The 54,545-nt window shown below is 70.6% G+C and carries 59 protein-coding genes and 1 other RNA gene (2 of these 60 cut by a window edge); 46 read left to right on the forward strand and 14 right to left on the reverse strand.

What is annotated here, in order from left to right:
- The 3 genes from NAF06_RS06870 to NAF06_RS06880 all read left to right on the forward strand — a co-directional run.
- A protein-coding gene (locus tag NAF06_RS06870) for an archaellin/type IV pilin N-terminal domain-containing protein (protein WP_008585051.1) crosses the window boundary here: on the forward strand, positions 1-26 show its end. Its footprint begins 574 nt before the window's first position; the window shows 26 of its 600 coding nt (coding positions 575-600); its start codon lies off the left edge, out of view; it ends in the stop codon at positions 24-26.
- A gap of 2 nt (positions 27-28) precedes the next feature.
- On the forward strand, positions 29-712 hold the full coding sequence (locus tag NAF06_RS06875; protein ID WP_008585048.1) for an archaellin/type IV pilin N-terminal domain-containing protein: 684 nt from the start codon (positions 29-31) through the stop codon (positions 710-712).
- A gap of 83 nt (positions 713-795) precedes the next feature.
- Entirely contained in the window at positions 796-1,560 is a 765-nt protein-coding gene (locus tag NAF06_RS06880) for a DUF7500 family protein (protein WP_008585046.1), read from the forward strand.
- A 35-nt stretch (positions 1,561-1,595) separates the two neighbouring features.
- Here the strand turns inward: NAF06_RS06880 and NAF06_RS06885 are convergent, their stop codons facing one another.
- Entirely contained in the window at positions 1,596-2,042 is a 447-nt protein-coding gene (locus NAF06_RS06885; protein ID WP_008585044.1) for a zinc ribbon domain-containing protein, read from the reverse strand.
- A 225-nt stretch (positions 2,043-2,267) separates the two neighbouring features.
- On the opposite strand from NAF06_RS06885, the gene NAF06_RS06890 reads away from it, so the two are divergent.
- From NAF06_RS06890 to flaJ, 10 genes are all read left to right on the forward strand, one after another.
- Positions 2,268-4,628, forward strand: coding sequence for a BGTF surface domain-containing protein (locus NAF06_RS06890; protein ID WP_008585042.1), 2,361 nt, complete (start codon positions 2,268-2,270; stop codon positions 4,626-4,628).
- A 105-nt stretch (positions 4,629-4,733) separates the two neighbouring features.
- Positions 4,734-5,090, forward strand: coding sequence for a chemotaxis protein CheY (gene cheY / locus NAF06_RS06895; RefSeq protein WP_006628944.1), 357 nt, complete (start codon positions 4,734-4,736; stop codon positions 5,088-5,090).
- Entirely contained in the window at positions 5,090-6,292 is a 1,203-nt protein-coding gene (locus NAF06_RS06900; RefSeq protein ID WP_008585038.1) for a chemotaxis protein CheC, read from the forward strand. The genes cheY and NAF06_RS06900 overlap by 1 nt, the downstream gene beginning before the upstream one ends.
- Positions 6,289-6,870 carry a chemotaxis protein CheD gene (locus tag NAF06_RS06905; RefSeq protein WP_008585036.1) on the forward strand — a complete coding sequence of 194 codons (582 nt, stop codon included), beginning with the start codon at positions 6,289-6,291 and terminating at the stop codon, positions 6,868-6,870. Before NAF06_RS06900 ends, NAF06_RS06905 begins: the two co-directional genes overlap by 4 nt.
- 150 nt (positions 6,871-7,020) lie before the next feature.
- Positions 7,021-8,931, forward strand: a complete 1,911-nt coding sequence (locus NAF06_RS06910) for a FlaD/FlaE family flagellar protein (protein WP_008585034.1) — start codon at positions 7,021-7,023, stop codon at positions 8,929-8,931.
- On the forward strand, positions 8,921-9,391 hold the full coding sequence (gene arlF, locus NAF06_RS06915) for an archaellum stator protein ArlF (RefSeq protein ID WP_008585032.1): 471 nt from the start codon (positions 8,921-8,923) through the stop codon (positions 9,389-9,391). The genes NAF06_RS06910 and arlF overlap by 11 nt, the downstream gene beginning before the upstream one ends.
- On the forward strand, positions 9,392-9,889 hold the full coding sequence (gene arlG / locus NAF06_RS06920) for an archaellum stator protein ArlG (RefSeq protein WP_008585030.1): 498 nt from the start codon (positions 9,392-9,394) through the stop codon (positions 9,887-9,889).
- Between the two features lies 1 nt (position 9,890).
- Positions 9,891-10,640 carry an archaellum protein ArlH gene (gene arlH, locus NAF06_RS06925; RefSeq protein ID WP_008585028.1) on the forward strand — a complete coding sequence of 250 codons (750 nt, stop codon included), beginning with the start codon at positions 9,891-9,893 and terminating at the stop codon, positions 10,638-10,640.
- Between the two features lie 71 nt (positions 10,641-10,711).
- The gene (locus NAF06_RS06930; RefSeq protein ID WP_008585026.1) at positions 10,712-12,385 is read left to right on the forward strand and encodes a type II/IV secretion system ATPase subunit; all 1,674 of its coding nucleotides are present in this window, start codon (positions 10,712-10,714) and stop codon (positions 12,383-12,385) included.
- A 63-nt stretch (positions 12,386-12,448) separates the two neighbouring features.
- Entirely contained in the window at positions 12,449-14,185 is a 1,737-nt protein-coding gene (gene flaJ / locus NAF06_RS06935; RefSeq protein ID WP_008585023.1) for an archaellar assembly protein FlaJ, read from the forward strand.
- 35 nt (positions 14,186-14,220) lie between these two features.
- Here the strand turns inward: flaJ and NAF06_RS06940 are convergent, their stop codons facing one another.
- Positions 14,221-15,144 (reverse strand): NAD-dependent epimerase/dehydratase family protein, encoded by a 924-nt coding sequence (locus tag NAF06_RS06940; RefSeq protein ID WP_008585021.1) that lies wholly within the window; start codon positions 15,142-15,144, stop codon positions 14,221-14,223.
- 140 nt (positions 15,145-15,284) lie between these two features.
- Between NAF06_RS06940 and htpX the strand changes: the two genes are divergently transcribed.
- Positions 15,285-16,157, forward strand: coding sequence for a zinc metalloprotease HtpX (gene htpX, locus NAF06_RS06945; protein ID WP_008585019.1), 873 nt, complete (start codon positions 15,285-15,287; stop codon positions 16,155-16,157).
- A gap of 403 nt (positions 16,158-16,560) precedes the next feature.
- On the opposite strand, the gene rnpB is transcribed toward htpX, so the two are convergent.
- Positions 16,561-16,893, reverse strand: an RNA gene (rnpB, locus tag NAF06_RS06950) — RNase P RNA component.
- A gap of 129 nt (positions 16,894-17,022) precedes the next feature.
- On the opposite strand from rnpB, the gene NAF06_RS06955 reads away from it, so the two are divergent.
- The 4 genes from NAF06_RS06955 to NAF06_RS06970 all read left to right on the forward strand — a co-directional run bounded on the left by NAF06_RS06955 (position 17,023) and on the right by NAF06_RS06970 (position 19,291).
- Complete coding sequence (locus NAF06_RS06955; RefSeq protein ID WP_006628933.1) at positions 17,023-17,625, forward strand: TIGR00296 family protein; 603 nt, start codon at positions 17,023-17,025, stop codon at positions 17,623-17,625.
- A gap of 258 nt (positions 17,626-17,883) precedes the next feature.
- A complete protein-coding gene (locus NAF06_RS06960; RefSeq protein ID WP_008585017.1) occupies positions 17,884-18,699 on the forward strand; it encodes a DUF7260 family protein in 816 nt (271 codons plus the stop codon).
- A gap of 2 nt (positions 18,700-18,701) precedes the next feature.
- Positions 18,702-18,881: a hypothetical protein gene (locus NAF06_RS06965; protein WP_152418751.1), complete on the forward strand. Its 180-nt coding sequence runs from the start codon at positions 18,702-18,704 to the stop codon at positions 18,879-18,881.
- Positions 18,878-19,291, forward strand: coding sequence for a metal-dependent transcriptional regulator (locus tag NAF06_RS06970; RefSeq protein ID WP_008585013.1), 414 nt, complete (start codon positions 18,878-18,880; stop codon positions 19,289-19,291). Before NAF06_RS06965 ends, NAF06_RS06970 begins: the two co-directional genes overlap by 4 nt.
- Positions 19,292-19,337: 46 nt before the next feature.
- Here the strand turns inward: NAF06_RS06970 and dpsA are convergent, their stop codons facing one another.
- The 3 genes from dpsA to NAF06_RS06985 form a co-directional block, all read right to left on the reverse strand.
- Positions 19,338-19,883: a DNA starvation/stationary phase protection protein DpsA gene (dpsA, locus tag NAF06_RS06975; protein ID WP_008585012.1), complete on the reverse strand. Its 546-nt coding sequence runs from the start codon at positions 19,881-19,883 to the stop codon at positions 19,338-19,340.
- Between the two features lie 138 nt (positions 19,884-20,021).
- Positions 20,022-21,182 (reverse strand): nicotinate phosphoribosyltransferase, encoded by a 1,161-nt coding sequence (locus tag NAF06_RS06980; protein WP_049908821.1) that lies wholly within the window; start codon positions 21,180-21,182, stop codon positions 20,022-20,024.
- Positions 21,183-21,257: 75 nt separating this feature from the next.
- Positions 21,258-22,994, reverse strand: a complete 1,737-nt coding sequence (locus NAF06_RS06985) for an Hvo_1808 family surface protein (RefSeq protein WP_008585008.1) — start codon at positions 22,992-22,994, stop codon at positions 21,258-21,260.
- 205 nt (positions 22,995-23,199) lie between these two features.
- Here NAF06_RS06985 and NAF06_RS06990 point away from each other — a divergent pair, with 205 nt between their 5' ends.
- The 19 genes from NAF06_RS06990 (at position 23,200) to NAF06_RS07075 (ending at position 38,280) form a co-directional block, all read left to right on the forward strand.
- Entirely contained in the window at positions 23,200-23,778 is a 579-nt protein-coding gene (locus NAF06_RS06990; RefSeq protein ID WP_008585006.1) for a cysteine hydrolase family protein, read from the forward strand.
- Between the two features lie 92 nt (positions 23,779-23,870).
- Positions 23,871-24,428 (forward strand): hypothetical protein, encoded by a 558-nt coding sequence (locus NAF06_RS06995; RefSeq protein ID WP_008585004.1) that lies wholly within the window; start codon positions 23,871-23,873, stop codon positions 24,426-24,428.
- Positions 24,429-24,545: 117 nt separating this feature from the next.
- Positions 24,546-24,677: an HVO_2523 family zinc finger protein gene (locus NAF06_RS15475; RefSeq protein ID WP_006628925.1), complete on the forward strand. Its 132-nt coding sequence runs from the start codon at positions 24,546-24,548 to the stop codon at positions 24,675-24,677.
- 159 nt (positions 24,678-24,836) lie between these two features.
- Positions 24,837-25,802: a phytoene/squalene synthase family protein gene (locus tag NAF06_RS07000; RefSeq protein ID WP_049908820.1), complete on the forward strand. Its 966-nt coding sequence runs from the start codon at positions 24,837-24,839 to the stop codon at positions 25,800-25,802.
- Between the two features lie 10 nt (positions 25,803-25,812).
- Complete coding sequence (locus NAF06_RS07005; RefSeq protein WP_008584999.1) at positions 25,813-26,022, forward strand: hypothetical protein; 210 nt, start codon at positions 25,813-25,815, stop codon at positions 26,020-26,022.
- Between the two features lie 120 nt (positions 26,023-26,142).
- Positions 26,143-27,420, forward strand: a complete 1,278-nt coding sequence (hisD, locus tag NAF06_RS07010; RefSeq protein WP_008584997.1) for a histidinol dehydrogenase — start codon at positions 26,143-26,145, stop codon at positions 27,418-27,420.
- Between the two features lie 253 nt (positions 27,421-27,673).
- A complete protein-coding gene (gene phnD / locus NAF06_RS07015) occupies positions 27,674-28,903 on the forward strand; it encodes a phosphate/phosphite/phosphonate ABC transporter substrate-binding protein (protein WP_008584995.1) in 1,230 nt (409 codons plus the stop codon).
- Positions 28,904-28,907: 4 nt separating this feature from the next.
- Positions 28,908-29,789: a phosphonate ABC transporter ATP-binding protein gene (gene phnC / locus NAF06_RS07020; RefSeq protein WP_008584993.1), complete on the forward strand. Its 882-nt coding sequence runs from the start codon at positions 28,908-28,910 to the stop codon at positions 29,787-29,789.
- Between the two features lies 1 nt (position 29,790).
- Positions 29,791-30,591 carry a phosphonate ABC transporter, permease protein PhnE gene (gene phnE, locus NAF06_RS07025; protein ID WP_008584991.1) on the forward strand — a complete coding sequence of 267 codons (801 nt, stop codon included), beginning with the start codon at positions 29,791-29,793 and terminating at the stop codon, positions 30,589-30,591.
- The gene (phnE, locus tag NAF06_RS07030) at positions 30,588-31,388 is read left to right on the forward strand and encodes a phosphonate ABC transporter, permease protein PhnE (RefSeq protein ID WP_008584989.1); all 801 of its coding nucleotides are present in this window, start codon (positions 30,588-30,590) and stop codon (positions 31,386-31,388) included. Before phnE (NAF06_RS07025) ends, phnE (NAF06_RS07030) begins: the two co-directional genes overlap by 4 nt.
- Positions 31,385-32,161, forward strand: coding sequence for an HAD family hydrolase (locus tag NAF06_RS07035; RefSeq protein ID WP_008584987.1), 777 nt, complete (start codon positions 31,385-31,387; stop codon positions 32,159-32,161). Before phnE (NAF06_RS07030) ends, NAF06_RS07035 begins: the two co-directional genes overlap by 4 nt.
- 121 nt (positions 32,162-32,282) lie before the next feature.
- The gene (locus NAF06_RS07040; RefSeq protein ID WP_008584985.1) at positions 32,283-32,657 is read left to right on the forward strand and encodes a HesB/IscA family protein; all 375 of its coding nucleotides are present in this window, start codon (positions 32,283-32,285) and stop codon (positions 32,655-32,657) included.
- Positions 32,658-32,769: 112 nt separating this feature from the next.
- Positions 32,770-33,015 carry a DUF5816 domain-containing protein gene (locus tag NAF06_RS07045; protein ID WP_008584982.1) on the forward strand — a complete coding sequence of 82 codons (246 nt, stop codon included), beginning with the start codon at positions 32,770-32,772 and terminating at the stop codon, positions 33,013-33,015.
- 102 nt (positions 33,016-33,117) lie between these two features.
- Positions 33,118-33,456 (forward strand): DUF7116 family protein, encoded by a 339-nt coding sequence (locus tag NAF06_RS07050; protein WP_006628914.1) that lies wholly within the window; start codon positions 33,118-33,120, stop codon positions 33,454-33,456.
- Between the two features lie 87 nt (positions 33,457-33,543).
- Positions 33,544-33,744: a dodecin gene (locus NAF06_RS07055; RefSeq protein ID WP_006628913.1), complete on the forward strand. Its 201-nt coding sequence runs from the start codon at positions 33,544-33,546 to the stop codon at positions 33,742-33,744.
- 416 nt (positions 33,745-34,160) lie between these two features.
- Positions 34,161-35,441, forward strand: a complete 1,281-nt coding sequence (locus NAF06_RS07060; protein ID WP_008584959.1) for an alanyl-tRNA editing protein — start codon at positions 34,161-34,163, stop codon at positions 35,439-35,441.
- Positions 35,438-36,445: an AIR synthase family protein gene (locus tag NAF06_RS07065; RefSeq protein WP_008584956.1), complete on the forward strand. Its 1,008-nt coding sequence runs from the start codon at positions 35,438-35,440 to the stop codon at positions 36,443-36,445. Before NAF06_RS07060 ends, NAF06_RS07065 begins: the two co-directional genes overlap by 4 nt.
- Positions 36,446-36,526: 81 nt before the next feature.
- Entirely contained in the window at positions 36,527-37,699 is a 1,173-nt protein-coding gene (locus NAF06_RS07070; RefSeq protein ID WP_251106198.1) for an acyl-CoA dehydrogenase family protein, read from the forward strand.
- Entirely contained in the window at positions 37,696-38,280 is a 585-nt protein-coding gene (locus NAF06_RS07075; protein WP_049908816.1) for an HAD family hydrolase, read from the forward strand. Before NAF06_RS07070 ends, NAF06_RS07075 begins: the two co-directional genes overlap by 4 nt.
- 33 nt (positions 38,281-38,313) lie before the next feature.
- Here NAF06_RS07075 and NAF06_RS07080 read toward each other — a convergent pair whose 3' ends face one another.
- A complete protein-coding gene (locus NAF06_RS07080) occupies positions 38,314-38,727 on the reverse strand; it encodes a DUF5822 domain-containing protein (RefSeq protein ID WP_008584952.1) in 414 nt (137 codons plus the stop codon).
- 123 nt (positions 38,728-38,850) lie between these two features.
- Between NAF06_RS07080 and panB the strand changes: the two genes are divergently transcribed.
- On the forward strand, positions 38,851-39,657 hold the full coding sequence (panB, locus tag NAF06_RS07085; protein WP_008584951.1) for a 3-methyl-2-oxobutanoate hydroxymethyltransferase: 807 nt from the start codon (positions 38,851-38,853) through the stop codon (positions 39,655-39,657).
- Between the two features lie 483 nt (positions 39,658-40,140).
- On the opposite strand, the gene NAF06_RS07090 is transcribed toward panB, so the two are convergent.
- The 4 genes from NAF06_RS07090 to NAF06_RS07105 form a co-directional block, all read right to left on the reverse strand.
- Positions 40,141-41,016, reverse strand: a complete 876-nt coding sequence (locus NAF06_RS07090; RefSeq protein ID WP_049908815.1) for a CPBP family intramembrane glutamic endopeptidase — start codon at positions 41,014-41,016, stop codon at positions 40,141-40,143.
- Positions 41,017-41,098: 82 nt separating this feature from the next.
- Entirely contained in the window at positions 41,099-41,731 is a 633-nt protein-coding gene (locus NAF06_RS07095) for an NUDIX hydrolase (RefSeq protein ID WP_008584946.1), read from the reverse strand.
- A 56-nt stretch (positions 41,732-41,787) separates the two neighbouring features.
- Positions 41,788-42,258 carry a hypothetical protein gene (locus NAF06_RS07100; RefSeq protein WP_008584943.1) on the reverse strand — a complete coding sequence of 157 codons (471 nt, stop codon included), beginning with the start codon at positions 42,256-42,258 and terminating at the stop codon, positions 41,788-41,790.
- A gap of 92 nt (positions 42,259-42,350) precedes the next feature.
- On the reverse strand, positions 42,351-43,850 hold the full coding sequence (locus NAF06_RS07105) for a DNA polymerase Y family protein (RefSeq protein ID WP_008584941.1): 1,500 nt from the start codon (positions 43,848-43,850) through the stop codon (positions 42,351-42,353).
- 172 nt (positions 43,851-44,022) lie between these two features.
- Between NAF06_RS07105 and NAF06_RS07110 the strand changes: the two genes are divergently transcribed.
- The gene (locus tag NAF06_RS07110) at positions 44,023-45,807 is read left to right on the forward strand and encodes a hybrid sensor histidine kinase/response regulator (protein ID WP_008584939.1); all 1,785 of its coding nucleotides are present in this window, start codon (positions 44,023-44,025) and stop codon (positions 45,805-45,807) included.
- Between the two features lie 98 nt (positions 45,808-45,905).
- Positions 45,906-47,222, forward strand: coding sequence for an MFS transporter (locus tag NAF06_RS07115; protein ID WP_008584937.1), 1,317 nt, complete (start codon positions 45,906-45,908; stop codon positions 47,220-47,222).
- A gap of 48 nt (positions 47,223-47,270) precedes the next feature.
- On the opposite strand, the gene NAF06_RS07120 is transcribed toward NAF06_RS07115, so the two are convergent.
- Positions 47,271-47,684: a hypothetical protein gene (locus tag NAF06_RS07120; RefSeq protein WP_100243515.1), complete on the reverse strand. Its 414-nt coding sequence runs from the start codon at positions 47,682-47,684 to the stop codon at positions 47,271-47,273.
- Between the two features lie 155 nt (positions 47,685-47,839).
- On the opposite strand from NAF06_RS07120, the gene NAF06_RS07125 reads away from it, so the two are divergent.
- Both NAF06_RS07125 and NAF06_RS07130 read left to right on the forward strand, forming a co-directional pair.
- On the forward strand, positions 47,840-48,118 hold the full coding sequence (locus tag NAF06_RS07125) for a hypothetical protein (protein WP_008584932.1): 279 nt from the start codon (positions 47,840-47,842) through the stop codon (positions 48,116-48,118).
- Positions 48,119-48,198: 80 nt separating this feature from the next.
- Positions 48,199-48,879 (forward strand): hypothetical protein, encoded by a 681-nt coding sequence (locus NAF06_RS07130; RefSeq protein ID WP_008584930.1) that lies wholly within the window; start codon positions 48,199-48,201, stop codon positions 48,877-48,879.
- Between the two features lie 13 nt (positions 48,880-48,892).
- On the opposite strand, the gene NAF06_RS07135 is transcribed toward NAF06_RS07130, so the two are convergent.
- On the reverse strand, positions 48,893-49,750 hold the full coding sequence (locus tag NAF06_RS07135) for a 3-hydroxyacyl-CoA dehydrogenase family protein (RefSeq protein ID WP_049908814.1): 858 nt from the start codon (positions 49,748-49,750) through the stop codon (positions 48,893-48,895).
- A 214-nt stretch (positions 49,751-49,964) separates the two neighbouring features.
- Between NAF06_RS07135 and NAF06_RS07140 the strand changes: the two genes are divergently transcribed.
- The 3 genes from NAF06_RS07140 to NAF06_RS07150 all read left to right on the forward strand — a co-directional run bounded on the left by NAF06_RS07140 (position 49,965) and on the right by NAF06_RS07150 (position 53,633).
- Complete coding sequence (locus NAF06_RS07140; RefSeq protein ID WP_008584925.1) at positions 49,965-50,768, forward strand: class I fructose-bisphosphate aldolase; 804 nt, start codon at positions 49,965-49,967, stop codon at positions 50,766-50,768.
- Entirely contained in the window at positions 50,768-51,727 is a 960-nt protein-coding gene (locus NAF06_RS07145) for a class 1 fructose-bisphosphatase (protein WP_008584923.1), read from the forward strand. The genes NAF06_RS07140 and NAF06_RS07145 overlap by 1 nt, the downstream gene beginning before the upstream one ends.
- A 94-nt stretch (positions 51,728-51,821) precedes the next feature.
- Positions 51,822-53,633 carry an acyl-CoA carboxylase subunit beta gene (locus NAF06_RS07150; protein WP_008584921.1) on the forward strand — a complete coding sequence of 604 codons (1,812 nt, stop codon included), beginning with the start codon at positions 51,822-51,824 and terminating at the stop codon, positions 53,631-53,633.
- A gap of 17 nt (positions 53,634-53,650) precedes the next feature.
- On the opposite strand, the gene NAF06_RS07155 is transcribed toward NAF06_RS07150, so the two are convergent.
- A complete protein-coding gene (locus NAF06_RS07155; RefSeq protein ID WP_008584919.1) occupies positions 53,651-54,199 on the reverse strand; it encodes a hypothetical protein in 549 nt (182 codons plus the stop codon).
- Between the two features lie 157 nt (positions 54,200-54,356).
- Here NAF06_RS07155 and NAF06_RS07160 point away from each other — a divergent pair, with 157 nt between their 5' ends.
- A protein-coding gene (locus NAF06_RS07160; protein ID WP_008584917.1) for a redoxin domain-containing protein crosses the window boundary here: on the forward strand, positions 54,357-54,545 show its 5' portion. The gene runs 339 nt beyond the window's last position; the window shows 189 of its 528 coding nt (coding positions 1-189); its start codon is at positions 54,357-54,359; its stop codon lies off the right edge, out of view.

Consider the following 54,545-nt stretch of genomic DNA (forward strand, 5'->3'; position numbering starts at 1 on the left):
AGGATCAGGACTCGGTGAGGCTGTAACAATGTTCGAATTCATCACTAACAACGAGGACCGCGGTCAGGTGGGGATCGGCACCCTCATCGTGTTCATCGCGATGGTGCTGGTGGCAGCGATCGCCGCCGGCGTCCTGATCAACACGGCCGGATTCCTCCAGTCACAGGCGGAAGCGACCGGTCAAGAGAGTACGGATCTCGTTTCTGAGCGGATCGACGTGACGAGTACCGTGGGTATCGTGGAAGATAGTGGAATATACGGCCAGACCGTTGGCGACAACCCGCAGAATCTTTCGCAAGTTCGCGTCGGAGTAACGGCTGCGTCCGGTGCCGACCAAATCGACCTGAACAAGACAACCGTTCAGGTCGTCGGTCCGAACGGTCAGGCGACGTTGACCTTCGATGATACGGCAGATGGCTCGTACGGTGATGCCTCCGGCATCAATTCGGGAACGTTCGCTATTCAAAACGCCAGTGGGGGATACATTAGCTCTGACAATGCTGTCCTCAACTCCAGCAATTCGTTCACGCTAGTATTCAATACGAACAACGAACCGCTTGGAGACGGAGAAGACGCCAGTACCGGTGGAGTCCTGTTCGGCGAGAGCGAGTCCTCATCGCTTGACATCGTTTCCCCGTCTGGTGCGACGACATCCGTCGAACTGACTGCTCCGGACCTGTTCAGTAAAAAGGGCGCAGCGGTCCGGCTCTAACGAGCCTCGAATAGCACAGTAACCACCTTGCGGCGGCTCGGCCGCCCGCAACACCTATTCTTCGGCGCGCGCTACCGTGACCCATGAGTGACGACGAGGCGCTGCCGGCCGACCCGGAGGAGCTCGACTTCACCGACGACGAGAACGTCGTCGAGATCGGGGACGGCCGCTACGTCGTCGGGACGAACGGCCGGCCCAACGTCGGCCGGTCGCGCGGGCAGCGTCGCGCTCCGCCCGCGGACGACGACTCCGGCTTCACCGCGGCGGACCCGGCGAACCCCTCGGACCGCCGCCCCGCCGGCGACGACCCGCAGGCGAGCGCGGCCGGTCCCGGCGTCGGCGAACGCGGTCAGCCCACTGGCGGCCAACCCAACGCCGGGGGGCAACCCGGTGGCGGGCGACAGTCCGGTGGGGGGCCGCCCGGCGGCGGGCAACCGCCGCCGAACGCCGCCGGAGGGCAGCGTCGGAACCAGTCCGCAACCGGGGGCGACGCGGTCGACCGACAGGCGGTGAGCCGGTGGCTGGCCGACTCCTTCGAGGGCGACGGGTTCGCGTACGGCATCGACGCGACGCTCCACGCGAACGGCGACACTACCCGCCAGCGGATGGTCTCGAACGACGTGACGGCGACGTTCGACACGCTCATCTCGTGGTTCGCGTCGAACGCCGGCCCGAGTTCGCCGACGCCGGAGGCGATCGGACTGCTGCTCGCCGCGAGCGAGACCACCGTCGACGTCCCGCCGGTGATGATAAAGCGGTTCGCGGCGAGTCAGGGGCTCTCCGCGAGCGACAGCATCGGGGACCTGGTGCGCGCCGCCGAAGAGCAGGGCGGGTTCAGGATCGAGTGACGCCCGTCAGTAGACTGGGACGCTCGCTTCGATCCTCACAGTAGCACGTACAGCGCCACGCCGATCAGGGCGAATATCGCGTAGAGCCCGGCCATCACCTCTCGCTTCAGGGAACTCCCCAGCGGCCGGGCGGTGAGCCGTCGGATCGGCGGGAGGATCGCGATCCCCGCGAGGATCAGCGGGATGGAGCTGATCTTCCCGATGCTGAGCGCGATGACGATCGTTCCGTACCCGACGACGTAACAGCCGCGCCGCCAGAGCTGCTCGCGGTCGTTGAGGTCGGCCATGTCCGCGAAGCCGTCGCCCCCGCCACTGTCGCCGCCTCCCTCTCCGCCGCCCCCGCCGCCGGCGACCTGTTGCGCCTGCCGCTGGACGTACTCGTCGAGCTCCTCGGCCGCGTCCTCCGTCTGCGGAGCGCCACACTCCGCGCAGTATCGGTCTCCGTCGTCGGTCGGCGCGTCACAGCGGGGACACGATGGCATTCTGATCGAAATCCCACTCCCGTCGGATTTAATTCTTCGGGGAACGCCCGATCGGTGAGCCCCGCCGCCGTCTCCCGGTCTCCCCGATCGAGACGTTCGACCTCGCGCTGCGATTTTTGTCGGTGATAATCGAGAGGGTACCCTTTAGTCGGTGACTCGCGGAGTCCCGTCCAACCGACGGTGGGCCGATCCCCGGCCCGCCACTCAAGAACTCACACACACACGATGACATCCGAACGCCCTCCGGACGACGCCGATCTCGCTTCGGCCGACGCTGACCGCCCCGCGGACGATCCGACTCCGCGCGACGAGCGCCCCGCCGCCGCGGAGCAGATCGCGCAGCGCTCGACGCACCGAGCTGCGCTCCTCGCGCTGGTCGCCTGCCTCGCGCTCGTCGTCGCCGCGGCTGCCGGCCCCGGAGCCGTCGCCCTCTCGCCCGAGGCTCCGACCCCGACGGCTCAGGCCGGAGACGCCGCCCCGCTCACCGGCGATGACCGCCGAGCGATCGCCGCCGACCCGTCCGACCGCGCCGAGATCAGCGGCGGGTTCAGCCGGGACGTGTACACGGGTATCGCCGGCGATCCGGTCACGATCAGACACGCCGTCGACGCCTCCGACGGCGACGAGGCGTACCTCCTCATCGGGGGGAACCGGCTCACCGACACGGGACAGTCGGTCGGATTCATCGACGTTATCAGAGTGAGCGGCTCCGAGACCACGATCAACACGCGAACCCTCGGGACCGACGCGACGAACGTCGAGAGCTGTAGCGAGGTCAACTGTAGCATCGAGTTCCGTGACGAGAACGGGGAACCGATTGCTGGAAATCTCTCTGCTGCCCGAAATTCTTCGGAAATTCCGGGCGCGACTGGTGCCGGCGGGCTCCCCCGCCCGATAGCCCCGCAGCGATACCGGCTCGCGATCACCAACGGGACGTTCGTCGTCGAAGACTCCGGGCAGGTGACGCCAGTCGAAATGGCCGGGCGGGCGGAACTCGTCTTAGAGAAGCCGACGCTTCACGAGGAGGTTGAAGTGTTCACCACCGCGGACCGCAGTGATATCCCGGATACCGACCCCGACGCCGAGGAGTCGATCGACGCGCTCCGGGAGAACGGACTCGACCGGACCACGGTAACGAAGGGCGACCGCGTCGTGCTCGGCTTCGAGTCGAGCGGCATCTGGGGCGCGCTCTCGCACTTCGCCGGGTCGACCGAGGACGTACAGGCGGGAACGGAACTCAACCACACCGTCTTGGACAGCTTCCTCGGTGCCGAGGAAGGGGTCTCGCTCCGGGTCCGACAGACCAACCCCGGCCGGAACCAAGCGGCGTCGGAGTTCGATCTCTCGGCGGCCGACTCGGACGACGTCTCCCTGATCCTGGCCGACGCGAGCGAGGGAACGGCCGGCGACGACGACCCGACTGCGGGCCGCTTCTACCTCGTCTTGGACACGAGCGACGGGGGGCCGTTCACGAGGGACCCCGAACCCGGCGACGAGTTCGCCGCCGAGTTCGCGCTGGAGGGAACCGAGGGCGAGCGGTACGCGTTCGCCGACGGCGGCGAGCCGCCCGCGGCGTTCGACGGAACCTCGTCGGCGTCCGGGCAGTTCCCCTACTGGGAGGCGGCGGACGAGACCGTGAGCGCCGAGGCGTCGTTCAGTGTCCGGGAGCGGTACATCCGGTACGACCACGTCACCGACGACGGCGAACTCCTCGTTGAGGCGGACGGCGGAACGGTCACGGGGACGACCTCGATAATTCCGGTCGAGGAGATGGCCGCGAACTTCGTGAATGACGCCGGCGAGCCGATCCGGACGGAGGCGTCGATGGAGGTCTCGGACGGGAACTTCACCATCGACGCCGACCTCGACGACGTTTCGCCCGGCACCCGCCTGAACTACGAGCTGTACCAAGGCACGTCACTCAAGGACAGTCGGAACGTCGTCGTCGTCTCCAACACGTCGGAGCCGGACCGGCTCGCGATCGAGAACGTCACCGCGAACGTCACCGTCATCGAGGACGGGAACCTCTCCGCGCTCGATGTCGACGTTCGCAACGTCGGGGGGGTCGAAGGCGAGGGAACCCTCGCGCTCGACGTCGACGACAGGAACCTCACCGCCTCGCGCGACCTGACGCTGTCCGGGAACGAGTCGCGCACCGTGGCGTTCTCGTCCGTTAGCGTCGACCGTCTCGACCCCGGCGAGTACCAGTTCTCGGTCGCGCTCGACAACGATGTCCGGAACGGGACGCTCGTCGTCACCGACGACCCGGCGAAGACGACGCTCGACGACGATGACGACGCGGGCGACGACGGCAACGGTACCGACGGCGGGGATTCGACCGACTCCTCAGACGCGGGAGAGGGCGGGTCGGCCGACGGCTCGTCGACGGGAAGCGAGAACGGCTCGGAGTCGGAGGATAACGGCTCGGAGTCGGACGGCGACTCCCCGGACCCGGACGGCGAGCCGGGCGGCGAGGACGGGGACGACGGGGCGGCGACGTTCCTCCCGTTCGGCATCGGGACGCGCGAGACGTTCGGCGGAACGGTCCTCGTCGGGGCGACGTACCTCCTCGGTCACTGGGTGTGACTCGCCGTTCGGTTCGCAGCTGCTCCTCGCCTCCCCGATCCATTCTCAGCGCTGAGAACCGCGGGGGAGCGATTAAGTGATCGCTACACCCCGATTCAGACAACAATGGCTACGCGGGTACTCATCGCCGACGACTCGGAGTTCATGCGGAACCTCCTCCGGGAGATCCTCGAAGGAGAGTTCGAGATCGTCGGGGAGGCGGAAAACGGCGTCGAGGCGGTCAACATGTACGAAGAGCACGGGCCGGACCTCGTGATGATGGACATCGTGATGCCGATCCGCGACGGGATCGAGGCGACGACGGAGATCTTAGAGGACAACCCCGACGCGACGGTGATCATGTGTACCAGCGTCGGACAGGAGGAGAAGATGAAGGCGGCGATCAAGGCGGGCGCGGAGGGGTACATCACGAAGCCGTTCCAGAAGCCGAACGTGCTCGACGCCATCGGTTCGGCGGTATAATGCGCGTCGACGTCCGCGCGCTCGGCGCTTGTAACCGTCTCGCGGAGCAGGGGGCGAAACAGGCTGCGGGTGCGCTCTCGGACCTCACCGGGACGGACCTCGCGGTCGAGGTGACCGGCGCGAGCGTCGCCAGCGGCGAGGACCTCGCGGAGTCGTTCGCGGGCCGGGAGTCCATCGGCGTGAGCGTCGGGCTCCGCGGCGGACTGGACGGCGAGGCGGTCCTCGCGTTCGACGCCGTCAACGCCGACGCGCTGCTCTCGCTGCTCCCCGGCGGACAGTCGATGGAGCGGAGCGCGGTGACGGAGGTCGGCAACATCGCGCTGGGCGGGTTCCTCGACGGCTGGGCGAACTACCTCGGGAAGGCGATCGACATGTCGCCGCCGCGGTACTTCGAGGCGGACGGCGCGGCGGTGCTGCCGGACGGGGCGCTCGCCGGCGACGGCGTGTTCCTCTTCGAGAGCCGGCTGGACGCGACGACGACGGACCTCGACTTCTCCATCTACATGCTGCCCGACTCGGGCCCGTTCCGGGACCTCATCGTCGGGAAGACGGCCCCCGCGGCGGCGGCCGGTGACGCGCCCGGCGCGGCGGCGAACGACGGCACCACCAGCACGGCGGTCCCCTACGAGTCGCTGTCGACGTTCTCGTCGCTGGCGAAGGAGGGGTCGGCCAACGCCGCCGACAACATCGCGATGATGACCGGGCTGGAGACGAGCGTCGACGTGAGCCGGCTCCGGTTCGTCCCGCTCGCCGACGTGCCCGCGGAGGTCGGCACCGAGCCGCACGCGGGTACGGTGTTCGAGCTACAGGGCCAGCCGAGCGGCTACCTCGCCATCCTCTTCGAGGAGTCGTCGGCGGCGGCCGTCGCGGACGCGATGCTCCCGATGGAGCCCGACGAACCGCTCGGCGACATGGCCGAGAACGCGCTCTGCGAGCTCGGCAACGTGATGACGAGCGGGTTCATCGACGGCTGGGCGAACGTGCTCGGCACGACGATCACGCACTCCCCGCCGGAGTTCGTCCACGACATCGGCGCGTCGACGATCAGCCCGCTCGTCGCGAAGCTGAGCGAGCGACAGGACTACGGGTTCGTGATCGACACCGCCATCCGGACGGAGGGGATTCAGGCGCGGTGCGACGTGTACGCGCTCCCCGACGAGCGCGAACTAGCCCGGGCGCTCGACCAGCTCTCAGAGTCGTGACCCGCTCGCTCTCCGACGATCGGCCGGACGACCCGGCGGACCGAACGGGGAGCGACGCGGTCGCCGACGCGGAGCCGACCGCCGTCACCGGCGGTCCTTCGGCCGACGACCGCGGCCGGATCAAGGTCGGCGTGGGCGAGCTCGCGGTCACGAGCGAGGACGCGACGCTGACGACCAGCGGCCTCGGCTCCTGCGTCGCGGTCGCGCTCGTCGACGAGCGGGCGGGCGTCCGCGGGCTCCTCCACGCCATGCTGCCGGCGGGCGAGGGGCGAACCACGGCCGCCTCCCGGCCCGCGAAGTACGTCGACACCGGGGTCGACACCCTGATCGCGGCCATCGACGACGCCGGCGGCGACCCCCGGCGATTGGAGGCGCGGGTCGCCGGCGGGGCCGAGATGCTCGACCTCACCGACGCGGTCGGGCCGCGGAACGTCGAACGGGTCGGCGAAGTGCTCGACGCGGCCGGCGTTCCGATCGTCGCCAGCGACGTCGGCGACACCGTCGGCCGGACGGTTCGGTTCGGTCCCGACGGCCGCCTCGTCGTCAGGGCCGCGGACGGGTTCGAACGCGCGATCTGACCGCCGTTCGACCGCCGGCTTCTCACCTCTGCGTTTCGCGTTCTCCCGTTACAGCGCTCCGTCGGAGCGATTTCCGTCTCGTGACGTGCTTTCTCATGGCTGATATTTTGAGGGGTGAATTGAAGTAGCTTCTGCGGGTCGTACACGGTAATGGGCCTCGAACTACCGGTGTGGGGAGCTCCAACCGCCGCCTGGGCAGTCGCCACGCTGGGGCTCGTCGGTGCGAGCGTCCTCGACAGGTTCCTCGACGACGACGGATCCGACGACGACGGTTCCGGTGGTATGGACGGTAACGACGACCCCTTCGGCGGCGACATGGGCGGCGGAGGGATGGGCGGCGGCATGGGCGGTGGCGACGGCGGCGGTGGCGGCGGCGGCGACGGCTTCGACGACTTCGACGGCATGGACGAGTGGGACGACGAGTTCGACGACGGCGGCGGCGGCGGTGGCGGTGCCGCGACCGACGAGCTGGAGAACCGGCTCGACGAACTGGAGAACGAGGTCGCCTCGCTCTCCTCGACCGTCTCGACGGTCCGCTCCGAGAACGAGGAGATCTCCGCCGCGGTCGACGACATCGAGGAGGACGTCCGCAACCTCCTCGACATCTACGAGATGGTCACGCGCGGCATCAACCCCTTCGTCGACGACGGCGGCGGCTTCGACAGCGTCGCCGGCGGCGGCGAGGGCTCGTTCGGCATCTTCGACGACGAGGACGGCGGCGAGGAGGAGGACCTCGACGAGGACGTGGCGAACGCGGACGCCGACGGGTTCTTCGACGACGACCTCCTCGACGAGGAGGAGTCGGACGGCTTCGACGACGAGGCCGACGACGGCGGCGAGTTCGACGACCTCGACGGCGACCTCGACGACGGGGACGGGTTCGACGACCTCGACGACGACTTCGGGGAACTGGACGACGACAGCACGGACGACGCCGCGTCCGAGACCGAAACGGCGGACGACGGAGACGATATGAACGACGATGGAAAGAGTTTCAGCGAACTGAAAGAAGAGTACGATTCCGGGGAGGCCGACTGGGCCGAGGAGGGCGACGACGCCGCGGACGAGGACCCGTTCGACGACGGGGATGACTCGTTCGACGACCCCGGCGACGAGACCGACTCGTTCGGCGAGGCCGACGACGGCTTCGAGGACGACGGCTTCGAGGACGACGGCCTCGGGGACGACCTCGGCGGCGTCGACGACGGCTTCGACGAACCGGCCGACCCGGAGCCGGCCGGGACAGCCGCCGACCCCGAACCGGCCGCAGACCCCGAACCGGCCGCCGACCCCGCGCCCGACCGACAGCCCGGCGGCGATCCCGCCGAGGCCTCCGGGGGCTTCCAGTACGTCGGCGAGGACGACCTCTCGAGCGGGAGCGGCCGTGGCAAGCCGTACCTCACCGAGCTGCCCGGCGACTACGTGGGCGACCTCCTCGTGATGGAGTGGCTGGAGTTCCTCGTCTCCGAGAGCGACGTCACCGACGCGGTGCGCGCGATCAACTACTACGAGCGGATCGAATGGATCGGCCCCGACGCCGCGGCGCGGCTCCGGGACTTCCTCTCCGGGTTCGGCACCATCGACCGCAACCTCGTCGACCGGCCGGGCACCGACCGGCTCGTCCGCGAGCACCACACCCGCAGCCTCCGATACGTGACCCAGCTCAACGGCACCAACAGCCACACGGTCCTCCTGGACCGCTGGGACGACCTCGCCGGGGGGTCGCTCGTCGGCGGCGGGCGACCGGTCGGCGGTCGCCGGGGCGGCCGCCACCGCGGGCGGGGCGACTCCGGCCACGACGGCCGAGCGAACCGCGCCGACCGCAACGGCCACGACGGCCGCGGCGAGCCGCCGGCACCGGAGCGGAACGGTCACGGTGCGTCCGGTCACAGCGACGCGCCCGATGCCCGGGAGCGGCGGACGAACGGCGCGGACCACGGCGATGCGGACCACCGCGACGACCGACGCGATCGGAACGGCTCGACGCGACCGATGAACGACCCGAATCCCCGTTCCGACCGCGCCGATCCGGCCGACGGAGGGTGGGGAGATGGGCGTTAGCGTCTCCGCGTCCACGGCCATCATCGTCGCGGGGCTGTTCTTCGCGTTCACGACGTTTTACCCCGTGGCGGCCAACGGGCTCGACCGCGTCTCCGAAGCGCAACACGGCGTCAACGAGCGCGCGCTCGAACGCCAGAACACCGACTTCACCGTGACGAACGCGACCACCGACGGGACGACGCTCACGGTCAACGCCACGAACGAGGGCTCCGTCGGGCTCGTCGCCGACGACGCGACGCTCGTCGTCGGCAACGAGTACGTCGACGCGGGCGGGCCGAACGCGAGTACGACCGTCGACGGCGACGGCGACACCGCGCTCTGGCTCGGCGACGAGACGCTGCGCGTCGAGATCGCCGAGAGCGACCTCTCGACCGACGTGGTCGGGAACGAGACCCGCGTCGTCCTCGTCGTCGAGTCCGGCGTCCGCGACGCCGCGACCGTGACGGAGGTGAGCGCGTAGATGGCCAGCGTTCCCGTCTCGCACCTCATCCTGTTCATCGCGAGCCTCGTCATCGCCGCCGGCGTCGTCGGCACGATCACCACCGGCGTCGACCGGGTGAGCGCCGCCGTCGACGACGCGGGACTCGACGCGACCGAACAGCTCCGGACCGACGTGACGATCATCTCCGACGCGAACGCGGGGGTGTACAACGCGAGCGGCGACCAGAACGTGACGCTGCTGATCAAGAACACGGGCACCTACCGGCTCGCGCCCGACGGTTCCGACCTCGACGTCGTCCTCGACGGCTCGTACGTCCGGCCGGGCGCGCTCTCCGGGGAGCTCGTCTCCGCGGACGGCGCGAACGCCTGGGGGCGCGGCGACGTGCTCCGGCTCACGGTCGACGTCAACGAGATCGAGGAAACGAGCGACGGCCTCGCCGACGGCGACCACCGGGTGTTCCTCTCGGTGAACGGCGACGAGGAGCTGTTCCAGTTCCGCGTGGAGGGGGAGAACTGAGATGCCCCACGACAACCTGCTCTCCTTAGGCCTCGGCGACCGCGACCGGCTGAACAAGGAGCTCGGCGGCGGCATCCCGCGCGGCAGCATCGTCCTCATGGAGGGCGACTACGGGGCCGGCAAGAGCGCCATCTCCCAGCGGTTCGCCTACGGGCTGGTTCAGGAGGGCGCGTCGGTGACGATGATGTCGACGGAGCTCACCGTCCGCGGCTTCATCGACCAGATGCACTCGCTGGAGTACGACATGGTGAAGCCCCTCCTTCAGGAGGAACTGCTCTTCCTCCACGCCGACTTCGACTCCGGCGGTGCGTTCTCCGACGACGACGGCGAGCGCAAGGAGCTGCTCAAGCGGCTGATGAACGCCGAGGCGATGTGGAACTCCGACGTGGTGTTCCTCGACACGTTCGACGCCATCTTCCGGAACGACCCCACGTTCGAGGCCTTGGTCCGGAAGAACGAGGAGCGACAGGCCGCCCTCGAGATCATCTCCTTCTTCCGCGAGATCATCTCGCAGGGGAAGGTGGTGGTGCTCACCGTCGACCCCTCCGCGGTCGACGACGAGGCGATCGGTCCGTTCCGCTCCATCGCCGACGTGTTCCTCGAACTGGAGATGATCGAGGTCGGTAACGACATCCGGCGACAGATCAACGTCAAGCGGTTCGCGGGCATGGGCGAGCAGGTCGGCGACACGATCGGGTTCTCGGTCCGTTCCGGAACCGGTATCGTGATAGAGAGCCGCAGCGTCGCCTGACACATGACCCGCAGACGCACAGTCGGTCCGCGCGCCCGGACCGCGATCAACACGGCGACCCAGCGTGGGACATGACCGAACACGGCACCGCCAAACCGTCCGACGAGCTCCGGAAGGCCGCCATGCGGCGGCCCCACCTCCGGGAACACCTCCGCGAGTTCAAACAGATCACGGGGGAGTTCCCGCAGTTCATCGAGGAGCCGAAAGACGAGTACGAGTCGCCCCGCCCGAACGTCATCTACCCCGTGGGCGGTCCCATCTACAGCCACATCTACGGCGACCTCGGGCAGGACACGAAGTACTACGCCATCGAGCCGGAGGTCACCGGTCCGCAGGTGGAGGTGCTCAACGAGGTGAAAAACCGGCTGCTTACCGCCAGCGGCCAGCACACCGCGCCGGACAACGAGGCGGAGTACGACGACCTCATCGAGGAGCTGTTAGAGGAGGTGACCCACGTCGACGACTCGGCCTCCGGCTGGCGGAAGGGCCTCTCGAAACTGAAGAACTTCGGGAAGCTGTCGGTCACCGAGGAGACCTACGAGAACATCCGGTACCGGCTCAACCGCGACATCGTCGGGCTCGGCCCCCTCGAACCGGTGATGCGCGACCCGGCCAACGAGGACATTCACGTCATCGGCCCCAAGGAGTGTCACGTCGATCACGGCACGTTCGGCATGCTGGAGACGACCGTCGACTTCGGCACGCCACAGGAGTTCGACAACTGGCTGCGCAACATGGGCGAGCGGATCGGCGACCCCCTCTCCGACTCCGACCCCATCGTCGACTCCACGCTGCCGGACGGGTCGCGTATCAACATCATCTACTCCGACGACGTCTCGCTGAAGGGCTCCTCGCTCACGATCCGGCAGGGCGAGGAGGTCCCCCTCTCCATCAACCAGATCACCAACTGGGGGACGCTCTCGCCGGAGCTTGCGGCGTACCTCTGGCTCTGTCTGGAGAACGAGCAGACCGTGTTCGTCGTCGGCGAGACGGCGTCCGGGAAGACGACGACGCTGAACGCCATCCTCTCGTACATTCCCGACGACTCGAAGATATACACCGCGGAGGACACCGCCGAGGTCATCCCGCCGCACAACACGTGGCAGCAGCTGTTGACACGCGAGGGCGGCGGCGAGGGCTCCTCGGACGTCGACATGTTCGACCTGGTCGCCGCCGCGCTGCGGTCGCGTCCCGACTACATCATCGTGGGGGAGGTCCGCGGTGCCGAGGGGCGCATGGCGTTCCAGGCGGCCCAGACCGGTCACCCGGTCATGCTGACGTTCCACGCGTCGGACATCGTCTCGATGATCCAGCGGTTCACCTCCGAGCCGATCAACGTCCCGGAGACGTTCATGGACAACGCCGACGTGGCGCTGTTCCAGAACCGCGTGAAACAGGGCGATCAGGTCCTGCGCCGGGTGACGAGCGTTCAGGAGATCGAGGGGTACTCCAAGGAGATGGAGGGGGTCGTCACCCGCGAGGTGTTCAGCTGGGACCCCGTCGAAGACGAGATCGTCTTCCAGGGGATGAACAACTCCTACGTGTTAGAAGAGCAGATCGCGACGCTGCTCGGGTACGCGGACACCCGCGACATCTACGACGACCTCGACTTCCGCGCGGAGCTGATCGAGCGGATGATCCAGGAGGGGATCTTGGGCTACCACGAGGTGAACGACGCGATCAACTCCTTCCAGCGCGACGGCGTCGAGGGGCTTCCCTTCGACATGCACCGGAACACGAGGTAGCGATCATGAAGGCACGCGCGACGACCGAGGCGAACGCGACGACCGCGAGGAGGGTGTACTGAGATGGCGGTAAAGGAGATGGGCGACGGGCTCGCGACGGCCGCGCAGCTGACCTCCGAGGTCATGGAGTCGTACGACAAGCTCGACATCTCCAAGCGGAAGTACGTCGGGCTCGTGTTGATGCCGGCCGTGCTCGTCTTCCTCGCGAGCGTCGTCGGGCTGGTCGCGCTCCCGCTCCCCATCGCCGCCCGGGTTCCGATCCCGATGTTCGGCGCGCTCGTGCTGTTCGCGGCCGTCATCTACCCGAAGATCTACCTCTCCAGTCTGGAGACGAAGATCGACAACCAGCTGCACCTCGTGATGACGCACATGACGGTGCTGTCGACGACGAACATCGACCGCATGGAGGTGTTCCGAACGCTGGCGAAACAGGAGGAGTACGGCGTCGCCGCCGAGGAGATCGGTCGCGTTGTCCACCTCGTCGACACGTGGAACCAGAGCCTCGACGACGCGTGTCGTCGCCGGGCCGAGGAGGTCCCCTCCGACGCGATGGCCGACTTCTTCGACCGGCTCGGCTACACGATGGGCGCAGGGCAGTCGTTAGAGGAGTTCCTCGTCTCCGAGCAGGACGTGATGCTCGCGCAGTACGAGACCCGCTACGAGTCCGCGCTCTCGAACCTGGAGGTGATGAAGGACCTGTACATGTCGATGATCCTCTCGATGACGTTCGCCTTGGTGTTCGCGGTCGTCCTCCCGATCCTCACCGGCAACGACCCGACCGCGACGGTCGCGGCCGTCATCGTCCTCTTCGTGTTCGTCCAGCTCGGCTTCTACGCGATGATCCGCGCGACGTCCCCGTACGACCCGATCTGGTACCACCCGGACGAACGCGCCCCCGGCGACCTGAAGCTGTGGGCGTCGCTCATCGGCGGCGGCGCGCTCTCGTTCGTGATCATCGGGATCACGGCCGCCGGGATGTTCGGGTACGGGCCGGGGCTGCCGGGACTCCTCTTCTTCCTCGACGACGTCCGGCTGCCGCTGTACCTCGCGGTCCCCATCTCCCCGCTCATCGTCACCGGCGTGGTCCTCCGGCAGGAAGAGCAGGCGATCACCGCCCGCGACGGCGAGTTCCCGTCGTTCGTCCGCGCGCTCGGGGCGACGGAGAGCGCGAAGCAGTCGACGACGACCGACGTGCTCACCACGCTCCGCGACAAGAACTTCGGGAAGCTCTCCGAGTCGATAGAGCGGCTCTACCGGCGGCTCAACATGCGGATCAGCACCGAGGGCGCGTGGCGGGCGTTCACGCGCGACACGCGCTCGTACCTGATCCAGAAGTTCTCCGAGATGTACCTCGTCGGTCGCCGGATGGGCGGGGACCCGAAGATGCTCGGCGAGCTGATCTCGAAGAACATGAACGCCGTCAACCAGCTGCGCGAGCAGCGCCGGCAGGCGGCGATGACGTTCATCGGGCTGCTGTACGGGATCACGGCGGCGGCGACGTTCGCCTTCTTCATCGGGCTGGAGATCGTCGCCATCCTCGCGGACCTGACCGCCGACTTCGGGCTCGAAGAGATGGACATCGGCCAGATCGTCTACCCCGGGGCCTACGACATCCCGCTCATCGAGTACCTGCTGCTCACGGTGGTCCTGTTCAACGCGGCGCTCTCCTCGCAGATGATCCGCCGGATCGACGGCGGCAACCCGGCGAACGGCTACATCCACTTCGTCCTCCTGACGTGGCTCGGCGCGGTCACCGCCATCGCGACGCGGACGCTGGTCAACGCGATCCTGTCGATCTGAGGGCGGTCCGTTCCCGGGGACCGACCGGCCCGCGGCTACCCCTCGAACAGCGTCGGCTCGGTGACGGCCTCGTCAGCGGCGTCGCGCCACGAGCGCGACGGTTCCCAGTCGAACAGCCGCTCGGCCTTGTCGATCGCGTACGCGCCACGGTCGTCGCCCTCCTCGACGGCGCAGTCGTCGGGGACGCCGCCGTACGCCTCGCGGAGGAGGTCGAGCAGCGGGCGGCCGAGCGCGTTGTCGGCCGCGACGCAGTTCACCGCCTCGTGGGTGCCGGGTTCGACCGAGGTGTCGTCGTCGCCCGTCGCCGCGAGCGCGGCCGCGACGAGGTCGGCCACGTCGCGGACGTCGACGTACGACCAGAAGTTGCCCGCGCCGGCGTCGAGGTCGTCGACGTACTCGTCCGCGCGGCAGGCGTACGCGCCGGGGTACTGGATCCACGACGGGCGGATCGAGACGGCGGGCACGTCGTGGCGGCGCGCGACCGCGCCCGCCGCCGCCTCCGCGGTCACCTTCGAGAGCCCGTACGGGTCCTCCGGGCGGAGCGGGTGCGTCTCGCGGATCGGCAGCCCCTCCGGGAGCGGCGTCGGGTCGGCGAAGAAGAAGCCGTACGCGCCGTCGCTGGAGGCCTGAACGACCCGCGCGCCGGCGCGGCCGGCGGCGTCGAGGACGTGTTTCGCGGCGAGCGCGTTCGTCTCGAACACCCGGCCCTCGGGGTGGGTGCCGGCGACCGGAATCGCGGCCCAGTGGACGACGGCGTCGGGGTCGACCGCGGCGACGACGTCGAGCGCCTCGCCGCGCTCCGCGAGGTCGGCCGCGCGGAACGAGACGTGTGGCGCGGGGTCGACGCCGAGCCCGGGGTGGTCGTAGTCGACGACGACGACCTCGTAGTCGCCGGCGAGCCGGTCGGCGACCCAGCGCCCGGAGGCCCCGCGGCCGCCCGTGACGAGTACCGTTTCCATGCGAACGCCTCGCGCAGCGCGGGCAAAAGGCCGTTGTTCGCCGTCGACCGGGTCCGTCCGGGACCGACTCCGGCCGCAAATCGACGACCGCGCCTTCCCGCTCCGGCAGGCTTTAACGCGCTGAACGATTATTCAACACCATGGAATGGAAGACAGATTGGGGGTTACGTGGACGGATGGGACTGACGATGTTCCTCCTGTTCGCCCTCTACGTCGCTTTCGTCGGTGTCCTCCTGACGTTCTTCGACGTGGGTAACCTGACGGTCCTGCTCATGCTCGGCGGGTTCTCGCTCGCGCAGTACTTCTTCAGCGACAAGCTGGCGCTCCGGAGCATGGGGGCCCGCGAGGTCGACCCCGACGAGTACCCCGGCCTCCACCGCCGGATCGAGCGGCTGAGCCAGCAGGCCGACCTGCCGAAGCCGACCGTCGCGGTCGCGAACACGCAAGTGCCGAACGCGTTTGCCACCGGCCGGAACAAGAAGAACGCCACCGTCGCGGTGACGACCGGCCTCTTGGAGAGCTTAGACGAGGACGAGCTGGACGGCGTCCTCGCCCACGAACTGGCGCACGTCAAGAACCGCGACGTGATGGTGATGACCATCGCCTCGTTCCTCTCGACTATCGCCTTCTTCATCGTGCGGTGGGGGTGGCTGTTCAGCGGCGACAACCGGCAGGGCGCGCCGGTCATCGTGGCGATCCTCGTGTCGCTGGTCGTCTGGGTGATCTCGTTCCTGCTCATCCGCGCGCTCTCGCGCTACCGCGAGTACTCCGCGGACCGCGGCGCGGCGCTGATCACCGGCCAGCCCGGCGCGCTCGCCTCGGCGCTGATGACGATCGACGGCCGGATGGACAAGGTTCCCAAGGAGGACCTCCGCGAGGAGGCGGAGATGAACGCGTTCTTCATCATCCCGATCAAGGCCGGCTTCGTCGGCCGGATCGCCTCCACGCACCCGTCGACGGAGAACCGCATCGAGCGGCTCCGCGAGATGGAGAAGGAACTGGAAACGGCCTGATACGAATTTCAGTCTAATCTTCGTCGAGTTCCCGTTTCGCGTGCGTCCGAGGCTCCAGCCGTTCGACCGTACGTAACTTCCTTCGCTGAGAGTGACTCCGTGAACGGGGCCACCGAAGCCCCAACCGGGAGGACTCGCGCGGCTCGCTGTGCGCTTCGGTCGCTCACTTCGTTCGCTCCCTCCAGTGCTTGCGTCGCCGTGCTTCGCCCTCTCGGCTGCCCCTTCGAGTCCCGCCCCGCACCGCACAGCACCTCATGCCTCCCCAGCCTCGTCGGTCGCCCTCCGCGTTGCTCCGGGCGACCGACTCCCTCGCGCGTGCTGCTCGGCCGCAGCGCGGCCTCGCAGGCACGCGCCGGTTGTATCTCGTCAAGAGAGGTAGTCGCGCCGCTCGTCGGTACGAGCGGACTGAGGGGAGTAAGCCCCCTTCGGTTCGTCCCGACATTCGGCTGAGCGTCCGTGCCGTGGCCGGACTACCTTGTGGCACGGACTTGCACCGGCGAGGATTCGCCGTTCCATCCGTTCCCGCCCGTCCGTGGCGTGGCGGAGCCACGCGCCCTCTCCGGGTTAACTCCCTTCCCTCGCGGGTCGGTTCGCACGGATCATCGGTCGGGGCGGGGGGTGTCGTTGCTGTTCCAGCGCCAGCCGTCTCCGACTCCGGGCGTGTGCCCGGTCGCCTGTCCGGCCGGTGGGGGGACTTTCCTCATGCCGGAGGCACGGGAGTCGGGCTCCCTCTGTCCGGTTCGCCCTTTCGCCCGCCGGCGAATAAGCGGTTCGGTCGGGCGCGTCTCCGGCGAGACGTCGGAAGCGCCGCGAGAACGCTGTTCCAAGGGAAGCGTTCAAGTCGTCAGCAACGTAATAGTCTCTCATGTCCGAGGCTCAGACCGTTCAGCTGTCGTACGACGACGGTGCACGAGCGGTCGAACTCGCGCGGGAAGCGGTCGAGTCGTTCGTCCAACACGGACAACGCGAACAACCCGGCAGCATGCGGGAGGCGTTCTACGCCCGCACCGGAGCCTTCGTTCGACTCGAATCGACGCGGGGCCGCGGCCGCCTCCGCGGCTGCGCCGGCGCGTGGGAGACCTCCGACCAGCTCGGCCACGCAATCGTCGAGGCCGCCATCAAGGCGGCGTCCGACGACTCCTGCGGCTCCGAGGTGGAGCCCAAGGAGCTCGACAACCTCACGGTCTCGGTGTTCGTCGTCTCGAACTCCGTCCTCACGAACGATCCGCTCGAAGACCTCGAGATCGGCACCCACGGCGTCGCCGTCGACAGCGGCAACGCCCACGGCTGGCTCTACCCGACGGTCCCCGTCGAGAACGGCTGGTCCGGCGCGGAGTTCCTCTCGCGCGCCTGCCGGAAGGCGAAGCTCTCGCCCACCGCGTGGCAGGAGGAGGACACGATGGTGACGCTCATCGAGGGGCAGGTGTTCCGAGAGCGCGCCGACGGCGGTGCCGTCGAGGAGCTGTAACCCGCCCGGCCGCACCGCCCGGCCGCCCCGTACGGTCCCGTCTGATCGATCGCCCCCCGACCGCGTTCTCCCGCTCGACGCCGACCGCAGAGCCGCGGCCCCGTCCGTCGCGTCCCGGTCCGTCGCGCCCCGCTCTCGACGCCCAATTTCTTAGGCCGTCCTAAAAATCGGTGGCTTTTTGATGTTTTAGGTTGGCCTAAAATCCATGAGACGCTCGGACGACGCGCGCGCAGACCCCTCCGACGGCGGTGATCCGCGATGAGCGTCGAAACTCACGTCGACCGCGCTCGCGACCGCGTGGCCGCCGAGCGCGACGCCGTCGCGGACGAGCGACGGGCCTACGAGCGCTTCGGATCCGCCGTCGCGTCGATCCCCACGACTTCCGGGCCGACGGCCGCCCGCGGGGAGACGACCGCCGGCACCGGACCGGGGACCGGCGGCGTCCGCGCGGCCGTCGGCGGACGGGCCGCCTCGGCGACCGACGGCTGCCGGCGGGTCCGCGAGGCGTTCGCCGAGACGGTGCGCCCGCACAGCGTCGCCGACCGGGCCGCCGACGAGCCCCTGTTGGCGACGGTCCGCGAAGAGTTGGGCGACGCCGTCGCGGTCGCGCTCTCGCCGAAGACGGACCACGACTTCACCCCGCCGGTCGCGTCCGCGATCGGGTCCGCCGTCGACGACCGGCTCGCGGAGATCGCGGTGTTCGACCGGACGTTAAAGCGGGAGGCCGCGTCCCTCCGGTCGGCGGGCGAGACGATCCGGGAGGTCACCGACTGGCTGGCGGCCGCGGACGAGACGCCCCTCCTGACGCTCGGGTTCGACGAGCTACGCCGCCGCCACGAGGCGCTCGCGGACCGGATCGCGACCTGCGAGTCGCTGCTCGCGGACCGGCAGGCAGACCTCGACCGGACCGCCAGCCGCGGCGCGTCGGTCGGGCTCCGGCAGCGCTCGACGGTCGCGTACCTCTACGACGACTTCCCGGTGTCGTATCCCGTCCTCTCGACCGTCGCGCGGCTCGTCGAGACCCTCACCGAGTGCCAGCGGGCGGTCCGCGACCACCTGACGCGGAGGGCGTGACCGTGTCGGACTCGCCGCGCCGCACTCGGGCGACCGGCTGGGCGTGGGCCTGCCTCGCGCTGTTCGGCGGCGACGCCGAAAGCGTCGACCCCGAGAGCGCCGACCCGCGCGAGGACGAGTCGAGAGACGACGGGATGAGCGGAGACGGAGCGAGCGAGGGCAGTCCGACCGCCCCGGAATGACGAGCGAGACGGAGTACCTGCTCGCGCTGTACATCGCGGAACAGCGGTCGTCGCCGCCGGTCCCGCCGGGGCGGATCGCCGACGCGGTCGGGCGGTCGCCCGCCGCGACGACGGAGATGCTCCAGCGGCTCGAAGACCGCGGGCTCGTGGACCGGAAGCCGTACGACGGCGTGGCGCTGACCGAGGCGGGCCGGGAGCGCGCCGCTGACCGCCACGAGGCGTACGTCGCGCTCTCGTGGTTCTTCCGCGACGCGCTGGGGCTCGACGCCCACGAGCGCGAGGCGATGGAGATGTCGGGGCTGGTGAGCCCGACGGTCGCCGACCGGCTCGTCGACCTGCTGCTCGACGAGGTGCCGAACGAGCCGGCCGCTCCCGGAGCGCTGTCGCTCCCGCGGTCGGACGCGGACTGAAAAAGGGAGATTCGGCAGATCGACGCTCGGCCGCCGCCTCGTCGGCTCAGTTCGTCGCGGACTCGACGACGAGCGAGTCGTCCTCGAGGTAGTGCTCGATGTGGTGGGCGTGCTCTTCGAGGGTCTCCAGCTGCTCGCGGAGCATCTGGCTCGTCGCGTAGTCGCCGAGCCCGTCCGCGAGCGCGACGTGCTCGCGGTAGCTCTCGATGATGTCGCCCATCATCTCCAGGTCGTTCGCGAGCGACGTCCGCACGTCGTACACGTCCTCGTCTTCCGGCTCCACCGTCGCCTCGTCGGTGAGCGTCGCCATGCTCGCGTGCGGCACGCCGCCGAGCGCCTGGAGCCGCTCCGCGAGCTCGTCGGCGGCGGCCTCGACGTCCTCGTACACCTCCTGGAGGAACACGTGGACCTCGAGGAACTCCGCGCCCTCGACGTTCCAGTGGTGTTTGTGGAGCTGGTGATAGAGGACGTACGCGTTCGCGAGGTCGCCGTTCAGCGCCTCGACTATCTGTTCCGCCTTCTCTGTGTCCAGCCGTAGCGCGTTCTCGTCGACCGTATCCGCCCGCTGGCGCGTTGACTTCTGGGTGCTCATTACGTCTCCCTCTTTGTGCGCCCCCGACTTATATCTTATCAACATACAAACAATTTTTCGTGCCGCCTAAAAGTCGATAGCGTACGGAGATGAAGCGCTGTCAGCGCCGATCCGCGAAGTATTATACGCTATCTGAAACTACTCGCCGCTCCCGTAGCCCACCGCCTCCGCGTCCGCGAGCGCCCGCTCCGTCGCGGCCGACAGGTCGAACGCGTCGCCGGCGACGACATCGCCGTCGCGGATCACCGGCTCCATGAGCGGCTCGGCCCCCTCGGGCCCGGAGCGGTCCGCGAGCCCGACGGCGTGGGCACCGTCCGCGGTGCGGTAGACGGACTTCGCGCCCGAGAGCTTCCCGCGCTTGGCGGCCGGTTCGCCGTCGACCGCGACCAGATCGAGCGCGAAGTCGACCGGGTCCGCGTTGGAGACGTACCCGCCGACGCCGAACCCGTCGACGACGTCGCGCAGCCCCCGGAGGTCCGCGGGGCCGAGCCCGCCGGAGACGTACACGTCGACGTCCCCGCGGCCACGCGCGTCGAGTTCCCACCGGACCTCTCGCACGATGTGCCGGAAGTCGCCGCGCCGGGAACCGGTCGTGTCGAGGCGGACGCCGTCGAGGTCTTCGCCGAGCGTCTCCACCGCCCGCAGCACCTCGTCCACCTCGTCGGAGTATGTGTCACACAGCGCGATCCGGGGCGCGTCCGCCGGGACGCCCTCGTCGTAGGCGCGCCACGCGGCCTCCTGCTCGCCCCGCCCGAAGCAGATGGCGAGCGCGTGCGGCATCGTCCCGGACGCCTCCCGCCCGATCAGCTCCCCGGCGGCGACGTGCGAGAAGCCGTCGAACCCGCCGACGAGCGCGGAGCGCTCGACCGCCGCGGTCATCGCGGGGTGGACGTGGCGCGCGCCGAAGGAGAGCACCGACGACTCCGGCGCGGCGACCCGGCAGTCCAGCGCCGCCGTCGCCATCCCGGACGCGTGCGAGAGGAAGCCGAGGAGGGAGGTCTCCAGCCGCGCGAACTCCAGATACGGTCCCTCGATCCGCATCACCGGGCCGCCGTCGAACAGCCGCCCCTCCGGGATCGCGCGGACGTCGACGTCGCGGCCGGCCAGCAGTTCGACCGCGTTCCCCAGCCCGGCGAACAGCTCGAACGAACCGTCCGGGAACTGGTCCGCGGTCACCTCGGCGACGACGCGGGGGTTCCGCCCCGCGGCCGAAAGCGCCGCCTCGGTCCGCTCGAAGTACGCGTCGGTCGCGCGCCCCTCCCGGACCGCGGCCGCGTCGACGATGTCGAACTCGCTCATGGCCGACCGTTCGGCCGCGGGGACGAAAAGCCACCCGTGTCGGAGCGCCCGCCAGCGCCGCGCCGACACCCCAGACTACGACGACCGCCGCGCGGACAGCCCCAGCGCGGCCGCGAGGGCGGCGAGCGCCGCCGCGACGCCGAACCCGGGCGCGCTGCCGCCGGTGCTGTCGCCGTCGCTTCCGTCGGCGTCCTCGCTCCCGTTCCCGTCGTCGGTGTCGGTCCCGTCGTCGGTGTCGGTGCCGTCGCCGCCCTCGGTCCCGTTAGTCCCGTCGGTGTCCGGGAGCGCGAGGTCGGCGTCCGGGCGCAGTTCGAGGACGCCCTCCGGGGACGGCGCGTGGGTTATCGTCACGCTCGTCCCGTCGCGCTCGACGCCGTACGCGCCGGGGAAGTCGCTCCCGTCGCCGATCGCGTAGACGGTCCCGTCCTCGTAGCCGCCGTCGCCGTGCGCGTTCAGCATCCGGACGTAGGCGTCGCGGAACTCGGCGGCGTCGGCCTCGGTCTGCCACTCCGTCGCCCAGACGTACCCGTCGCGGTCGCCGTTCCGGTACGGGTACAGCTCGTCGCCCGCCCACCCGTCCGTCGCGGGGTGCGCGTAGTTGTAGGTCGCGCGGGTCTGTAGCTGCGCGTCCGTCCGGAGGTGGAGGTTGTAGTTCGCCCCGGGGGACCGCCCCGGATCGAGGACCGAGTACTCGTACGCGCCGTCGAACTGGACGCCGGCGCTCTGGTACCAGAACATCACGAACATCGACGCCTCGCCGGCGGTCTCCGCGCCGTCGACGCCCTCGTTCCCGTACGTCTCCCAGCCGCCCGTCGCCGCGTCCTCGAAGGCGACCTCGGTCGTCTCGTAGTCCGGGTTCCGGTGGATCACCTCCGCGGTCGACGCCGGCGGGTCGTTCATCGTCTCGTTGACCGCCGCCCAGCCTCCCTCGTCGACGAGCTCGCGGACGTAGAGGGCCCCGTCGCCGTACGGCTGGAGGACGGTCTGGAGGATGCCGATGTTCCCGGAGAACCCGCCGCCGCCCCCGCCGCTCTCGGGCGCGTCGACGCAGGTCCAGTTGTCCGCACAGCGGGCGTCGTACCGCTCCTCGACGTGGACCGCCTCCCCCTCGACGATCCCGTCGACCGCGAGGTCGCCGTCCTGCGTGACGCCGACGTAGCGCGGGTCGGTGAGGTCGTGGTACTGGTCTTGCATCGCGTGGAGCAGCTCGTGCGCGAGCGTCGAGGGGTCGATGTCGGGCGACTCGCCGTCCGGGACGACGATGACGATCCGGTCCTCGGACGGCGAGTAGAAGCCGGAGACCGCGCCGCCGAGCACCGAGTCGATCTCGTCGTTCGCGTTCTCCTCGTCGCCGACGACGAACAGCGCCTCCCACACCTGGTCGTTCCAGCGGCGGTACGCCTCGGACTGGTTGCCGCCCGCGGTGTCGTTCGCGTACTCGCTGCGCGACACCGTTTCGACCGGGATGTCCTGCTTGAAGGGGCGCTGCCGGACGTGCTCGACGCGCGCCATCGTCAGGTCCGTCAGCGCCGACAACTGCGTCTCGTTGAGCCCGTCCGCCTCCTCGAAGTCGACCGACTCCTCGTAGTGCGTCCCGTTCCAGCAGCCGACCAACTCGGTGCCGTCGCCGGCGTCGCACTCGTCGGCGGACGCGGAGGGCATGGCCTCGGACGCCCCCGGGTCGCCGACGGACGCGGCGTGGGAAACGCCGGCGTCCGGCGCGGCGGCGGCACCGGCGGTGAACGCGACACACAGGACGGCGAGCGCGGCCACGACGGCGGCCGCGGTCGAGAGGGTGAGAACCCGTCGCATAGGAATCGTATCGGACGCCCCGGTAAGTAGTCTGTCGGTTCCTTCGGGGCCGCGGCCGGCGGATTTTTTCGGCGAGCTCGGTCCCCGCCGACGGCGGTCGGGTCGGCGGACCCGGCGCTCGGTCCGACGCGACGGAATCGCCGATCCCCCGCCGCGATTGCGGACGCGGACCACGGTTTTTGAAGACCGCGCTCCAACTCTTGGCATGGCGTTCGATCCGACCGAGACCGCGGTGGTCGTCGTCGACATGCAAAACGGGTTCTGTCACTCCGACGGGAGCCTCTACGCCGAGCCGAGCGAGGCGGCGGTCGAGCCGGTGACGGCGCTCGTCGACCGCGCCCGCGACGCCGGCGCGTCAATCGTCTACACCCGCGACGTCCACCCGCCCGAGCAGTTCGACGGGGCGCACTACTACGACGAGTTCGACCGCTGGGGCGAACACGTCGTCGAGGGGTCGTGGGACGCCGAACTCGTCGGCGACCTCGACGTGCGCGACGCGGACCACGTCGTCGAGAAGCACACCTACGACGCCTTCTATCAGACGGATCTGGAGGGATATCTTGACGCGCACGGAATCCGCGACCTCCTGATCTGCGGCACGCTCGCGAACGTCTGCGTCCTCCACACCGCGGGCAGCGCGGGGCTCCGGGACTACCGCCCGGTCGTCGTCGAGGACGCGCTCGGCTACATCACCGAGGAGCACCGGGAGTACGCGGTCGACCACGCCGACTGGCTGTTCGGCGAGACGGCGACCCGCGACGAGGTCGCCTTCGACTCCGCGTAGCGGGAACTGACTCCCCGATCGGTCAAGACCGCGATTATCACGCGCGGCAATCGGCGTGTAACCCTTTTTGCCGCTCGCCGGAACCGCGAAGTATGGACATCTCTCGGCGGGGCGTACTCGGCGGTCTCGGCGCGGTCTGTGGGGTCGGTGCCGTCGGGTTTGCCGGCGCGACGCGGGTGACGGACGGCGAGGCGCTCGAAGGCATCGGCGGGGAGGGCCCGGGACCGGCGGGCGGCGAGGAAGACGGGAGCGACGACGGGCCGACCGCGGCTCCCGTCGACCCCGACGCGCCGTTCGCGGCCACGCTCACCGGCGACGACGGGACCGAGGCGCGGCTGTTCGACGCGAGCGACCTCGACCGCGTCAAGGGCGTCTTCGCCGAGGACGGCGAGTACCTCGTTCAGGTCGTCCTCTCCGAGGCGGGCGTCGAGTCGTTCCGGAGCCGCCTCGACGACGCGGGCGCGACCGACGACCCGGCGGCGTTCGTGGTGTCGATGGCGCTCGACGGGACCGAGGTCAGGCGCGTCGAACTCGACGAGGAGACCGTCGACTCCCTCACCGCGTCCGAGTGGGGCGGCGTGCTGACGCTCCCGTTCGGCGAGGAGTCGGTCGCCGAGTCCGTCTTCGAGCGCCTCGCCGCCGAGGAGTGAGTCGCCGCGGGCGGTTCGGGCGAGCGGCTCGTCGCGGGTCCGCCCCCGACGGCTGACTGGTCAGGTCCCGGTGAGGCGCGTAGACAGCGTTTTGCCTCCGGGCCCCGTGTCTCAGCCGTGAGCGACGCAACCGCTGACGACGGCGGTCGCCCGTGTCCGGTCTGCGAGACGCCGATGTACCACCGGCACTGTAAGTACGTCTGTCCGGCGCACGGCGTCGTCTACGACTGTAGCGACACGTTCTACTGACCGAACGGTCGGTTCACATGCCCCGATCGCGGGCGGAATTAACGGGTCCGCAAGGGGACCAAACTGAGCCGTGCGAACTGTTATGTTCTTGGAGTCCGACTTTTCAGACATGATGGGCGACCCGTACGCGACCCTCCCTGCCGACCTCCTGGGGTCAGCATGGTAGAGCAAAATCAGGTTGCCCGGAGCAAGCGGATCCAGCGCCGCACCGGGAAGACGTTCCACGTCGCCACCCGGTTGCTGCCGCAGCGGATCCGTCATCCGACGTACGTGCTGTACGGCTTCTTCCGGATCGCCGACGAGGTCGTCGACGCGGAGGACACCGCGCCGCCGGCCGAGCAGCGTGCCGAACTCGACCGGCTCCGGGCGGCCGCGCTCGGCGAGGAGCCGACCGACGACCCGGTGTTGGAGGCGTTCGCCGAGGTGTGCGAGCGCAACGACATCCCCGACGCGGACGTCCACTCGTTCGTGGACGCGATGGCGAGCGACATCGACACCGACCGGTACGAGACCTACGCGGACCTGGAGGCGTACATGGACGGCTCCGCGGCCGCCGTCGGCCGGATGATGACGGCGATCATGGACCTCGACCCCGAGGCGGAGGCCGAGGCGCTCCCCCACGCCACGAAGCTCGGCGAGGCGTTCCAGATGACGAACTTCCTCCGGGACGTCCGCGAGGACGTGGTGGAGCGCGACCGGATCTACCTCCCGCTGGAGACGCTCCGCCGCCACGGCGTGAGCGAGGAGCAGATCCTCGACCTGGAGTTCGACGAGAACGTCGCGGCCGCGGTCCGCGAGGAGATGGCCCGCACCGAACGCCTCTACGAGGAGGGCGTCGCGGGCATCAAGTACCTCCCCGAGGACTGCCAGCTCGCGGTGCTGCTCGCGGCGGTGCTGTACGTCGACCACCACCGCCTCATCCGCGACCGCGGCTACGACACCGTCTCGGCGACGCCGGAGCTGTCGTTCGCCCGGAAGATCTCGCTGCTGGTCCGCACCCGCTGGAAGTGGCAGTGGAACCGCGACCCGGAGGCCGTGTTCTACGACATGTGCACCGACTTCGAGCCGAGCCGCGAACACCACGGCCACGGCCCGCACGGCGCGGGCGTCCCGCAGACGGACTGAGCCGGCCCGCATGGATCGCTCCCGGTTCGTCTCGCTCGCGGTCGCCGCGTTCGGGCTCGTGTTCGTCTCCTTTCTCATCCGCGGCCTGACCCGACTGGTCGCCCCCTACGGGGTCGCCGTCGCCGCGTCGGCACCGCTCCTCTTCGCGGCCGCCGCGCTGTTGGCCGGGCTCTTCGCCCTCGCGGTCCTCGACGCGACCGGGATCCGGCCGATGAGGTAGCCGGCGGACGGAGTAGCCGGCCGATGGGGTAGCCGGCGGACGGGTGACTGGGGAACTGACCCCCCGTGTCGCCCCCGCCCGAGCCGGAACGCCCTTGCCCCGCCGCGCCCGACGAGACGTATGGACGTACGAACCGTCGCGGACCTCTCGCCGGCCGAGCGGCGCGCCTTCTTCGAGCGCGACGCGGGCGTCGAGGGGGTCCGCGAAGACGTGCGGGAGATAGTCGACCGGGTCCGCGAGGAGGGCGACGTCGCGGTCCGCGAGTTCGCCGAGGAGTTCGACGGCGTCGCCGTCGGCAACGTCGACGTGTCCGACGCGGCGGAGCGGGCCCACGACGAGCTGGCGGACGCGGACGACCCGGTCCTCGACGCGGTCGAGGCGGCGGCGGCGAACGTCCGCGAGTTCCACGAGCGCCAGCGCCCGGAAGACTGGCGCGACGACTTCGGCGGCCGGGAGCTCGGCCGACGCTTCCGCCCGCTCGACCGCGTCGGCGTGTACGTGCCCGGCGGCGCGGCCTCGTACCCCTCCAGCGCGCTGATGGGGATCATCCCCGCGGTCGTCGCCGGCGTCGACCACGTCGCGGTCGCGACCCCCCCGGCGGAGGAGCTCGACCCGGTCACGCTCGCGGCGATCCACGAGGCGGGGGCCGACGCGGTGTATCAGGTCGGCGGCGCGCAGGCCGTCGCCGCGCTCGCGTACGGCACGGAGACCCTCACCCGCGTCCAGAAGGTGGTCGGCCCGGGCAACAAGTGGGTCACCGCCGCCAAGTCGATCGTCCAGGGCGACGTGGAGATCGACTTCCTCGCCGGCCCGAGCGAGGTGCTCGTCCTCGCCGACGAAACGGCCGACCCCGAACTGGTCGCGGCCGATCTGGTCGCGCAGGCCGAACACGACCCGAACGCCTCCGTGGTCGCGGTCACCGCCGACGCCGACCTCGCCGACGCCGTCGCCGACGCCGTCGCCGAGCAGGCCGCCAAGCGCGAGCGCGAGGAGACGATCCGGGCCGCCCTCGACAACGAGGCGTCGGGAGTTCTCCGGGCGCGCTCGATGCCCGAGGCCGTGCTGTTCGCCGAGGAGTACGCCGCCGAACACCTCTCGATCGTGGCCGACGACGACGAGGAACTCCTCGACCGGATCACGAACGCGGGCTCCGTGTTCCTCGGCCCGTACTCCCCCGTGGCGGCCGGCGACTACGCGACCGGGACGAACCACGTGCTGCCGACGAACGGCGGCGCGAAGCGCTACGGCGGGCTCTCCGTCGATACCTTCCTCCGGTCGTCGACGGTCCAGCGGCTCGACCGCGACGCGCTCGACGACCTCTCGGAGACGGTCACGTCGCTCGCGGAGGCGGAGGGGCTGGAGGGCCACGCCGAGAGCGTGCGGAAGCGGTTCGAGTGAGGCGGGTGTCGATGCGGCGGCCGGTCGAGCCGCGATGGGTCGAGCCGTGACGGGTCGAGCCGCGGCGGATCGATCGAGGCGGCGACTCGCGCGCGAGCGGTTCGGTAGCGGTATATATCGGCATATACGGTAACAGTTCGCACGTAACCGTCCGAGCGGTACGTTCCCCTTCCGAGCGGAACGTGTCCCTCCGATCGCCCATATTCGGCTCATAGCAGCCTTCTTACCCCGAAAAACGGCCTTTCTACCCGTAATGTCGGACGACACCGACGGACGGCGCGAATCGAGTTCCAGGCGGCGGTTCCTTCTGGCCGGGGGCGCGGCGGCGCTCACCGGGCTCGCCGGGTGCTCCGGCGGCTCGGGGAGCACCGGCGGCGACGGTGATTCCGGGGGCGACGGCGCGTCCAGCAGCGCCAGCGGGAACTCCGGCGACGGCGAGTCCGGGGAGTCCGGCGACCCGATGCTGGCGGACGCGAGCGCGTTCGACCCCGAGAGCCCGAACTGGGAGGAGAACAACTACCTCTCGACGCCCCTCATCGACGCCGGCTACGAGCGCGGGAGCCGCGCGGATCTGGAGAGCATGGGGAGCCGCGAGGTCGACGAGGTCCCCCACGGCGACCCGGTTCGGGAGACCCCCGACGACGAGAGCGAGTGGCTCGAACCGGACACGCTCGTCTTCACCGAGAGCCCGAGCGAGGACGTCCAGGGCCGCTACGAGGAGGACTTCCAGGCGGTCTTCGACCGCATCGAGGAGGAGACGGGCCTCCCGGTCGAGTACAACCGCGTCAACAGCTACGCGGCGTCCGTGGAGGCCATGCGCTCCGAGCGCGCCCACATCGCGAACTTCTCGACGGGGACGACCTGCTTCGCGGTCAACCTCGCCGGGGCGGTCCCGTTCGCGGCCGGCATCGCGCCGGACGGCTCCTTCGGCTACCGGCTGTTCGCGACGACGCGCGCCGACGCCGACGGCATCCAGAGCGTCTCGGACTTCGCGAACGACGACGTGCGGATGGCCCACGCGGAGCCGGCGTCGAACTCCGGCCACCAGGCCCCCTCGGCGCTGTTCGACCAGTACTTCGACGTGACCGCCGGCGAGGACTACGAGATCAACTTCTCCGGCGGCCACTCCCAGACGACGCGCGGCATCGCCGCCGGCGACTACGACGCCGGCCCGATCTGTTCGACCTGCTTCCTCGACACCGTCGAGGCCGACAGCAACCTGCGCTTCGACGACTTCAAAGTGGTCTGGGCGTCGAACCCGTTCCCGAACGGCCCGGTCGCGTACCGCTACAACCTCCACCCCGATATCCAGGAGGGGATCCGGGCGGCGTGGCTCGACTCGGACTTCGCCGGGACGACGTACGCGGAGCGCACCGGCTACGAGGAGTACGTCCCCATCGAGTACCGGCGGCACTGGTACGACATCATGGTCATCCAGCGGTACAACGACGTCGAGTACACGCAGGGCGCGCTGAGCGAGTGATCCGATGACGCTCAACGTGACCGACCTGCGGAAGACGTACGAGTCGGGCGACGAGGCGCTGAAGGGCGTCGACCTCTCGGTCGGCGGCAGCGAGACGACCGCGATGATCGGCCCGAGCGGTGCCGGGAAGAGCACCTTCATCAGGTGCGTCAACCGGCTCACGGAGCCGACCTCGGGGACGGTCGAACTCGACGGGACCGACCTGACCGCCCTCGACGACGACGGGCTCCGCGCGGCGCGCCGCGACATCGGGATGATCTTCCAGGAGTACAACCTCGTCGAGCGGCTCACCGTGATGGAGAACGTGCTCACCGGGCGGCTCGGCTACGTCTCCGCGTGGCGCGCCTTCCGTCGGAACTTCCCGCCCGAGGACGTCGAGCGCGCCTACGAGATCCTGGAGCGCGTCGGCCTCGGCGACATGGAGAACAAGCGCGTCGACGAGCTGTCGGGCGGCCAGCGCCAGCGCGTCGGCATCGCCCGCGCCGTCGTCCAGCAGCCGAAGATCCTCCTCGTCGACGAGCCGACCTCCAGCCTCGACCCCGAGACGTCGAACACGGTGATGCGGCTGCTCACCGAGATTGCCGCCGAGCGCGAGGTCCCCGTGCTGATCAACATCCACGAGGTGGACCTCGCGGTCGAACACGCCGACCGGATCGTCGGGCTCCACGACGGCGAGGTCGTCTTCGAGGGGTCGGCGAGCGAACTGGACGAGGGGGCGCTCGACCGGGTGTACCGCGGCGGCGACCCGCCGGCGTCGCGCGGCTCGGATGCGTCCGGGGAGGACGCGCCGGTCGGCGACGGCTCCGACGGCGGCCCGCTCGTCGGCGACGGCGTCGTCTCGACGGACGGACACGCGCCGGAGCGACCGACTTCGGGTGGGTCCTGAGATGGCGACGGGACAGCGCACCTGGCGGCGACCGACCGCGTTCGGCCGGCGGGAGTTCAAGTGGGCGGCGTACCTCGCGGTCGTCGGCTTCTTCCTCTGGTCGGCGTGGGGGATCGGTGCCGACCCGGCGCGGATCGCCAGCGGCTTCGGCCGGGGGCTGACGCTGCTCGGCGACTTCTTCCCGCCGGACGCGACCCCGCGGCAGGCCCGGCGGATCGTCGACAAGATGGTCGAGAGCGTCGCCATGGCGATGATCTCGACGGTCACCGGGATCGCCCTCAGCGTCCCGGTCGCGTTCATGGCGGCGGAGAACCTCTCCCCGAAGCCGCTGTACTACCTCAACCGCGGGTTCATCTCGCTGTCGCGGGCGCTCAACGCCATCATCGTCGCCATCCTCGTCGTGAAGGCGGTCGGGCTCGGGCCGCTCGCCGGGATCATCACGATCACGTTCAAGACGGTCGGTTTCTTCGCGAAACTGCTCGCCGAGGACTTGGAGGACATCGACATGGGGAGCGTCGACGCCGTGCGGGCGACGGGAGCGTCTCCGGTCCAGACGCTCGCGTACGGCGTCGTCCCGCAGATAATTCCGCGGTTCGCGGGCCTCAGCGTCTACCGCTGGGACATCAACATCCGCACCTCGACGGTCGTCGGCATCGTCGGCGCGGGCGGCATCGGCTCGGTGCTGCTCACCGCGTTCAACCGCTACTCCCACCAGTACGTCTCCGCCATCCTCGTGGCGATCGTCGCGGTCGTCCTCGTCGCCGAGGGGGTCAGCGCGGTCGTCAGACGGAGGTACCAATGAGCGAGGTCGACGCCGCGCGCTCGTGGCGACGCTTCGACCGCCGCCGCCGGATCGGCCGGTTCGTCGGCGTCCTCGCCGCGCTCGTCGTCTTCGCCGCCTCGTGGCGGTTCCTCGACATGGGGATCACGAACGTCGAGACGGTCCCGCGCGAGATCCGCGACCTCCTCACGCGGATGTACCCGCCCGACTTCGCGTACGCCCCGGAGATCGTCGACCCGCTCGTCGAGACGGTCCACATCGCGGCGCTCGGAACGCTCGGGGCCTTGGTGCTGGCGGTCCCGGTCGCGCTGCTCGCCGCCGAGAACACGACGCCGAACGCGGTCACCTACTGGCTCGGCAAGCTGATCGTCACCGTGAGCCGGTCGGTGAACACGATCGTCTGGGCGCTGATATTCGTCGTTGTGTTCGGCAGCGGGCCCCTCGCGGGCGCGGTCGCCATCGCCTTCCGGTCGGTCGGGTTCCTCGGAAAGCTGCTCGGCGAGGAGATAGAGGAGATCGACTTCGGGCAGGTCGAGGCGGTCCGCGCCGCCGGCGCGTCGTCGACGCAGGTGCTGTTGTACGGGATCCTCCCGCAGGTGAAGCCGGCGCTCGTCGGGCTCAGCGTCTACCGGTGGGACATCAACGTCCGCGACTCGACGATCCTCGGGTTCGTCGGCGCGGGCGGGATCGGCGTCCAGCTGTTCCGCGCCGTCAACGCCTTCGCGTGGCAGTCGGTCGCGACGATCCTGATCGTGATCCTCGCCGTCGTCCTCGTCAGCGAGGGGATCTCGGCGTCCGCACGGAGGATGACCCGATGACGCCCGTCGGCGACGACACGACGACGCTCGTCGGCGACGACGCGGCGATCCTCTTCGACATGGACGGCGTGGTTCTCGAAGGCCGGGAGACCGACCCGGCGGTCCGCTCGCGCGCGCTCGACGACGTCCTCGCCGACCGCGGGCTGACCGCGTCGGGGGCGCTCCGCCGGCCGCTGGAGCGCGCCCCTTACGACGAGGCGTTCCGGGCCGCCTGCGACGAGCTCGGCGTCGACGCCCCGGCGTTCTTCCGGGCGCGCGAGGAGCGGACCGCCGAGCGCGCCGTCGCGCGCCTCTCGGCCGGGGCGAGGCGGCTCCACCGCGACGTGGACGCCCTCGACGAGCTGACCGAGGGCGCGCGGATCGGACTCGTCAGCAACAACTACCACCCGACCGTCGAGTTCGTCGTCGACCACTTCCGGCTCGACGCGTTCTCGTTCGTCCGCGGCCGCGACCTCGGTCCGGACGGCTTCCGGCGGCGGAAGCCGGACCCGCACTACCTGAACGAGGCGCTCGACGCGCTCGGCGCGGCCGGCGGCCTCTACGTCGGCGACCGCGCGACCGACGTGATCGCCGCCGAGCGCGCCGGCCTCGACAGCGCGTTCCTCAGGCGCGACCACAACGCTGACCGCGACCTCGACGTGGAGCCCACCGTCGAGATCGGGAGCCTCCGCGACCTCGTCGAGTTCGTCGACGCCGGGTCGGTCGACTCCGCGGCGGCCGACTCCGCGGCGACCGACTCCGCGGCGACCGACCCGCCCGGCGACACGCCCTGACGCGGCCCTCCGAGCTCTTTCCGACCGGTCTGCGGCGGTCTCGGTCGCGGCGGTCGACACCCGGGACGAACGGATCGCTTCCGCCGGCAGGGTTTTGAGTGTCCGTGCCGAACCCGTTCGCATGAGTACCGAACCGGCCGACACCGGGACCGAGGGGAACGACCCGGCGATCGAGGTCACGCCGGACGCCGCCGAGGAGGCGCTCTCGCTGTTGGAAGGCGAGGGGCTCGACACGGACATCGCCGGACTGCGGCTGTTCGTCCAGCAGGGCGGCTGCGCGGGGCTGTCGTACGGGATGCGCTTCGACACCGAACCGGAGGAGGACGACCTCGTCGTGGAACACCACGGGCTTCGGGTGTTCGTCGACCCCGCGAGCCGCAACTACATCGGCGGCAGCACGCTCGACTACGAACACGGGCTTCAGGCCGCGGGCTTCGAGGTCGAGAACCCCAACGTCGTCTCCGAGTGCGGCTGCGGCGAGTCGTTCCGGACGTAACCGTCTCGTCTCCGAAGCGCTCTTTCCGACCTCCGAAGCGCTCTCTCGGTTCCGATCATTTTCGCGACGCGCGAGTCCCCCGCTTAAGTCGCTCCGCCGGGTAGCGGGAGCCATGACTCTGGAAGCGACGACGACGCCGAGCGGCGAGCGGGTGTACACCGACCGGTCGCGCACCGAGCGCGGCGCGGACGGTCCCTTCTATCTGGTGTTCGCGGACGAGGCGGGCGAGTCGCGCTGGGGGTTCCGCTGCGGCAACTGCGAGTCGCTCGACACCGCGATGGACACGATGGGCCGGATCCAGTGTACCGAGTGCGGCAACCTCCGGAAGCCGGACGAGTGGGACGCCGCCCACGAGTGAGCGGCGCTCGCGCCTCTCTCGCCCGTTCTCGACGCCGCGCCGATTCTCCGCGAGCGAAATTGTGAGAAAGTTTATCACGGATGGCGACCAACTCCGAGGTAGATGGCCACTGCGAGCATCCCCCCGACGACCGAGGCCAGAGACGTCTTCCGCGAACTGGGATACACCGTCTCCGAGGGCGGACGAGAGTTCGTCGCGGAACGCAAGTGGCGGCGCGTGCTCGTGACGGTGTTGTGTCTCGACGACGACGACCTCGACCCGTATCTCGCAGACGGGGGCGAGACACCGCGACTCCGGTGTTTCGTGACGTGGCGCGACCGCGCAGCCGACCTCCAAGAGCGGCTCGTCTCCGCGAAGCCGCCCTACGACTGGGCGGTCATCGGGGTCGACCGCGACGGCGAGGACTTCGCCGTGATGGAAGGCGCGCCGGGCAGTCCGTAGCCGCCGCCTTTTGAGGGCCGACCCGCGGCCGGGTCGGCACGCCGGACGCGTATTTTTATCCCACCGTGCGCCCTACTCACACGCGGCATGGTGTTCAAGAAGATCACGCTGATCGGGACGAGCGAGGAGAGCTTCGACGCCGCGGCCGACGACGCCCTCGACCGCGCCGAGGACACCCTCGATAACGTGTACTGGGCCGAGGTGGAGGAGTTCGGGGTCGAGCTACAGGGGGACGCCGACCGCGAGTATCAGGCCGAAGTCGAGGTCGCGTTCGAGCTGGAGGGCTGAGCGGCCGGATCGCGTTTTTATTTTTGGAGTGAACACGCCGAAGCCCCAGTCGCTCGGCGATACGAGGTTGCTATTTATAAACGACCGATCGCCACGAACACCACCGAAGCCCCAGTCGCGAGGCGGGCAGACGCTCGCTGTGCTCCTCGTCGCTCACTCCGTTCGCTCCTGCGGTGCTTACGTCGCCTCTGCCCGCCTCCCGGCTGCCCCTTCGAGTCCCGCCCCGCACAGCACGGCCTCACGCCTCCCCAGCCTCGTCGCTGGCGGTCTTCGCTTCGCTCGACCGCCAACGACTCCCTCGCACGCGCTCCTCGCGCCCGGTGGGCGCTCGGAGGCGCGCGCCACCGCCCGGTCGAGGAGTTAAAAATGATCTCGCGGCGGCCACCTATTTATCCGCCCGCCCCCACGACCCGCCAATGACCGCTTCACGCGCACCGGCCGAGCCGACGGTCCGGGACTTCGAAGCGACGGTCGAGTCCGTCCACGGCCGCGAGATCGTCCTCGACGAGACGTACTTCTACCCCGAGTCCGGCGGCCAGCCGGCCGACAGGGGGACGCTCGACGGCCACCTCGTCGACGACGTGGTCGAGCGCGACGGCGTCGTCGTCCACTCGCTCGATGCCGACCCGGAGGCCCTCTCGCTCGCGGCCGGCGACGCGGTGACGGGGCTGATCGACGACGCGTTCCGCACCTACTGCGCCCGCGCCCACACCGCCTCGCACGTGCTGTACGGAGCCGCGCGCCGGATCGCCGACGACCTCGGCTACGCCGGCTTCGACATCTCCGAGACGAAGGTCCGCGTCGACCTGACGACCGCCGAGCCGCTGGGCGACGGCGACCTGATCGAGTTGGAGCGGCTCGCCAACCGTGCCGTCTGGGACTCGCTGCCCGTCTCGTGGGAGACCCACTCGGCCGAAGACGCGCGCGATATCGACGGGATCGCCTTCAACACGAAGACGGAGGAGGGCGCGATGAGCGACGGCGCGGTCCGCGTCGTGACCGTCGGCGGCGCGAGCCCGGCGGGGGACGACGAGACCCCGGACGCCGAGCCGTGGGACGTCGCCGCCTGCGGTGGCACCCACGTCTCGAACACCGCGGAGATCGGCCCGGTCGCGGTGCTGGACCGGTCGAACCCCGGCGAGGGCGTCACGCGCGTCGAGTTCGCCGTCGGCCCGACGGCGATAGACGAGATCGGCGCGGTCCACGCCGCGGCGCTCGACGCCGCGACGACGCTCGACGCACGCGTCGGCGACCTCCCGGACGCGGTCGCCCGCCTCCGAGAGGAGGCCGATCGGCTGGAGGCCGACCTGCGGGACGCCCGCGAGGAGCTGCTCGCGGCCCGGCTGCGCGACCTGCCGACCGCCGAGGTCGACGGCGCGCGGTGGGCGATCGGTACGGTCGACGACGCCGACCCGAACGAGCTCCGGGAGCCGGCCGCCGAGGCGCTCGCCGCGGGGGCGGGAGACGCCGGCGACGGTCCCGACGCCCTCGCCGCGGTCGGAACGGGTGACGCCCCGTTCGTCGTAGTCGCGGTCGCGGACGACGCCGCGGGCGACGCCGGGATCGACGCGGGCGAGGTCGTCGACGCGGTCACCGACGAGTTCGGCGGCGGCGGGGGCGGGGGCCCGACGTTCGCGCAGGGCGGCGGGCTCGACGCCGACCCCGCGGCGGTCGCGGCGTGGCTCCGGGAGCGATGACCGGGAAGCTCGGTCCCGACGCCCTCGCGGCCGCGCTCGCGGCGACCGGCGCGGACGACCCGGCGGTGCGGCAGGGACCCGCCTACGGCGAGGACGCGGCCGCGATCGATCTGGCCGGCTCCGGCGAGACGCTCGTCGTCGCGGCCGACCCCCTGTCGCTGGCGGCGGAGTCGGTCGGGGCGCTGGCGGTCCACGTCGCCTGTAACGACGTGGCCGCGAGCGGGGCCGACCCGCGGTGGCTCACCCACACGCTGTTCCTCCCGGACGACGACCCGGACCGGCTCCGGGCCGTCGCCGAGCAGGTCGACGCGACCGCGAGCGACCTCGGCTGCGCGGTCGTCGGGGGCCACACCGAGGTGTTACCGGCGCTCGACCGCCCGCTCTGCTCGATGACAGCGATGGGGACGACGGACCGCTTCGTGTCGAGCGGCGGCGCGGAGCCGGGCGACCGACTCCTCCTCACGAAGGGGGCGGCGGTCGAGGCGACGGCGATCCTCGCGACCGACTTCCGGGCGGAGTGTCTCGACGCGGGGGTCCCGGCCGCCACGCTCGATTCGGCGGCGGAGTTCCTCGACGACGTGAGCGTCGTCCCGGACGCGGCCGCGGTCCGCGACGCCGTCACCGCGCTCCACGACCCGACCGAGGGGGGCGTGACCACCGCCCTCGTCGAGATGTCGGCTGCGAGCGGGGCCGTCTTCGCGGTCGAGCGCGACGCGGTCCCGGTCCGGCCCGAGACCCGGGCCTGCTGTGACGCGCTCGGCGTCGACCCCCTTCGGACGTTCGCCTCCGGCGCGCTGCTGGCGGCGGTCCCGCCGAGCCGGGTCGACGGCGCGCTCGACGCGCTCGACGACGCCGGGATCGAGGCGGGGGAGGTCGGCACGGTCGAGTCGCCCGCGGACGGCGACGCCGGGCCCGGAGCCGTTCGGATCGACGGCGAGACCGTCACGGAGCCGCCGCGGGACGAACTGTACCCGCTCTGGGAGGCGCGCGAGCCCGAGGAATAGGGCACAGGGTACAGCGAGGAGCGCGCCCAAAACATCCCGCCGATCGCTCACCTTTTTCCGTGGGGGATCGAAGTCGGTGACATGACCGGAGCACGCGTCGGCTCGGCGCTCACCGACGAACAGGCGGCGGTCCGCGACCTCGTCCGCGAGTTCGCGGCCGAGGAGGTCCGGCCGACGGCGGCCGAGGCGGACGAGACGGAGACGTTCCCCGAAGGGGTGTGGGACGGGCTGGCGGAGCTCGGCCTCACCGGGCTGACGACTCCCGAGGAGTACGGCGGGTTCGGCGCGGACGAGACGACCTACGCGGTCGTCAACGAGGAGCTGGCGCACGGGTCGCTCGCGGTCGCGACCGCCCTCTCCGTCCACTGCCTCGCGACCTCCTGTATCGCCGAGTTCGGGACGGAAGCGCAGCGCGAGCGGTGGCTGCCGGAGATGGCCGAGTCCGGTCGCCCGGTCGGCATGTTCTGTCTCTCGGAGCCGCAGGCGGGGTCGAACCCCGCCCAGATGTCGACGACCGCGACGTACGACCCCGCGACCGACGAGTACGCGCTGAACGGCGAGAAGCAGTGGATCACGAACGGGAAACGCGGCGGGGTGGCGATCGTCTTCGCGAAGGCGGTTGACGAGGACCGCGACCCCGACGACGGCGCGATCACGCAGTTCCTCGTCCCCGCCGACGCGGACGGGTTCGAGGTCGGCGGGAAGGAGGAGAAGCTCGGCCTCCGGGCGTCGGACACGACCGGGATCACCTTCGACGACTGCCGGGTCCCGGCCGAGAACCGGCTCACGGAGCCGGGCGGCGGGCTGTCGGCCGCGTTCCGGACGCTCACCGAGGGGCGGATCGGGATCGCTGCGCAGGCCGTCGGCGTCGCGCAGGCCGCGCTCGACGAGGCGAAATCGTACGCCGAGGAGCGCGAGCAGTTCGACCGGCCGATCGCGGACATCCAGACGATCCGCCACAAGATCGCGGAGATGGCGACGGACGTGTCGGCCGCGCGGCTGCTCGTCCGCGAGGCGTGTCGGCAGGCGGAGGCGGGCGAGGACTACCGCGTCGCCGCCTCGAAGGCGAAGTACCGCGCCAGCGAGGCCGCGATGTCGGTGACGAACGAGGCGGTCCAGATCCACGGCGGCTACGGCTACACGACCGAGTTCGACGTCGAGCGCCTCTACCGCGACGCGAAGATCACGGAGATCTACGAGGGGACGACCGAGATCCAGAAGACGATCGTCGCCCGCGGGGTGCTCGGCGAGTGACCGACTCGGTCGGGGCCCGGCTCGCCGACTACGAGGCGGTCGTCTACGACCTCGACGGGACGCTCGTCGAGCTCGCGGTCGACTGGGACGCCGTCGCGGAGGCGGCCCTCGACGTGTACGCGGAACACGCCCGCATCCCGCCGACGGAGGAGCTGTGGAAGCTGCTCGGCGCGGCCGACGAGTACGGCATCCGGGACGAGGTCGAGGAGGCGATCGCCGTCCACGAGCGGGCCGGGGCCCGCGACTCCGCGCGCCTCCCGCTCGGCGACCGGCTGCGGACGGTCACCGGCGACTCCGGCGGTCACCCCCCGGCGGGCGTCTGCTCGCTCAACTGCGAGGCGGCGTGTCGGGTCGCGGTCGAGACGCACGGGCTCGGCGACGCCCTGGTCTCTCGGGCGATCCTCGGCCGCGACTCCGTCGGGAGCCACAAGCCGGACCCGGAGTCGCTGCTCGCGTCGATAGACCGGCTCGGCGGGACCCCCGAGACCGCGCTGTTCGTCGGCGACTCGCGGCCCGACGCGGTCGCCGCCGAGCGCGGCGGCGTCGACTTCGCGTGGGTCTCCGACCTGCTCGCCGAGTAGCCCACACCGGAAGGGGGACGGGCGTCGGTCCGTTCAGTCGCCTTTCTCCGCTTCGGTCGGCGCGTCGCCCGGCGGAGCGTCCGCCGCCGGGTCGTCAGCGTCGCGGGCGTCGTCAAGTTCGTCGGCGGCGGCGGCGTCGCCGGTCTCGTCGCGGGCGTCGTCCTCGTCGGTGTCATCGGGCCCGTCGCCGTCGTCGCCGGACTCGCCGCCCCCATCGCCGGCCTCCGTCCGCCTCGCGTACAGCGCGACGGTCACCGCGGTGACGAACCAGATGGGCGCGCCGACGCGGACCGCGAACGCGGCGCGCGCGCCCCACGACTCCAGCGTCACGAGCGTCGACAGCACGGCCACGACGGGCGCGCCGACGAGGATGGTGACGACGAACGTCGTCTGCATCACCCACGCGTAGTCGACTCCCTCGTACTCGGCCCGCTCGACTGGTTGCACGCGACGGACTCGGCGGCGGAGCGGCAAATCGGTGGCGGTCGTCGTCGGACCGGCGGGCGGCTCCGCCGCGCTCGTCTTCCGGTTCCCGACGATTTTACGGCGTCGCGCGGGTCACTCCGAGGTATGACCACGACGCGGGGACTCCGGGAGGACGACGATCCGATCACGATGCTCACCGCCTACGACGCCCCGACGGCGGCGGTCGTCGACGAGGCCGGGATCGACGTCGTCCTCGTCGGCGACAGCATGGGCAACGCCGCCCTCGGCTACGACTCCACGCTCCCGGTGACGTTCGACGAGGTCGCGAGCCGGACCGCGGCCGTGGCGCGCGCGACCGGGGACGCCCTCGTCGTCGCCGACATGCCGTTCCTCTCGTTCGGCGTCGACGAGGCCGAGTCGGTGCGCAACGCCGGCCGCCTGCTGAAGGAGGCGAACGCGGACGCGGTGAAGATCGAGAGCGGCCCGCACACCGTCGAGACGACTCGGCGGATGACCGAGGTCGGGATCCCGGTGATGGCCCACCTCGGCCTGACGCCCCAGCACGTGAACCAACTCGGCGGGTACACCCGACAGGGGACCGAGCAGGACGCCGCAGAGGAGATCATCGATCTGGCGGGGGCGCACGCCGACGCCGGCGCGTTCGCGCTCGTCTTGGAGCACGTCCCGGCGAACCTCGCGGGCGCGGTGACGGAGGCGCTCTCGATTCCGACGATCGGCATCGGCGCGGGTCCCGACTGCGACGGGCAGGTGCTCGTGATCAACGACGCGGTCGGCCTCGGCGAGTGGTCGCCCCCGTTCGCGAAGCAGTTCGGCGACGTGCGCGGCGAGATGGTCGACGCCGTGGAGGCGTACAAGGAGGCCGTGACGAGCGGCGAGTTCCCTTCTGAAGAACACTCGCACGTCGAGGAGGATCTGGACGACCTGTACTGAGAGGCTTCGCGAAACGCGTACAGTATCTTTTTTCGTGGGGAATCGGTGATCGTCACGAACACCGCCGAAGCCCCAGCCGCTCGACTGTACGTATGTGGTTTCGCTGAGAGTAAGTCTGTGACTGAGACTACCGAAGCCCCGGCCGGGAGGACTCGATGCGCTCGCTGCGGTCCTCGTCGCTCACTTTGTTCGCTCCTGCGGTCTCGCCGGCGGCGGAGCCGCCGGCTGTTCGAGAGACCTTCGGTCTCTCGCTACTTGGGTCGCGCGTCTTCGTCCCCCCGGCTGCCCCTTCGAGTCCTGCCCGACCGCGACCGCACCTCACGCCTCCCCAGCCTCGTCGCTGGCACCCTCCGCTTCGCTCCGGGGCCAGCGACTCCCTCGCGCGTGCTGCTCGGCCGCGAGGCGGCCTCACAGGCACGCGCCACTGCGAAGAGTCGGGAACCGCGTCGAGAACTGGAGCCCCTCGTCGCCGGGATCGACCCCTCAGACGGGGAAGAAGCCGAGGACCGCCGGCATCTGGCTCGGGTCCGTGGTGACGACGACGTAGAGCGCGGTGAACAGCACGGCGTTGTGAAGCCCGTGGAGCAGCGCGGGGACGACGAGGTTCTCCGTGTACTCGTACACCGCGCCGAACACGAGGCTCGGTACGAACAGGATGGAGACGGTCGTCAGGCGCGCGGAGGCCCCGCCGGTCAGCGCTATCACGTGGATGGCCGCGAAGATCGCGGCCGAGAGGAGGATCGACGGGGCCGCCGGCAGCGACTCGCGGAGCCGCCCCTGAACCACGCCGCGGTAGAGGATCTCCTCGCAGGGACCGATGACGAGGAACGAGGCGGCGATGAAGAGCGGAATGATCGACGGGTTCCCCATCGCCAGTTCGGCGCTGCTGTTCGCCGCCGTCTCTGTGCCGAGCAGCTGAACGATCGTCGAGACCACGAGGACCGAGATCAGGATGAGCACCCAGCTCCCGAGGACGATCCCGATCTCCTTGAGGCTCGGGACGCGCACGCCGAGGTACTCGATTATCCCCCCGCGGTCGAACCCGCGCCACGCGAGGTAGCCGACGGCCAGGCCGCCGAACGCGACGTACTGGCCGAATATCAGCGTGAGGACGACGCTCACGGCGAGCGAGAGCCCGCCGCTCGCGGCGTCGATGGCGAAGATGATGCCGCCGCTCGCGACCGCGATCACCGGCCCGAGGACGCCGAGAACGAGGGCGGTCAGGACCGCGATTCCCGGCGACCCGCCGCTCCCCTTCGGGTCGTCCGCGTCGCCGGAGAGCGTCTCCGGGCCGACGTCGTCGAACTCCTCTGACACCCCGCCGTCCGGGGCCGGATCGCCGCTGGAGGGATCTGTCATTGCCCTTGGTAGGACCCCCCGGGCAAAATGGTTGTCCGTGCCGGATCGCGCTCTGACCCTGAGCCGGTCGACCCTCGCAGCCTCACCGGTGGAGCAGTTCGTACCACAGCACCGCGGTGACGGCCCGGCCGTCGCGGAGCCCGCCGTCGACGACCGCGGCGAGCAACTCGTCGTACGGGACCGTCTCGACCGCGATCGACTCGTTGTGATCGAGGTCGCGGTCGGCGGTCGGCTCGCAGCCGGTCGCGAGCACGTGGTGGTGGACCGCGTTCGCCATTCCGTTCGTCGGCTCGACGGTCGTCAGCCGCTCGAAGGCGTCGGCCTCGTAGCCGGTCTCCTCGGCCAGTTCGCGGGCCGCGGCGCGCTCGACCGCGGCGTCGCTCGGGTCGCCGTCCGCGCTCCCTTCTCCCTCGTCCTCCGGCTCCATCGTCCCCGCGGGGATCCCGCGGTTCACTCGCCCGACCGCCTGTCGCCACTCGTCGATGACGACGACGTCGCCGTCGGGCGTCAGCGGGAGCACCACCACCGCCGGAGGCTCGTCGACGTAGTGGAACCCGTCGGTGTCGCCGTCCGGGAACCGCACCTCGTCCCGGCGCACGTCGAAGCCGGGGCAGGCGTAATCGACGGCCGAGTCGAGCGTCTCCCACGCGAGGTCGGCGGGGTCGTCCGGGTCGGCGGCGGCGTCTGGGTCAGCGTCGGCGTCGGCGTCGTCCATGGATCGCGGTCGTCGCTCGGGGACCTAAACTCCCCTCACTTTCTCACCCCATTCACTCACTCCCCGCGCGCCGTCGACCCCGCGGACTCGCGCCGGTCCCGGACGCGCTCGACGGCGACCGCCGCGAGAGTCCCGACGAGCCACGCGACTGTCCCGAAAACCAGCGCCTCGACGCCGAGGAAGACGAGCCCGTCGGGCGAGAGGAACGCGGCCGCGCGCTCGGCGAGGGGCCGACCGGAGAGCCCGAGGAAGTAGTGGACCGCGCTGTGCCCGAGCAGCGCGGCGTAGACGGTGAGCCATGCGAAGAGCAGTCCGTCCCGTCGGTACGCGAGCCCGAGGGCGACGGCGACGCCGAGCGCCGCGGCGTCGAACGGGACGAATATCACGCCGCCGGCGATGGAGAAGACGCCGACCGCGTAGGCGGCGAAGGCGACGGCGAAACACAGGGGCGGTGCGACGAGGCGGAGCCGCGGGAGCGACCGGTCTCGGCTCGATCCGAGGAGGGCCGCGCGGAGGGCGGAGGCCATGCGCCCCGATTCTCGTGGCGCTCGGATAAATCTCCGCTCGACGGGGTCACGACCGGTCGCCCGACGGGGTCACGGCCGGTCGCCCGACGGGATCACGACCAGTCGCCGAGCGAGGCCTGCCCGTCGCCCGTCCGGCGCTCGGTGTCGTCCCCCGTCGCGTCGTGATCCGCCTCCTCCGCGGTCGGCTCCCCGTCGACCCAGTCGGTGAGCTTCCCGCCGTCGCCGTCGGTGGCGCTCGTCCGAGCGCCGGCCCCGCGGGTGCGGTCGCCCGTGTCGCCATTTCCGCCCCCCTCCCCGCCGCTCCCCGCCCCGTCGCTCGCGTCGAACCCGCCGAGCGTCGCCTGATCGGTCTCGGCGAAGTCGAGCTTGGAGACGCGGACGCCCAGCTTTCGGACGGGGGTCTCGTCGAACTCGGCAAGCAGGCCGAGCGCCACCTCCTCGACGAGGTCCGGGTCGTCGACGGGACCGGGGAGGCTCCTCGCGCGGGTGTTGACGTCGTAGGGGGGTTCGACCGCCTTGATCCCGATGGTCCGGTAGAGGCAGCCGCGCTCGCGGGCGCGGCGGGCCACGTCCGCGGCGAGCGCGGAGACGGTCTCGCGCTTCGTCGCCTCGTCGGCGGTCGTCGGCAGCGCCGACTCCCGCGAGAGGCTCTTCGGGAGCCCCGTCGGCGTCACCTCGCGGTCGTCGTCGCCGGCGGCGCGCCGCGACAGCTCCGGGCCGCGCTCGCCCAGCGCCTCGGCGAGGCGGTCGCGGTCGGCGGCCGCCAGGTCGCCGGCGGTCTCGACGCCCAGTTCCGCCAGCGTGCGCTCGGTGACGGGACCGACGCCGTGGACGTCGGCGGTCGGCAGCGGCGCGAGGAACTCCGCGACGGAGCCGGGCGGCACGACGACGAGCCCGTCGGGCTTGTCGGCGTCGCTGGCGACCTTCGCGGCCGACATGTTCGGCGCGACCCCCACGCTCGCCGGGACCCCTGCCTCGCGCTCGATCCGTTCTTTGACGTGGCGGGCGTACCCCTCCGCGAGCGTCCGAGCCTCCGCGGGGCCGGCCGCGCCGCTCGGCGGGGGATCTGCCGGTTCGGAGCCCCCGCCGTCGGTCCCGTCTCCGCCGCCGGCGACCGTCCACGCGGTCCGGTCGGTGACGTCGAGGTACGCCTCGTCGATGCTCACCTCTCGGCGGGTGTCGGCGCAGTCGCGCAGCACCGCCTTCACCTCGCTCGCCACCTCCTCGTAGTAGTCGAGGTCGACGGGGAGGTACCGCCCGGTCTCCGCCGGGTCCGGCGCGTCCGGGTCGTCCGGGTCCGCGTCGGCGCGGCGGGGGAGCAGCTCCAGGGCCTCCGAGATCGGCATCGCGCTCTCGACCCCGAACTCGCGGGCCTCGTAGCTAGCGGTCGCGACCGCGCCGATGGACTCGCCCGGCTCGTAGCCCATGCCGACCACGACGGGCTCGCCGTCGAGGTCGTCGTGGCGCAGCCGCTCGCAGGAGGCGTAAAAGCAGTCCATGTCGACGTGACAGACGACCCGATCGGGCGCGTCGGCGTCCCCGCCGCCCGCGCCCGGGAGCGTCTCCCCGCCGACTGCCCTCCCGCCGGTCATCGCGTTCGGCTCCGCGCTCCGCGACCTTAAGAATCAGCCACGCGCGCCGGAAGTGGAGGCCCGTCCCTCCGCTCCCCGCCCGACGTATCCTCTCACGCCCGCTCCGGGACTCAGATCCAGATCCGATAGCCGGGTCGGTAGTCGTTTATTCCGCGCGCCCCTCAGTCCCCGTATGTCCGCAGCGATCGACGTGTTACACGTCGACGACGACCCGTCAGTCCTCGACCTCGCGGAGGCGTACTTCGAGCGGGAGCTCGACTCGGTGGCGGTGACGAGCGAGACCGACCCGGAGGCGGCGCTCGACCGGCTCCGAGAGGATTCCTTCGACTGCGTCGTCAGCGACTACGACATGCCCCCGATGGACGGGCTGGAGTTCTTCGAGGCCTTACGCGAGCGAAATCAGAAGATCCCCTTCGTGCTGTACACCGGCAAGGGGTCCGAGGAGATCGCGAGTCAGGCGCTCAACGCCGGCGTCACCGGCTACTTCCAGAAGGGCGGCCCCGAGCAGCTCCGCCGGCTCGCGAACCGCGTCGATCAGGCCGTCGAGGAGTACCGGACCAAGGAGGTCGCCGAGCGCTACTCGACCGTCATCGAGGCGCTCGGCTACCCCGTCTACGTCGTCGACGAGACCGGCGTCTTCCGGTTCGTCAACGAGCCGTTCGCCGAGCTGACCGGGTACGACCGCGAGGAGATCATCGGACAGACCCCCGGGTTCATCAAGGACGACGCGGCGGTTCAGGAGGCCGAGGACCGGCTCGGCACCATCCTCTCCGACTCCGGTCCGGACGTCCAGCACTTCGGGGTCGACATCGTCCCCAACGAGGGGGACCCGATCCCGTGTCGGGACCACATGGCGGCGCTGCCGTACGACGGCGAGTGCTTCGAGGGCAGCGTCGGCATCCTCCGCGACGTCTCGGACGAGCGCGAGCGCCGCGAGGAACTGGAGACGAAGACCCGCGCGCTCGACGAGGCCCCGGTCGGGATCACCATCACGGACCCGCAACGCGAGGACAACCCGATGGTGTACGTCAACGACCGGTTCGTCGAGATGACGGGGTACGACCGGGAGGAGTCGATCGGCGTCAACTGCCGGTTCCTCCAGGGGCCGGACACCGAGGAGGCGTCGGTCCAGCAGCTCCGCGACGCGATCGACGCGGACGAGCCGACGAGCGTCGAGCTGTTGAACTACCGGAAGGACGGGACGGAGTTCTGGAACCGGGTGAGCATCGCGCCGATATCCGACGCGGACGGGACGGTCACGCACTGGGTCGGCTTTCAGGAGGACATCACGGCGTTCAAGGAGCGCGAGGCGGCGCTCGAGCGGCAGAACGCCCGGCTCGACTCCTTCGCGAGCATCGTCTCGCACGACCTGCGGAACCCGCTGAACGTCGCGCAGGGACGCGTCGAGCTGGCGCGCGAGCTCTCGGACGACGCGGAGAACCTCGACGCCGCCCTCGACGCGCTCGCCCGCATGGAGTCGATCGTCGAGCGCACCCTCGCGCTCGCCCGCGAGGGGGAGACGGTCGGCGACCCGGAACGCGTCGACCTCGCTGCGGTCGCCGCCGACAGCTGGTCGACCGTCGACACCGGGTCGGCGGCCCTCTCCGTCGAGACCGAGCGCGAGGTGCTCGCCGACCCGGATCGGCTCCGGAACCTCTTCGAGAACCTCATGCGGAACGCGGTCGAACACGCCGGCTCTGACGTGTCGATCCGCGTCGGCGACCTCTCGGACGGCTTCTTCGTCGAGGACGACGGGCCGGGGATCGACCCCGCCGTGGCCGACTCCCTCTTCGAACCCGGCGAGAGCGGCGCGGCGGGGACCACCGGGTTCGGCCTCGCGATCGTTCAGGAGATAGCCACCGCGCACGGCTGGTCCGTCGCGGCGACGACCGGCGCGGACGGCGGCGCGCGGTTCGAGGTCCGCGGCGTCGACAAGCGGACCCCCGCGACCCACTGAGCGTCGAATCACCCGAATTCCGCCGTCTCTCCGTCAGGAAGCGGATCGACTCCCCCCGTTCACAAGGGCCTTTATGCTCCGTTCCGAACGCCGAGTAAATGGGACTGCTCTCCGGCGTCACCGACACCGACCGGCGCGTGATCGTGCTGGCGCTCGCGCGCATGGTCGGTGCGGCCGGGAACTCCTTCCTCATCGTCGTCCTCCCGCTGTACGTCTCCAGCGACCTCGTCGACATCGAGGGGCTGCTCGGCGCGGAGGTCGGGGTCGGCGCGGCCGCGGTCACGCTCACCGAACCGCTGCTCATCGGGATCGTCCTCTCGCTTTTCGGGTTCCTCAACAGCCTCTCGCAGCCGTTCACGGGACGGCTGTCGGACCGGGTCGGCGCTCGACGCCCGTTCGTCCTCGCCGGAATCCTCCTCCTCGGCACCGCGAGCGGCCTGTACACGGTCGCGACGAGCTACCCGGTCCTCGTCGCGCTGCGCGCGATCCAGGGCCTCGGCGCGGCGCTCATCATCCCCGCGACGGTCGCGCTGGTCAACGAGTACGCCGCGAGCGACGCCGACCGCGGCGGCAACTTCGGCGTGTACAACACGTTCCGGCTCATCGGCTTCGGCTTCGGCCCGGTCCTCGCCGGCGCGGTCGTCGAGGCCGGCCCGTACGACCTCTCGCCGGTCGGGCTGCCGGTCCTCGACGGGTTCGACGCCGCCTTCGTCGCGGCCTGCGCCGGGGCGTACCTCAGCTTCGCCTTAGTGTTCCTGCTCGTCCGGGACGCCGACGTCGAGGCCGAGGCGGGCGACGACGTGTCGATCCGGGTCCGCGGCGAGGACCGCCTGCTCGACCCGGTGTTCACGCTCGGGCTCGCCACCATCACGATGGGGGCGTGCATCGCGCTGTTCGCGACGCTCCAGAACCAGGTGAACGTCCGGCTGGACCAGGCCCCGATCTGGTTCGGCGCGCAGTTCGCGGCCGTGACGATCGCGAACGTGATCTTCCAGGTCCCGGTGGGCCGCGCCAGCGACCGGATCGGCCGCCGGCCGTTCCTGCTCGCCGGGTTCGTCCTCCTCGTCCCGACGACGCTGCTTCAGGGGATCGTGACGGAGCCGGCGCTGATGATGCTCGTCCGGCTCGGGCAGGGGGTCGCGGTCGCGTGCGTGTTCGCGCCGTCGCTCGCGCTCGCCGGCGACCTCGCCCGCGAGGGGGAGTCGGGGACCACGCTGTCGGTGCTCACGATGGGGTTCGGGTTCGGGGTCGCCCTGGGGCCGCTGGCGTCCGGCTGGCTCGTCGGCTTCGGCTTCGTCGCGCCCTTCGCCGTCGGGGCCGCGGCCGCCGCCCTCGGGCTGATCGCGGTGTTCACGCAGGTCGAGGAGACGCTGAACGTCGACGACGAGCCGAGTCCCGCGGCGGGCGCGGACTGAGTCGGAAGGCAGGGCGGGAATCCCGACCGCCGCTCGTCTCGCGAGCCGTCAACAGTCGACGTCAGCGCGGTATACGCTTACGCCTCTCTCGTCGACGGTACTGAATACGGACAGGCAGCCGTCGTCCTCACGTTCTCGCGCCAAACTCTTCGTGGATAGACTGGCCTCGTCGATCGAATCAGCGGATATCGTGACCTCTAGGTTCCCCTCTCCGCTCATCCAGCCTTCTTCTAGATGTACTCCGTCGGTCGATCCGCCTCGCTTCGGGTCGAATTCGAACGTGTCCTCGTATACGGTTTCACCGCCTCGGTCCGCAATCACGGTAACCTCGACGTTCTCTTCTCGCCGATTCACCACGGTCAACTCACTAATTTCCACCTTCGGCTCGTCGTCCGACGCACAGCCGGCAGTGAGGGCCACCGCGAGGGCTCTGAGAACCTCACGTCGTCTCCATTCCGCCATTTCTTTTCATATTTTGGTAGAATCACATAAATACACGGTCCGCCGGAATTAGCAGTCCCGGCCGAACCGCACGGGTTCCGTCTGATTGGCGGACGCGTCCCCCCAATCCCCGCGCAGTCAACAGAGCCAAACCGGTCGCGGCCGAACCGCCGCCCGTGCCGAGCGACCGCCTCCGCTGCGTTGAGTGTCGCGAACCGATCCCCGTCGACGCGCGGATCTGCCCGCACTGCCGGGCCGTCCAGCCGTCGCCGCTCTTGGATGTCGGGGTCGTCGTCGCCGGGGTGTTCGCGCTGCTCTTCGGCGTCGTCCTCGCGGTGATGACCGTCGGGACCAGCCGTCTGCTCGGGTTCCTTCTCCTCGTCGTCGGCTTTGGCCTCGCCGTCGGCGGCTACACGCGATACATCGACCGACAGGCGGCGAGTCGGGCGCGGTAGCGTCGGTTCGCGTCCCGGAACCGCGCTTCCCGTCGTCGCGCTCGCGACAATTTAAGTGCGAGCGCGAGCCACGTCCGTCCATGCTCACCCCACTCAACGGCGGTCTGGTCCTCGCGGGGCTGGCGCTCGCGTTCGTCGGCGCGGCGGTCTCCGTCTACGCGGTGACGCTGACGGGCCTGCTCGTCGGTGCCGGTGCCGGGTACCTGTTCGCGCCGAACGTCGTCGGCCTCGTCGCCGTCGACGGCGCGGTCCTGACCGCGGGCGCGGTCGCGGTCGGCGGCCTGATCGGCGGCTTCCTCGCGTACGCCGGGCTCTCGTTCGCGGTGCTGGGAATCGGCGGCGTCGTCGGCGGCTTCGCCGGCCGGTTCGCCGTCGGCCCGGTGTACGCGGCGGACGCGGCGGGGATCGAGGGGACGGCGCTGCTCGTCGGCGCGACGCTCGCGGGCGTCGCGGTCGGCGCGCTGTTCGGGTTCGTCCTCACCCGGACGACGCTCGTGGTCGCGTCCGCGCTCATCGGCGCGGCGTTCGCGTCGCGGTCGCTCACGCCCGCGAGCTTCGAGGCGGCTGCCGCGGAGACGACCGTCGAGCCCCTCCTCTTCGATCTGTCCGCGCCGACGTTCCTCGCGGTGTTCGTCCTCGGGACGCTCTCGCAGCTCGGGCTGTTCAAGTTCGGCTACGTGACGAAGCTGGTCGGACTACTGCCGGGCGCGCGCCGCTGGACGGCGGACGACGACCGCGACGGCGACGCGGACGCGGCCTGAGCCGACGGCCGACCTACTCGTACTCGTAGAAGCCGCGACCGGTCTTCTTGCCGAGGTCGCCGGCCTCGACCTTTCGCTTGAGGAGGTAGGCGGGCTTGTAGCGGTCGCCCAGCTCCTCGTGGAGCGTTTCGCTGGCGTCGAGCGCCACGTCCAGCCCGATGTGGTCGGCGAGTTCGAGCGGCCCCATCGGGACGTTCGTGCCGAGCTTCATCCCGCGGTCGATGTCGCGCTTCTCGGCGACCCCCTCGTCGTACGCGCGGATCCCCTCGTTTATCCACGGCATCAGGATGCGGTTGGTGACGAAGCCGGGCTTGTCGTCGGCCTCCCACGTCTCCTTGCCGAGGTCCTCGGCGAAGGCGTGCGCGAACTCGACCACCTCGTCCGCGGTGCGCTCGCCCACCACGACCTCGACGCCGTCCATGATCGGGACGGGGTTCATGAAGTGGAGGCCGACCACGTCGCTCGCGCGCTCCGTGGCGCTCGCGATCGTCGTGATAGAGAGCGTGGAGGTGTTCGTCGCCAGGACCGCGTCGTCGTCGGTGACCCGGTCGAGGTCGCCGAACACCTCCCGTTTCACGTCGAGGTCCTCGATCACGGCCTCGATCGCGACGTCGGCGTCCGCGAGGTCGCCGAGGTCGGTGGTGCCGGTGATCCGGTCGCGGATCGCCGCCGGCTCCTCCTCCAGCGCGCCCTTCCCGGCCAGTCGGTCGAGGCTGTCCGCGACGCTGTCGAGGCCGCGGTCGACGTACTCGCGCTCGACGTCCCGCATCACCACGTCGTAGCCCGCCGTCGCCGCGACCTGTGCGATCCCGTTGCCCATCGTTCCCGCCCCGACGACGCCGACCACGTCCACTTCGGATAGCGCTCGCATGCGAACCGCTGCCGCGCCGCGGGTGGTAAGTATTGCGGAACGGGGGGCGGCCCCGGCCGTCGGCCACAGAAATTAACAATCTGAGTAGTAACGAACACAGAAATCGAGACGCGAAGGGACGGGTGATTCGCGGGCTGTTCGGCCCGATCCGGTTTCTTTACGGGTGCCCGACTCACCGCAGCCCTTTTTATGGATGTGACTGAAATACGAATCGATGCTCCCTCACGCCGCCGACTCCATCTCGCGCGACGGCAAGTCGCTCATCCTCGCGTACGACCACGGGCTCGAACACGGGCCGGTCGACTTCGAGCCGAACCCGGCCACCGCCGACCCGGAGCGGCTCTTCGAGCTCGCCACCCACGACGCGGTCACCGCGCTGGCCGTCCAGAAGGGGATCGCGGAGGCGTACTACCCAGACTACGAGGACGACGTGAACCTCCTCCTCAAGCTCAACGGCACCTCGAACCTCTGGATGGGCGAGCCGGACAGCCCCGTCAACTGCTCGGCCGAGTACGCCGCGGGGCTCGGTGCCGACGCGATCGGGTTCACCCTCTACGGGGGGTCGAACCACGAGGTCGAGATGGCCGAGGAGTTCCGGGAGGCCCAGGAGACGGCCCGCGAACACGAGATGGGCGTCGTCATGTGGTCGTACCCGCGCGGGCAGGGGGTCAAAAACGACACCAGTCCCGACACCATCTCGTACGCGGCCCGGCTCGGCCTCGAACTCGGCGCGGACCTCGTGAAGGTGAAGTACCCCGGCTCCGCCGAGGCGATGGGCGAGGCGGTCCGCATGGCCGGGCCGACCGAGGTGGTGATGTCCGGCGGGACGATGCGCGACGACGCGGCGTTCCTCCGGAACGTCTCCGAGGCGATCGAGGCGGGTGCCCGGGGGCTCGCAGTCGGCCGCAACGTCTTCCAGCGGGACGAGCCCGAGCGTATCCTCGACGCGCTGGAGGCGGTCGTCTTCGAGGAGGCCGACCCCGAGACGGCGCTGGCGACCGCCGAGAGCGCGGACTGATGGCCGGCCCCGACTCCGACCCCGACGCCGGCCCCCTCCCCGACGGCGGCGCTCCCGGCGGCGACCCGGTCGTCGCGGCCGTCTTCGACGCGGTGGCCGCGACGGCCCCCGAGATCCGCGCCGCGCTCCCCGGTCGCCGCGTCGAGAGCGGGACGGAGAACGCCTCCGGCGAGTCGGTGCTGGCCGGCGACCTGTACGCCGACGAGCTGCTCGGCGACGCGATCACCGCGCTCGACGGCGTCGGCTTGTTCGTCAGCGAGGAGCGCGAGACCGCGGTCGACGCCGGCGGGGCGGTCGGCGGCGACGGGACGGGGGAGACCGCGGACGGCTCCCCGTACGCGGTCGCGATCGACCCCCTCGACGGCTCCTCGAACCTCCGGTCGAACAACGCGATGGGGACCGTCGTCGGCGTGTACGACGCCCCGCTGCCCGCCACCGGCCGCGACCTCGTCGCCGCCGGCTACGTCCTCTACGGCCCGATCACGACGATGGTCGTCGCCGACGAGGCGGGCGTCCGCGAGGAGGTGATCGAGCCCGACGGCGACGGCGGCGTCGAGCGCTCGGTCGTGACCGACGACCTGCGGCTCCCCGACGACCCCCTCGTCTACGGGTTCGGCGGGCGCGTCCCGGACTGGCCCGACGCGTTCACCGCCTACGCCCGCGAGGTCGAAGACGAGCTGAAGCTCCGGTACGGCGGCGCGATGGTCGGCGACGTGAACCAGGTGCTCACGTACGGCGGCGTCTTCGCGTACCCGGCCCTGGTCGACGCGCCCGAGGGGAAACTCCGGCTCTCCTTCGAGGCGAACCCCATCGCCTACATCGTCGAGCGCGCCGGCGGCGCGGCGACCGACGGCGAGCGCGACATCCTCGACGTCGAGCCGGACGGCCTCCACGACCGCGTCCCGCTGTACGTCGGCAACGAGGACCTGGTCGAGCGGCTGAAGGCGGCGCTGGACTGACCGGGGGCTCCCCACGGGCCGACCGCGGACCGACCGCGGCCGCTCCCGAACCCGCATGGAAAACTGTTTAGGATCTACCGCAAATCTTGCGCCCATGAAAGTCCACGTCGGCGCGGCGGCGACCCCGGAGGAGGCCGAGGCGATCGCGAAGTCGCTCGCGGAACACCTCGGCGTCGACGTCGACGTCCACGTCGGCGACGGGGAGACGCCCGCCGCGAGCGCCGAGGCCCCGGAGCCGAGCTACCCGCTCGACGACGACCTCGGTCCCACGGACCGCGAGCGCGACCTCCGGGCCGAGATCGACGACATCCTTCAGGGCGGTCCCGAGAAGTACCGCGAGCGCCTCTCGGAGCAGGGGAAGCTGTTCGTCCGCGACCGGCTCGACCTCTGGTTCGGCGGGGAGAACGGCACCCGCGGGGCCGGCGACGCGAGCGCGTCGGACGGCGACCCGGCGGGCGTGAAGTTCGAGGACGGGAAGTTCGCCGCGTTCGACGACTGGCACCCGAACGCGCCGGCCGACGAGGACGGGGAGGGGAACGAGGCGGGCGGCGACCGCCTCCCGGGCGACGGCCTGCTCACCGGGGCCGCGGAGTTCGAGGGGCGCGACGTCCACTTCATGGCCAACGACTTCACCGTGAAGGCGGGGTCGATGGCGTCGAAGGGCGTCGAGAAGTTCCTCCGGATGCAACAGCGCGCGCTGAAGACGGGGAACCCCGTGCTCTACCTGATGGACTCCTCCGGCGGGCGGATCGACCAGCAGACGGGCTTCTTCGCCAACCGCGAGGGGATCGGGAAGTACTACTACAACCACTCGATGCTGTCCGGCGCGGTGCCGCAGATCTGCGTCCTCTATGGCCCGTGTATCGCCGGCGCGGCCTACACGCCCGTCTTCGCCGACTTCACGGTGATGGTCGAGGGGATGTCGGCGATGGCGATCGCCTCGCCGCGGATGGTCGAGATGGTCACCGGCGAGGAGATCGAGATGGACGCGCTGGGCGGCCCCCGCGTCCACGCCGAGGAGTCCGGCTCCGCCGACCTCGTCGCGCGCGACGAGGAACACGCCCGCGAGCTGGTCTCGGACCTGATCGGCTACCTGCCGGATCAGGCGGGGGAGAAGCCGCCGCGACGCGAGACGAAGCCGCCGAAGTTCTCGCCGGACGGAATCGACGAGCTGATCCCGGAGTCGCCGAACCGCGCGTACGACGCCCACGACCTCCTCGACCGGATCGCCGACGCCGAGTCGGTGTTCGAGCTGAAGGAGGGGTACGGGCCGGAGATCGTCACCGCCTTCTGCCGGATCGACGGGCGACCGGTCGGCGTCGTCGCCAACCAGCCGACGGAGCGGTCGGGGGCCATCTTCCCGGACGCCGCGGAGAAGGCCGCGGAGTTCATCTGGACCTGCGACGCCTACGAGATCCCCCTCCTGTACCTCTGTGACACCCCCGGCTTCATGGCCGGGTCGCAGGTGGAGAAGGACGCGATCCTAGAGAAGGGGAAGAAGATGATCTACGCCACCTCCTCGGCGACGGTCCCGAAACAGACCGTCGTCGTCCGCAAGGCGTACGGCGCGGGCATCTACGCGATGGGTGGGCCGGCCTACGACCCCGAGAGCGTCATCGGGCTCCCCTCCGGCGAGATCGGCATCATGGGGCCGGAGGCGGCGATCAACGCCGTCTACGCGCGGAAGCTCGCCGAGATCGACGACGAGGAGGAGCGCGCGGCGGAAGAGGAGCGCCTGCGCGAGGAGTACCGCGAGGGGATCGACGTCCACCGGATGGCGAGCGAGGTCGTCATCGACGAGATCGTTCCCCCCTCCGACCTCCGCGCCGAACTGGCCGCCCGGTTCGACTTCTACGAGGACGTTCGGAAGGACCTGCCGGAGAAGAAACACGGAACCGTCCTCTGAGGGTCGGACGGTCCGGACTACAGCGACGCGACGAGTTCGCCGCCGACGAGCCCGAGAACGCCGCCGAACCCGAGCGCCACCGCGACGCCGACCGCCAGCAGCGCGCCGACGTACGCGGCGGAGCCGACGAGCGACGCGGCGGCGAACCGCGGCCCGGAGACGGTCGAGGCGTTCGCGGTCGGGACGGCGAGCCACCCGCGCGTCCCGGGGACCGCGTTCGAGACCGCCACCGCCGGGAGCCCCCACCGGTCGAGCCAGCGGGCCGCGCCGTCGAGGCGGCCCGCCCCGACCGGCACCGCCCTGAACTCCGTGGGGTCCACGTCGAACCGCCGGACTGCGACGAAGACGGCCGACTGGCCGACCGTCGCGCCCGCCACCGCCGCGGCGAACACCGGGAGGACCGCGACCGCCTCGACGCCCGCGGCGACCACCGTCGCGACGAACAGCGTCCGGGCCGGCAGCACCTTCCCCACGAGCGCGCCCTCCAGGGCGAAGACGACGAAGATTGCCGCGGCCCCGTAGGTGCCGACGAGGGCGAGCGCCGTCTCCGCGTGGGCTCCGATCACGGCTCACCTCCGCGCCCCACGCGTAAAACACCCACCGGAACGGTCGGTAGCACGACTCACGCGTCCGTTCCGACCGATTTCGGCCGCAGTCGTCCGGATCGGCGCTCCGTGCGGCGTCGGGGGCGGTTATTTGTCACTCACGCGCGCACCGGCTCGTATGATCGGCGTCGGCGACACGGCCCCGGACTTCATCGCCCCGGCGGTCTCGGGGGGAAGCGCAGTCGAACTAGAGCTGTTCCGGCTCGTCGAAGCGCACGAGGCCGTCGCCCTCGCCTTCGCGCCCGCGACGTTCGCGCCGACCTGTACCGCCGCGCTCGCCGCGGTCCGCGACGCGGGGTGGAGCGAC

It is taken from the genome of Halorubrum hochsteinianum (genome assembly GCF_023702125.1).
GTDB classification, from domain to species: Archaea; Halobacteriota; Halobacteria; order Halobacteriales; family Haloferacaceae; genus Halorubrum; species Halorubrum hochsteinianum.

What these genes read in the sequence shown, in the direction of transcription:
- phnC (WP_008584993.1), top strand. Translation starts at nt 28,908, where the DNA reads ATGACGCTCAACGTGACCGACCTGCGGAAGACGTACGAGTCGGGCGAC.
- arlF (WP_008585032.1), top strand. Translation starts at nt 8,921, where the DNA reads ATGGGCGTTAGCGTCTCCGCGTCCACGGCCATCATCGTCGCGGGGCTG.
- NAF06_RS07140 (WP_008584925.1), top strand. Translation starts at nt 49,965, where the DNA reads ATGCTCCCTCACGCCGCCGACTCCATCTCGCGCGACGGCAAGTCGCTC.
- NAF06_RS07035 (WP_008584987.1), top strand. Translation starts at nt 31,385, where the DNA reads ATGACGCCCGTCGGCGACGACACGACGACGCTCGTCGGCGACGACGCG.
- NAF06_RS07045 (WP_008584982.1), top strand. Translation starts at nt 32,770, where the DNA reads ATGACTCTGGAAGCGACGACGACGCCGAGCGGCGAGCGGGTGTACACC.
- flaJ (WP_008585023.1), top strand. Translation starts at nt 12,449, where the DNA reads ATGGCGGTAAAGGAGATGGGCGACGGGCTCGCGACGGCCGCGCAGCTG.
- NAF06_RS06980 (WP_049908821.1), bottom strand. Translation starts at nt 21,182, where the DNA reads ATGAGCGAGTTCGACATCGTCGACGCGGCCGCGGTCCGGGAGGGGCGC.
- NAF06_RS06890 (WP_008585042.1), top strand. Translation starts at nt 2,268, where the DNA reads ATGACATCCGAACGCCCTCCGGACGACGCCGATCTCGCTTCGGCCGAC.
- dpsA (WP_008585012.1), bottom strand. Translation starts at nt 19,883, where the DNA reads ATGAGCACCCAGAAGTCAACGCGCCAGCGGGCGGATACGGTCGACGAG.
- NAF06_RS07055 (WP_006628913.1), top strand. Translation starts at nt 33,544, where the DNA reads ATGGTGTTCAAGAAGATCACGCTGATCGGGACGAGCGAGGAGAGCTTC.
- NAF06_RS07095 (WP_008584946.1), bottom strand. Translation starts at nt 41,731, where the DNA reads ATGGACGACGCCGACGCCGACGCTGACCCAGACGCCGCCGCCGACCCG.
- NAF06_RS07070 (WP_251106198.1), top strand. Translation starts at nt 36,527, where the DNA reads ATGACCGGAGCACGCGTCGGCTCGGCGCTCACCGACGAACAGGCGGCG.
- NAF06_RS06875 (WP_008585048.1), top strand. Translation starts at nt 29, where the DNA reads ATGTTCGAATTCATCACTAACAACGAGGACCGCGGTCAGGTGGGGATC.
- NAF06_RS06885 (WP_008585044.1), bottom strand. Translation starts at nt 2,042, where the DNA reads ATGCCATCGTGTCCCCGCTGTGACGCGCCGACCGACGACGGAGACCGA.
- arlH (WP_008585028.1), top strand. Translation starts at nt 9,891, where the DNA reads ATGCCCCACGACAACCTGCTCTCCTTAGGCCTCGGCGACCGCGACCGG.
- NAF06_RS07115 (WP_008584937.1), top strand. Translation starts at nt 45,906, where the DNA reads ATGGGACTGCTCTCCGGCGTCACCGACACCGACCGGCGCGTGATCGTG.
- panB (WP_008584951.1), top strand. Translation starts at nt 38,851, where the DNA reads ATGACCACGACGCGGGGACTCCGGGAGGACGACGATCCGATCACGATG.
- NAF06_RS06900 (WP_008585038.1), top strand. Translation starts at nt 5,090, where the DNA reads ATGCGCGTCGACGTCCGCGCGCTCGGCGCTTGTAACCGTCTCGCGGAG.
- NAF06_RS07000 (WP_049908820.1), top strand. Translation starts at nt 24,837, where the DNA reads ATGGTAGAGCAAAATCAGGTTGCCCGGAGCAAGCGGATCCAGCGCCGC.
- NAF06_RS07060 (WP_008584959.1), top strand. Translation starts at nt 34,161, where the DNA reads ATGACCGCTTCACGCGCACCGGCCGAGCCGACGGTCCGGGACTTCGAA.
- NAF06_RS07120 (WP_100243515.1), bottom strand. Translation starts at nt 47,684, where the DNA reads ATGGCGGAATGGAGACGACGTGAGGTTCTCAGAGCCCTCGCGGTGGCC.
- NAF06_RS06970 (WP_008585013.1), top strand. Translation starts at nt 18,878, where the DNA reads ATGACGAGCGAGACGGAGTACCTGCTCGCGCTGTACATCGCGGAACAG.
- phnE (WP_008584989.1), top strand. Translation starts at nt 30,588, where the DNA reads ATGAGCGAGGTCGACGCCGCGCGCTCGTGGCGACGCTTCGACCGCCGC.
- NAF06_RS06940 (WP_008585021.1), bottom strand. Translation starts at nt 15,144, where the DNA reads ATGGAAACGGTACTCGTCACGGGCGGCCGCGGGGCCTCCGGGCGCTGG.
- NAF06_RS07130 (WP_008584930.1), top strand. Translation starts at nt 48,199, where the DNA reads ATGCTCACCCCACTCAACGGCGGTCTGGTCCTCGCGGGGCTGGCGCTC.
- phnE (WP_008584991.1), top strand. Translation starts at nt 29,791, where the DNA reads ATGGCGACGGGACAGCGCACCTGGCGGCGACCGACCGCGTTCGGCCGG.
- NAF06_RS06910 (WP_008585034.1), top strand. Translation starts at nt 7,021, where the DNA reads ATGGGCCTCGAACTACCGGTGTGGGGAGCTCCAACCGCCGCCTGGGCA.
- phnD (WP_008584995.1), top strand. Translation starts at nt 27,674, where the DNA reads ATGTCGGACGACACCGACGGACGGCGCGAATCGAGTTCCAGGCGGCGG.
- NAF06_RS07065 (WP_008584956.1), top strand. Translation starts at nt 35,438, where the DNA reads ATGACCGGGAAGCTCGGTCCCGACGCCCTCGCGGCCGCGCTCGCGGCG.
- NAF06_RS07150 (WP_008584921.1), top strand. Translation starts at nt 51,822, where the DNA reads ATGAAAGTCCACGTCGGCGCGGCGGCGACCCCGGAGGAGGCCGAGGCG.
- NAF06_RS06880 (WP_008585046.1), top strand. Translation starts at nt 796, where the DNA reads ATGAGTGACGACGAGGCGCTGCCGGCCGACCCGGAGGAGCTCGACTTC.
- NAF06_RS06985 (WP_008585008.1), bottom strand. Translation starts at nt 22,994, where the DNA reads ATGCGACGGGTTCTCACCCTCTCGACCGCGGCCGCCGTCGTGGCCGCG.
- NAF06_RS07100 (WP_008584943.1), bottom strand. Translation starts at nt 42,258, where the DNA reads ATGGCCTCCGCCCTCCGCGCGGCCCTCCTCGGATCGAGCCGAGACCGG.
- hisD (WP_008584997.1), top strand. Translation starts at nt 26,143, where the DNA reads ATGGACGTACGAACCGTCGCGGACCTCTCGCCGGCCGAGCGGCGCGCC.
- NAF06_RS06930 (WP_008585026.1), top strand. Translation starts at nt 10,712, where the DNA reads ATGACCGAACACGGCACCGCCAAACCGTCCGACGAGCTCCGGAAGGCC.
- NAF06_RS07105 (WP_008584941.1), bottom strand. Translation starts at nt 43,850, where the DNA reads ATGACCGGCGGGAGGGCAGTCGGCGGGGAGACGCTCCCGGGCGCGGGC.
- NAF06_RS07090 (WP_049908815.1), bottom strand. Translation starts at nt 41,016, where the DNA reads ATGACAGATCCCTCCAGCGGCGATCCGGCCCCGGACGGCGGGGTGTCA.
- NAF06_RS07110 (WP_008584939.1), top strand. Translation starts at nt 44,023, where the DNA reads ATGTCCGCAGCGATCGACGTGTTACACGTCGACGACGACCCGTCAGTC.
- NAF06_RS07005 (WP_008584999.1), top strand. Translation starts at nt 25,813, where the DNA reads ATGGATCGCTCCCGGTTCGTCTCGCTCGCGGTCGCCGCGTTCGGGCTC.
- NAF06_RS07135 (WP_049908814.1), bottom strand. Translation starts at nt 49,750, where the DNA reads ATGCGAGCGCTATCCGAAGTGGACGTGGTCGGCGTCGTCGGGGCGGGA.
- NAF06_RS07050 (WP_006628914.1), top strand. Translation starts at nt 33,118, where the DNA reads ATGGCCACTGCGAGCATCCCCCCGACGACCGAGGCCAGAGACGTCTTC.
- NAF06_RS06960 (WP_008585017.1), top strand. Translation starts at nt 17,884, where the DNA reads ATGAGCGTCGAAACTCACGTCGACCGCGCTCGCGACCGCGTGGCCGCC.
- NAF06_RS06995 (WP_008585004.1), top strand. Translation starts at nt 23,871, where the DNA reads ATGGACATCTCTCGGCGGGGCGTACTCGGCGGTCTCGGCGCGGTCTGT.
- arlG (WP_008585030.1), top strand. Translation starts at nt 9,392, where the DNA reads ATGGCCAGCGTTCCCGTCTCGCACCTCATCCTGTTCATCGCGAGCCTC.
- cheY (WP_006628944.1), top strand. Translation starts at nt 4,734, where the DNA reads ATGGCTACGCGGGTACTCATCGCCGACGACTCGGAGTTCATGCGGAAC.
- htpX (WP_008585019.1), top strand. Translation starts at nt 15,285, where the DNA reads ATGGAATGGAAGACAGATTGGGGGTTACGTGGACGGATGGGACTGACG.
- NAF06_RS06990 (WP_008585006.1), top strand. Translation starts at nt 23,200, where the DNA reads ATGGCGTTCGATCCGACCGAGACCGCGGTGGTCGTCGTCGACATGCAA.
- NAF06_RS07040 (WP_008584985.1), top strand. Translation starts at nt 32,283, where the DNA reads ATGAGTACCGAACCGGCCGACACCGGGACCGAGGGGAACGACCCGGCG.
- NAF06_RS07145 (WP_008584923.1), top strand. Translation starts at nt 50,768, where the DNA reads ATGGCCGGCCCCGACTCCGACCCCGACGCCGGCCCCCTCCCCGACGGC.
- NAF06_RS06955 (WP_006628933.1), top strand. Translation starts at nt 17,023, where the DNA reads ATGTCCGAGGCTCAGACCGTTCAGCTGTCGTACGACGACGGTGCACGA.